Genomic DNA, 40,929 nt, shown 5'->3' with positions numbered 1-40,929 from the left:
GGCCGAAGGCCGAGGCGCCAGCACCCGATCCGTTGCATGTCTTCGCCCAGATCGGCGCCGGCCGTGGCTGCACCTGCTTGCCTGCGCCCTTTGCGTTGCATCGCTACGCGGGCGTACAGCCCAGGCCGCTGCGGGAGCGGATCATGGTGCCGCTGGTGGTACTGACTGCGTCGCGCGTGACGCAGGAGTTGCACAACGCCCTGGTCAAGGGCGCGACGCGGATGCTCAGCGGGTGAACGGCGTCGTTGTGGATGGCGCAAACGTCGAAGGTGCTGATTGTTGATTGCCGCCGAAGTTGGATAACCCAGCTGACGGATGGTGGGTCTGACGCGTTTGCCAAGCTTGATGTAGAGCTCAACGGCTCGAATCCGATCCTCGTATGAATACATGAACTACCTCCTGGTAGTCCAAGTTTTCGCCCGCACCCCCTCAACAAGGCCACGCAAGATCTTGGGCACTTGACCTTAAATGCGGTCATCCGAAGGCCCCTTGCGCTACGTCCGCTATCGCTGCATAGCTGGCACTCAGCGAGTGAAAGTTCTCCGCGCCGCTGATTGACCCCGTCGTGCAGGGGCGGGTGGACGCAGGGCGCTGGCCGCGTGTGGTGCTGGACCGCTGAGCGCGGTTGCGAAGCGCCGGCGGTGCGGGCGCATCAGGCCTCGCTGTTGCGAATGAAATCTTCCGGCACTTCTGGTCCCCACGCATGCAGCGAGTCTTCCGGCGGAAAGTCGCCGGCGGGCCAGGTCGATCCGGCGGGCACGAAATCGATGTCGGCGGAGTACTCGGCGAAGGAACCCCACGGGTCGCGCACGTAGTGGAAGTAATTGGAGCCGAGCACGTGGCGGGCGGTGCCCCAGCCCGCGTGATGGCCGCCCTGGCGCATCTGCTCGGCGCCCTGGCCCACCTCGTTGATGCCTGGCACATCCCACGAGCTGTGGTGCCAGCCGCGTGCGCTGCTCTTGGCATACGCCACAAGGTGGTGGTCGCTGCCGTGCCTTGCGTGGTTGAATGCGACGAGATCGCCCGAGCGGTCCGACAGCCGCAGTCCCAGCGCCTCGTGGCAGAAGGTGACTGCGCGTTGCACGTCGGGCGTGAACAACAGTACGTGGGACAGCCGCGTCGGGTGCACCTTGCGCGCCTGGCTGCGCGGCACGGCGCCGCGTTCGCCGGGGCGATGTTCCGGGGTCACGAGCGGTTGCGGCGCCGAGAGCGTGCGCTTGGGCCCGACGCGCAATTGCATAAGGTTGCCATCCGGGTCATGGAACCAGAAACCTTCGGGCGAGACATAGGCCATGTTCGCGGCCGGTGTCACGCCTTGCGCCGCCTGGATCTGGGCCACGAGGCCCTCGTACTCTCCGCCGAAGCAATTGAAGCTCAAGTAGGCCAGGCGCTTGGTGGGCCCGGTGTGGATGTAGCTCCACGGCCGGGGATCGCCGACGGTGCGCAGGGCGAGGCGGCCGGCCTCTGGCGACACGTCGAGACCGAAGAGGCTGAAGAACGCCTCGGCCGTGGCGAGTGCCGGAACTTCCAGCGCGAAGTGATCGATCGAATGAACGCCGTAGCGGGATTCACCGGGCAGGTTGCGTGACATGACAGGCTCCTTGGTGCGAGGCTTCTCAACGGGACAGCGGGCGATCGAGGATGCCGCGCAGCGTGGCTTCGAGCAATGCCGGCCGGGCACCGCTGTCGTTCTGCTGGCGCCAGGCGATGTGCCGGTCGGGGCGCACCAGCAGGCAGCCTGATTCCGAGATGTCTGCCAGCGCGGCCCAGCGTCCGTACACGTCCTGCGCGTCGCAGCGCGGGCCGCCGATCGACGCAACATCGATCGGCACGCCGAGCGTCGCGGCCACTTGCGCTGCCACGGTGCGCCAGGCGTCGCCGCCCACGCCGGTCAGCAGCGTGAAGCGCCCGTGCCCGACGAGGTCGAGCGTGGACAACGGCTCTTGCCCGCGCTGCAGCCAGGCGTGCGGCAGGCTGGCGCCCGGGAAGGTGCTCGCGTGGTGGTAAAGCTCCGGGTCGCGCTCGGGCGTGGGGCGTGTGGCGCCGTCGGGCACCACCGCCGACGAGGCGTAGACCTGTCCCATCTCGACGCCGTGGCAGTTGAACTGGTAGTTCTGCAGCTCGACGGCGTCGCGCAGGGCCTGGCGGCGCTCACGGCCGTGCGGCGTGTCGGCGAACAGGTCGTCCACGTTGGCCCAGCCGGCCGCCTCGTCCTGCCCGGGCTCGAAGCCCAGCGCCTCGGAAATCGGCCGCATGTTGCGTACTGACTTCATGGCCCGTTCCACTACCTGCCGTCCCACCGGCAGCCGTTCGTGCGTGTAGCTGTCGAGCAACCCGGGGCCGGCCTGGCCGCGCAGCACCATCGCGAGCTTCCAGCCGAGGTTGAAGCCGTCCTGCACGCAGGTGTTGGTGCCCAGGCCGTTGGCCGGAGGATGCCGGTGCGCCGCATTCCCGGCAATCAGCACGCGCCCCTTGTTCATCTGGCTTGCCACGACCTGGTTGATGGTCCACTTCGACACGGCCTTGACGCGGATCGGAATGTCCGGATCGCCGATGGTCGCACGGGCGCGCGCCATCACGGCCGTTTCGCTGAGGTCGGGCTCGCCGGCCGCGGGGTCGTACATGAACAGCAGCACCCATTCGTTCCAGGGCCGCACGCAGATGTAGGTGCCGCTGCCTACCCAGTAGTCGTTGCCCGGCTGCGTCATCCAGTACAGCACGCCGGGGCGGTGCGTCGTGTATTTGGCAAGGTCCACCTCGAGCCAGCAGTTGACTGCCGCGCCCAGGCCCATCTGGCCCTCGGTCTCGAAGCCGATCTGCTGGCAGACCACGCTGTTGTCGCCGTCGCAGCCGACTGCGTAGCGCGACACCACTTCGAAGTGCTCGTCGCTGAGGCGGTCACGGCACACGGCATGCACGGCGTGCGCGTCCTGGCGCATCGACACCAGCTCGGTATTGAACAGGAAACCGGCGCCGCGCTCGCGTGCCGCGTCGAGCAGGATCGGCTCCATCAGGTGCTGCGGGATGTTGCACATCGACGAGGGGCTGGACAGCTCGTAGTCGGCGCGCCGCTCGGGCCCGGAGCCCCAGGTCTGCAGGCGCGCGATCTCGGTGCCGGCGAAGCTGGTAGCCCACACGTTGTTGCTCATCAGGTGGTGGGGCGTGGCCGCCTGCATCACGCGCTGCTCGATGCCGAGGTCGCGAAACACCTCCATCGTGCGCTGGTTGGTGATGTGCGCGCGCGGCGAGTTGGCGGTGCCGGGAAAGCGGGTGAGCGTCAGGGTTTCGATGCCTTGCGCGGCCAGGTGGCAGGTGGCCGAAAGGCCAGCGGGGCCGGCGCCGACGATCAGCACCGGGACTTCGATCTTGCGCATGGAAGCGTCTCCTTCTTTTTTCAATGCAATGAATGGGGCGGGCGGCGGTTCAGCGGAACAGCCAGCCGGCGACGCGGCGCGTGTAGCGCGGCATGATCACGTAGACCATCAAGGCCACCACCACGGCTGCATCGGCGAAGCGGGCGACCAGCGGCCAGCTCAGCACCGGCAGCCAGCGTGCCAGCGGATGCAGGGTCCAGGGCACGATGAGCGTGAGCGGGAAGATCGCCGACAGGGTGACGAGGAACTGCTTGTACGGCCGGGCGTGCAGTGGCTTGGCGACGGGCGGGGTGAACCAGTACTCCAGGCCGGTCTCGATCTCGACCTCTTCGGCACGCAGGAACAGCGGCTCGACGCGCGCCAGCAATGCCCGGCGGGTGTCGGAGTCGATCCACGCAGTGAGGTGCTCGTGCGAGTCGAAGCGCAGCACGATCGCGTAGGTGGTGGCGGCGCCGTGGGGTCGGATGATGTTAACGCCCATGTGCCCCGGGAAGCGCTGCGACTCGCGCGCGATGTCCTTGAGCCAGGCCTCGTATTGCGCGTGAGTGTTCGGGCGGATCTGGTGCTGGATGATCAGGGTCACGAGGTCGATCGGTGTGTGCATTCGTTGCTCCAGTCGGTGGGGCGATGGTGGGTCACATCAGCGTGCAGGCTGCGTCGAAGTCCAGGCGTGGGCTGCGCCCGAACAGGCCCTCGTGCGCGCCGTGGCCGAGGTTGCACAGGAAGTTGGAGCGCACGCCGGTGCCCGCGAAGAACGCGGCGTCCACCGCCGCGTGATCGAAGCCGGACATCGGACCGCAATCGAGCCCGAGCGCCCGCGCGGCGACGATGAAGTAGGCGCCCTGCAGCGTGCCGTTGCGAAACGCGGTCGTTTCGGCGTGCGATGCGCGCGAGGCACCGGTGAAGTTCTCCCGCACGGCAGGGTTGTGCGGGAACAGGGTCGGCAGGTGCGTGTGAAAGTGCGTGTCGTAACCGATGATCACGGTGACCGGTGCGGTGCGCGTCTTCTCGACGTTGCCCGGTGCGAGCAGCGGCAGCAGCCGTTCGCGGGCCGCGCGCGTGCGCAGGAAGAGCAGCCGCGCCGGCGAGCAGTTCACGCTCGTCGGGCCCCACTTCATGAGGTCATAGAGCGCGCGCAGCTGCGCATCGTCGACGGGCTCGTCGCGCCACGCGTTGTGGCTGCGCGCCTCGCGAAACAGTAGGTCGCAGCCGGCGTCGTCGAGCGTCATGGCGCATCCCCGAAAAGCGGCGAAAGCTGCGGGATCGGTGCCGGCCGTAGCAGTTGCCGGCGACTGCTCGCGCACAGCGGCGCGAGGGCGGCCAGGAAGCGCTGCCAGCCTTCGTGCGCCGCGAGCCGTGCGTGATGCGCCTGCCACGCGTCGCCGTGTGCATGCACGCGGTAGGTGACGATCTCGTGCTGCTGCCCGACCAGGCTCATGAAGGTGCCCAGCCGCGTGCCTACCGAGGCCTCGAGCGCGGGTTGGGCGTGGGCCCGCCATGCGGCCCAGTAGGCCGGCACGGTGCCCGGGCGCAGCACGCGCGTGCTCTCTTCGACGAGTGGCAGGTCGGCGCCTACACGCAAATCGAACAGCGGCCCGTGCGAAGGCAGCCAGTCGCGCGTGCCGCTCCAATGGGGGCTCGCGGCTGCCACCGGCGCTGGGACGAGGAACGCGTTCTCCTGTGCAGTCATCAGCGCGCGAACGCTCTGGAAATACGGCGCCAGCGCGGCGACGCCGTACAGGCCGTGCAGCCGCTGCTTCCAGTCGTCGAAGCTGTCGTAGCGGTAGAGATGGACCACTTCGTCGCCGGCACCGCTCAAGGCCGAGAAGTAACCAATCAGTCGGTCCAGGATGGGCCGCACGGTGTCGTAGCCGCGAACCTCCTGGGCCTGCCAGAAGGCGGGCAGGCCGCCGGGCTGGAGGGTGTAGCGTCGTCGTTCGATCAGCATCGCCGTTCCGCTCATGCGGCCTTCAAGGGAATGGGGGTGGAGGCCCAGGCCAGCATGCGCCAGTGGCCGGCCTCGCGCAGCCACACGCTGAGGAAGCGGTTGTCGAGGCGGCGGCGCGAGCCGTCGACCATGGCGTGCAGCAGCACATGCCCCTCGATCACAGCGGTGTCTCCGTGGACCTGCACATGAGCTTCATCGCGCAGTGCGTCGAGGTAGCGCACGCGCCCGCTCGCCAGAGAGGCCAAGTACGCCTCCCTGTCTTCGCGGTGGGCCGAGGAGTGCGTGTATGACAGCCCTGGGGTTAGCAGTTGTGCCAGCGCCGTGAGGTCGCCAGCCAGCATGGCGCGGTAGCGCGCGTCGTCGGCCTGCAGCACATCGGACAGGTCTTGTTCAGCCATGGAGGTACGCTTTCACGAGGGTCTTGTCGGCGAGCATGGCGGGCCACTCGCCCCGGCGCACCTCGTGGATCACGCGGCCGACCGAGAGCACGTAGGCGCGTTCGGTCATCTCGGCCGCGATGGCGATGCTCTGTTCGACCAGCAGGATGCTCATGCCGCGCGCGCGCAGCTGGTTGAGCACGCCGAGGATCTCCTTGACGATCTTGGGCGCAAGGCCCGTGGTCAGCTCGTCCATGATCAACAGCTCGGGCTGCAGCAGCAGGGCGCGCGCGATGGCCACCATCTGCTGCTGGCCGCCTGAGAGCACGCCGACAGGCGCATGGCGGCGCTCGCCGACCAGCGGAAAGAGCGTGCAGACTTCGTCCAGCGAGAAACGGGCCTTGTCGTGGCGCGCGCGCCGCCCGGCGCTCTCGGCCAGGCGCAGGTTGTCGATCACCGACAGTTCGGTGAAGAGGTTGCGGTTCTCCAGCACCACCGCGATGCCGTGCTCCGACCGGCGATGCCCCGGCACCGCCGTGATGTCGGTGCCATCCTTGAGGATGCGACCGTCCACGGCCTTCAGCAGGCCCGAGATCGCGCGCACCAGCGCCGTCTTGCCTGCGCCGTTGGCGCCGACCACGGCCACCGCCTCGCCGGCACCGACCTCGATGTCGACACCGTGCAGGACCGGTGGTCCGCCGTAGCCGGCGCGCAAACCTTGTACTTTCAGCATCTTCAGACTCCCAGATAGGCTTCGCACACGCGCGGGTCGGCCTGCACCGCCGCCATGGTTCCGCTCGAAATGATTTCGCCGAAGTAGAGGACGTGGACCTGGTCGCAGCTGGTCATCAGCCCCATGTCGTGCGAGACCAGCAGGATGGTCAGGCCCTCGCGGTTGAGCGTGAGGATCCATGCGCGCAGCAGCTCGATCTCTTCGCTGTTCAGCCCCGACGACGGTTCGTCGAGCAACAGCAGTCGCGGTGCGCCGATGCAGGCGCGCGCGAGTTCGAGCACGCGGCGCTGGCCGGCCGGCAGGCTGCCGGCACGGGCATCGCGCAGGGCCTCCAGCCCGAAGCGGCGGCACGTGGTCTCGGCCGACGCACGCATCGCGTCGCGTTCGGCACGCGCGGCCGGCGTGTTCAGCATGGCCTGCAAGACGCCGGTGCGCGTGGCCTTGTAGCAGCCCACCATCAGGTTCTCCAGCACCGTCATCTGCTCGAAGACCTGCGGCGTCTGGAAGGTGCGCACCAGCCCCGCGCGGCTGCGTTGCTGCACGCTGTGCGCGGCGATGTCGCGGCCGTCGAATACCACCTGTCCCGCGCGCGGGCGCAAGAAGCCCGACACGATGTTGAAGCAGGTGGTCTTGCCGCTGCCGTTGGGTCCGATGAGGCCTGTGATGCGGCCCGCCGGCACCTGCAGGTTGACGTCGCGCAGCACCTGCAGTCCGCCGAAGCTGTGGGCCACGCCGCGCAGACCCAGCAGGGGCGCGGTGCTGGCGGCGGCGGCCGGTGCGGCCGGATGACGGTCGAGGGTGAGTGTGTTCATACGTTTCCCCTTGGCGCGGTGGCTCGCGCCCACAGGCTGGTCAGCCCGCCCGGCAGCAGCGTCACCACCAGCACCAGCGACAGGCCGAACAGCACCTGGTGGAAGTCACCCAGGCCGCTCAGCAGCTCGGGCACTAGCGCGACGAACAGCGCGCCCACGATCACGCCCCACACCGAGTGCGCGCCGGCGATCACCGGCACCAGCAGGAAGACGATGGAGCGCTCGACGGTGAAGCTCTGCACACTCACAAACGAGACGTAGTGGGCGAACAGCGACCCCGCGAGCGAGCCCAGCAAGGCGCAGAGGACGAAGATCACGGTCTTCAGGCGATGCATGTCGACCGCCATCACCTCGGCCGCCGCGGCGGCGTCGCGCATGGCGCGCATCGCCAGCCCAGGCCGACCGGCCACCAGGTTGCGCGCCAGCAGCAACAGCAGGCCCAGCAGCGGTCCCACGAAGTAGTAGTAGCGCGAGGGCGTGTCGAGCACGAAGCCGAACAGCGAGAGCTTCGGAATGCCGCCGATGCCGAGCGTGCCGCCCGTGAGGCCGTCCCATTCGAGGAACAGCACGCTGGCAATGCTGCCGATGGCCAGTGTGGCCAGGGCCAGGAAGAAGCCGTGCAGCCGCAACACGGGGGCCCCGACTGCTGCGGCCAGCGTGCCGCTGATCAGCAGGCCAACGCCGATGCCCGCGAGAACGGGCCAGCCCAGCGTGACGGTGCTGTAGGCGGAGGCGTACGCACCGATGCCGTAGAACGCGGCCTGCGCAAGGTTGACGATGCCGCACTGCCCGAGCAGCAAGCCCACGCCGAGCCCGCCGATGGCGAGGATGGCGGCAAAGTTGAGCATGTCGACGTGATGACGTGACAGCAACTGGGGCAGCAAGGCCCAGGCCAGCGCGAGCAGTGCGATGGCGAGGCGGCGATGGCGAAGCGGGAGGGATGCAGTCATGGCTTCAACCTCCCTTGCGGCCTGCGCGGCCGAGCAGGCCGTTGGGCATCAGGATCATGATGGCGACTAGCAGCGAGAGCGCGATCGCGTCCTTGTAGCCCGACGGAAAGCTCAGCACCGCTAGCGACTCCAGCAAACCCAGCGCCAGGCCGCCGACCACGGCGCCCAGCGGGTTGCTCAGGCCGCCCAGGATGGCGGCCGCAAAACCCTTGAGCGTCAGGCCGATGCCCATCTGGTAGTTCACCGCGATCAGTGGCGTCACCAGCAGGCCGGCCACGGCGCCGAGCGCGCCGCCGAGCACGAAGGTCAGCGCGCGCATCCGCGCCACGTTGATGCCGGTGGTGGTGGCGCCGTCCGGGTCGAGTGACGCGGCGCTCATCGACAGGCCGATCAGCGTGCGCGTGTAGAACAGCCGCAGCGCGATCACCACCGCACCCGCGATGCCCACGAGCCAGAGCGCGTGGATGGTGAGGAAGGCGCCGAAGATCTCGACCACGCCTTCGCCGCCGAAGCTGGGCAGCAGGTGCGAGTCGCGGCCACCGAAGAACAGCGCCGCGGCCGACAGCGTGAAGGCCAGCCCGATGGTCAGCAGAAGAAAGCCTTCTTCGCCTGCGCCGCGGCGGGTCATGGGTCGCACGAACAGCCAGTCGACGAGGACGCCCGTGACCGCGCCTGCGGCGATGCCGCCGACGATCGTGACGGCGTAGGGCAGGCCGGTTCCCTGCAATGCGAAGACGGCCACCAGTGCGCCGATGACGGCGAACTCGCCCTGCATCGCGTTGACGATGCGGGTGCCCTTGAAGATGACGGCCATGCCCATGCCGACGAGGGCGTAGACGAAGCCGTTGACGATCCCCGAAAGGACCGCCTGGATGACGAGACTGCTGGTCATGACGTTGCTGCCTACTTGGCGGCCTTGTAGTCGAGCCGGGTGAACTGGCCCTTGACCAGCTTCGAGTACGTGAAGCCGGCCAGCGTCATGCCGCCCATGTCGGGCGCGGCGAAGTCGTAGCGTGTGGTCACTCCGGCGTAGGGACGGCGCATGGCCGCGCACAGCTTCTCGTTGCTGGTGTCGGCGCCGTTGGCCTTGATGGATTCAGCCAGTGCCATCACTGCGTCCCAGCCCGCGGCCGAGAAGTGCTTGGGCAGCTTGCCGTACTCCTTCTTGTAGGCGTCGACGAATTCCTTCTGTGCGGGCAGTGGGTCTTCGGCCACCAGGAACTCGGAATGGATCACGTTGTCGGCGGCATCGCCCATGGCCTTGACGAGCTCGTAGCTCGCGGTGCCATGCACGGCAATGATCGGCGCGCTGATGCGGACCTGCCGGACGTTGCGGAACGGCGTGGCCGAGGTGGACACGACGATGATCGCGTCGGGGTTGGCGGCACGCAGCTTCGCGGCCTGCGTGGTGACGTCGGTGGCGGCGATCTCGAATTTCTCGACCTGCACGAAGGTGACGCCGTACTCGCGGCCCAGGTCCTTCATAGCGTTCCAGATCACCTGGCCGTAGCCGGAGTCGTGCAGCACGCCCACCTGCTTGGCACCCGTATCGCGGGCATACGACAACACGGCGCGCGCGTTGAGTTCCTGCGAAGGCGTCATGTGGAACACGCAGTTGCGCTCGCGCTCGACCGCCGGGCCGATGCCGCTGAACGCCACGAGCGGCAGCTTCTGTGCTTGCGTGAGGCCGCCGATGGCCACGGTCTGCGCGATGCCCGACGGGCCGATGATGGCGCGCACCTTCTGTGTGTGGATCAGCGCGTTGGCCTTGGCAACGGCCGAATCGGGGCTGGAGCCGTCGTCCTCGAGCACGATCTCGAGCGGCCGGCCGTTGATGCCGCCGCGGGCGTTGACCACCTTCTGCGCCAGCAGCACGCCTTCGCGCTCGGGCAGCCCGACAGCCGCGAGGCCGCCGGTGGTCGAGAGCAGTGCGCCGACGCGAATCGGTTCGCCGGATGGTGCGGTCTGCGCGAAGCCGGTCGAGGCCGACGCCGCCAACGCGAAGGCCAGCAGCGAGGCCCGTAGCGGATGGCGTGAAAGAGGGGAATGGGGGCGATGTGTCATGGGGTGTCTCCTTGTCGGTCTTGGATGGGTGAGAGGGAACGCAGCAGCGCGGGCAGGTCGGCGAGTGCGGCCACGTCGAGCCCGGCCAGGCCCTGCGCCTGCATGAGCGCGAGCGATTGCCGCACCTGCGCGGCAATGGGCAGGGCGGCCTGGTGGTGGTTCGCCACGGCGAGGGCGAGGTCCATGTCCTTCACGACGAGCGAGATCGGTCCGACCGGGGCGTAGTCGCGGCGCGCGATCTTCTCGGCCTTGCCGGCGTAGTGCGCGCTGGCGACGATGCTGTCGTTCACTGCGTCGAGGATCGTGTCGCGCGGCAGGCCGGCACTCTCGCCGAAGTCGATCGCCTCGCCGAGCACGGAAGTGCTCATGAACACCATGAGGTTGATCAGCAGCTTGATGACGCGGGCTTCTTCGCCGGTGCCGACATGGCGCTGCCGCGCTGTCAGCACGGCGAGCAGCGGGCGCAGGCGCTCGAAGGCTGCGGGCGGGCCCGAGACAAAGGTGCTGAGCCGGGCGCTGCTGGCCAGTGTCACGGTGCCGGACACGGGAGCGCGCAGGTAGTCCACGCCGCGTTCCGCGAGCACCCGTGCCACGTCGGCCGAGGCGGCGGGGGACACGGTGCTCATGTCGATGTAGGCAGCCTGTGGCCGGGCGCCTGCGGCCAGGCCGTCGGAGCCCGCGACGATGTCGCGCAGGCCCTGGTCGTCGAAGATGGTCGAGAAGACCACGTCGGCGCGCGCGGCCACCTCGCGCGGTGAGTTGGCCGCGGTCGCGCCCGCCGCCACCATCGACGCGACGCGCGCCGAGTCCCGGTCGCAGACAGTGAGGCGATGGCCGGCACGCAGGAGGTTCAGGCACATGGGCGCGCCCATGGCGCCCACGCCGATCCAGCCGATCTCTGAAGAGGTCACGGTAGACACCTTGGGGGAAAGGAAAGCAAACAGGGAAGGGAGCGCGCGGGCTCCCGGCGCGGGGACGCCGCCTCAGCGCGGCGTGTGCCAGGGGTCGATGAACGCGGACACGGGCATGGGCGGTCCCCACTGCGCGAGGGCGTCGTCGTCGACCTGGTGCAGACCCGGAGTGCAGCCGGGCTGGACGAGGTCGCTGTCGGTGAAGTGCTCGACCAGGTTGCCGTCGGGGTCGTACCAGTAGTCGAACACCTGGCTGCCCAGGATGTGGCGCCCGACACCCCAGAAGGGACGCCATCCGCGTTTGAGCAGCCACTTGTTGCCCAGGAACTGGGCGTCCATGTCCTGTACCTCGAAGGAAGTGTGGTGCACGCGCGCTTCATCGCCCGGGAACAGCGCGAGCGTGTGGTGGTCGGTCCAGCGTGCCGCGCCCTTGCAATGGAAGAAGCCGCCCAGCAGGTTTTCCGGCTGGCCGTCGAACAGCAGGTCGGAAGGCGCCATGCCGAAGCGCGATTGCAGCCACTCGGCGTTGCGCCGGAAGTCCGGCGTCAGGATGGCCACATGGCCCAGGCGCAGCACCGGCGTCGCCTCGAACTCGGGCCGTTGCCATTCGCCGTAGCGGACCTTGGTCTGACCGTGGTTGATGCGCAGCGGCTCGCGGCACGGCAGTTCGGCGCGATGGGGTTCGATGCCGTGGACCAGCTCGAACGGCAGGCCGTCGGGGCTGCGCAGGCGCACGCGCCAGCCGCCGCCGGGCCGCTCGATCGGCTCCACCGCGGAGGCTTCGGGGAATTCGGCCATCTGCGCCAGCATCTCCATGCTGTCCGCGCGCATGCCGATCGCCGCCAAACCCGGACGCCCCTGCGCCTTGCGCGCGATGTAGCAGTCGCTGAGCGCCGACGCGGCGCGCAAGCCGATCTCGTCGGCCGTCTCGTAGCTCGGCACCAGGCCGAAGTCGGCGAAGAAGCGCCCGGTGAGGTCCAGGTCCTCGTGGTCGAAGATGACGTAGGCAATATCAGCGGCTGGCATGGCGGCGATCCTCGTGAGTCGAAAGAAGGGCAGAAGGCGACGGCTGGCGTGCGGCGCTCAGCGCTCGGCCTGGACCGTGTTGCGCAGCGTGCCGATGCGCTCGATCTCGACCTCGCAGACATCGCCGGCGCGCAGGTAGACCTGCGGCTTCTTGCCGAAGCCCACGCCGGCGGGCGTGCCGGTGACCACCATGTCGCCCGGAAGCAGCGTCATCACCTCGCTGGCCAGCGAGATCAGCGTGGCCACATCGAACAGCATGTCGTCGGTGCTGGCCTTCTGTTCGACCACGCCGTTGACGCGCGTCACCAGCTGCAGCCCCTTCGCGCCGGCCGGCAGTTCGTCCGCGGTGACGAACCACGGGCCGCACGCGCCCGTGCCGTCGAAGTTCTTTCCCATGGTCCATTGCGGCGCCTTGAACTGGTAGTCGCGCACTGAGCCTTCGTTGAAGACCGTGTAGCCGGCCACATGCTCGAGCGCGCGTTCCGGAGACACATGCCGCGCGGTGCTGCCGATGACCGCGACCAGCTCGCCTTCGTAGTCGAACTCGTCGCTAGCGAGCGGTTTGATCAGCGGCTGCTCGTGCCCGATCAGGGACGAAGCCACCCGCAGGAAGAAGGTGGGGTACGTGGGCTGCTTGTACGGGCTTTCGGCCACGTGGTCCAGGTAGTTCAGGCCCACGCACAGGATCTTCTGGCCGGTGCGCACCGGCGGCAGCAGCTGCACGCTTGCCAGGTCGAGCGCGGGCGCGTCGCGCAGGGCGTCGGCCAGCCGCGTGCGCCAGTCGGCCAGCGCGAGCAGGGCGGCTACGTCATTGGGAATCGTGGCCGACCGGGGGGCCAGATCGAGCCAGCGGTCGTCGGTGTGAACGGCGAGGCCGGTGCGGTCGCCAAGCGAGTAGGATAGGATTTTCATGAGTTCGTCCAGTTGTCAGGATTTTATAAAATCATAGTCATCGTAGATCATTCGTTGATTCGTATAAACCCGAATGCGGCGTTGTTGCTGCGCGTGGTCGACTGGCGTGCTGCCTCTTGACTGCGTTGATCTCCGACCGAAAGCCCCCCATGTCCACCCTCAGCACGCTTCGCGAACCGCCGCCCCTCGCCTCAGGGACCAAACGCACCCAAGCCACGCAACTGCTGGCCCGCTTGCGCAATGACATCGTTCATGGGCACATGCCGCCCGGAGAGCGGCTCGTGATTTCGACCCTGGCCGAGGCCATCGGCGCGGGCCAGACGCCGATCCGCGAGGCGCTGATGCGGCTCGTAAGCGAGGGGTTGGTGACGCTGGAAGATCAGCGAGGCTTCTCGGTCGCGCCTGTCAGCCGCGACGAATTGCTGGAGCTCACGGCCACCCGCGCGGAGATCGAGGCATTGGCCCTGCGCTGGGCCATCGCGAACGGGGACGACGACTGGGAGGCCTCGGTGCTGGGCGCCTATCACCGGCTGCAGAAGGCGCACAAGCTGGCCGGTGACGGTCATTCGATCGACCCGGGCTGGGAAGAGCGGCACAACCATTTCCACGCCATGCTGGTCGGCGCCTGCGGCAACAAGGTGCTGCTGCAGCTGCGCGCGCAGTTGTACGACCGCGCGGACCGCTACCGCAAGTTGTCGACCCGCTACCTCAAGGCGCCGCGCGACGACCTGGGTGAGCACGAGGCGATCATGAAGGCGGCGCTCGCGCGCAACTGTATGGAGGCGGAGCGACTGCTCAAGGCGCACATCCACCTGACGGCGCAGATCATCCTGGACGAAGGCGGCGCGCCCGCGCCCTGAGCGCATCGGCACTGCCTGTCGTTCTTACTCTCATCGAAGCGAAGGATTCATCCCGATGTGCTGTGGCACCTCCTGTTCGACGTGGTGGCCAATACGCCGGTCACCAAGACCCTGCGTGAAAGCGCCGAGATTTCGGGCGAACGCGGGCGACCGTGGTCAGATCGCCGCCTGGTGCGCGCGGTCGCCTCATTCGCGGTCGTAGGAGAACTGAATTCCCGCCGTGCCGCCGGTTTCGATGAAGAGGTTGATGAACGCCGGCACGGTGTCCTTGCGCGCCCAGTCGCGCTGCAGTTCGCAGAACAGTTGCGGCACGCTGATCATTCGGCCCCCGGCCTGCTCGATGCGGGGCAGGGCCGCCTCGTGCGCCGCCAGCGAGGTGCCGCCCACGGCATCGGCCACCACGTAGACCTCGTAGCCTTCGTTCAGGGCGTCGAGCGCGGGGAAGGTCAGGCAGGCTTCGGTCCAGAGCGCGGTCATGATGAGCTTCTTGCGCCCCGTCTCCGTCACGGCCGTCCTGAATTCCACGTCTTCCCACGAGTTGATGGTGGTGCGGTCGTAGGTCGGCACGCCTTCGAGCGCCTTGCGGATCTGCGGGATCGGCGGCTTGTTCAGGCCCGTCTTGACGTTGACGGTGGAATGCACGATCGGCAGGCCGTAGGCCAGTGCGGCCTTGGAGGCGCCCACGATGTTGTTGATCAGCAGCTGCCGGTCCATGGAGGCGATGGAGTTCACCTGCACGGGCTGGTAGTCGATGATCACGAAGGCCGCATTCTTCGGCGTGAGCAGGATGTCTTTCACCGGGTCTCGGATTGCTTCACTGGCCATCTCGTTCTCCAATCACTACGCGTTGACGTGATGTGCTGAAACGCAGCACGCGCGGGGCCCCCCAGGTGGGCCGATGCCGGTCGCTCAGGCCAGGCGATCCAGCGTGTAGAGGAACTCGATCTTCTCGACGGCACCGGCGCCGTTCGCATTGAAGCGGCGGATGTGCTCGCTCTCGGTGTGGTGCCGGTGCTGCGCCTCGGGACTCGCCCAGTGCTCCACGAACACGAAGCGCCGCGGGTCGTTTCGGTCGGCGAACATCTCGTAGCGCAGGTTGCCTTCGTCCCGGCGCGAGGGCTCGACCACCGCGATCAACTGCGCGCGCAGCGCGTCTTCCAGTCCTTCTTTCGCCTGGAGCGCGATGACGATGAAGAAGTCGTTCATGGGGGTGTTTCGGTGTCGTCGGCGAGCGGGCAGTCTGATCCCGGCGCCGGCGCGGCGCTAGCCTGCGAACCGCGAACCGCCGGTTCGGGAAATGGAAACTCTGGGGATTGACCTGCCCCGCGGCCCTTGTTGAAATGAAGCGCGGCCCGGCGACGGCTCCGGCCCTTTCCTCTCTCTTGTCTTCTCCCGTCAGCCGCCGCGGCTGCACCTACGGAGAGCGCCATGAACCTGCGGACCGAGAACATCGAGGCCTTCCTGCGCGTGGTCGAACTCGGCAGCGTGAGCGGCGCGGCGCGGCACCTGAACACCTCCAAGTCGGTGGTCAGCAAGCGCCTCACCGACCTGGAACGCGAGATGGATGCGCGCCTTCTCTACCGTTCGACGCGCATGGTGCAGCCCACCGACGCCGGCCGGCTCTTCTATGACGATGCGCGCGTGGCTATGCACTGCCTCCAGCAGGCCGCCGAGTCGGCCGGGCAGCAGGCGCACGGGCTGCATGGCGAATTGCGGGTGGTGGCTCCGTCGTCGCTCGGTGCACTCTGGCTGTCGGATCTTGCTGCAGAGTTTGCACAAAAGAACACGCCGATCGACCTAGTCTTCGATCTCGACGACACGGTCTCGGACCTCGACGCAAAGCGCTACGACCTCGGCATCTTTGTGGGGCGGTTGCGCGACAGCAGCTTCGTTGCGCGACGCCTCGCAACCAGCCGGCGGCTGCTGTGCTGCAGCCCGTCGCATGCCTCGAAGATGCGCGCGCCGCAGTCGTTGGGCGGCCTGTGTGGGCAGGCCAACCTCGCGGCGAGTCGGGATCGCGCGACGCATGGATGGATGCCTGATGAAGATGGCTTGTCGTCGCCGAAGCCTGGCCTTCCGCCGCGCGGCCGGTTCCGCACCAACAGTGAGGCGTCGCTGCGCAGCGCGATCGTGCAGGGGCTCGGCCTAGCAGTGCTGCCGCTGTACCTAGTGGCGACTGATCTGCAGGAAGGGCGTCTGGTCGAGGTGGGGTCGGAAGCGCCGCCGCCTGCTGACCAGATCTATGCGATGTACACGCGCGGCGCGTCGGCGTCGCCGAAGCTCAAGGCCTTTGTCGCCCATCTGCAGCGTGCGCTGGAAGTGCCGCCCTGGGAGCGAGCAGGAGCGGTTGCGATTCAGGAACATGGTGACGATGGCCCTTTTGCCAAAGTCGCGTCCTTGCTGGTCGGCTGATCTGCGCGATCTCATCTTGATTGTCGATGCAGGCGTCCGTGAGGATGTTGTGGGTCGACTGGCGGCAAGTGCTTTGAAAGGTGCTAGAGCACATCCAGCATCATGCTGCTCAGTCGCACAGCGACGGCGGGCTTCTGTTCAAGCTGCGGTGTGACGGCTTCAGACTGCGAGCTGTCTTTCAGTCACGACGTCTGACCGTCGCCTTCGAGCCCATGGCAGACACCAAGCCTTTCCGAAAGCGGTCACTTAAACGGAGCGGCCGAAATGGGCCCCAAAGCGGTTTGACGGCAACGCCATCGCCAGCCCTGGCGATCCAGCCGGGGTGCGATTACCAGGCAGAGATTCGGGGCTGATCGTGGAACCATCGGTCAAGGGACTGTGACGTTGGCATGTCACAGGACGCCTCACCTACTCGCCGAACCAGAACACGAGCCACGCGCCGACAAAGGCGAGTGCCACCAGCATGTCGAAAGTCTCGCGCCACTACAAAGAGACGCGCACGCCCAATGAGCGAATAGCAGACAACATTTTTCCCCTTCGTCTTCTCCGCGAACGCCCCCTCGTTTGAGCTTGCTTTACCCTCCCCTGGGCAGTCAATACGAAGACGGTCTCACCCCCCCCGGCTTCATCACGCTCGCTGTTTTGGAGAAGGTTCTGAGCCAGGTCGTTCAGACGGCGAAATGCAGTAGGCGCAACGCCCGCGGTCAGGTGTGCGGCACTCGCAGGACATGGGTGCCACGGTCCTGCTCGACAGGGGGAGCATCGGACCCGTGCAGTAACCACGAAGGCTCGCGCACCGGTCTGTGTGTGCCCCAAGACCTTCGCTCAGGTGCCCAAGATGGAGATCGAACCGCTCGACTGCACTCACTGATCCTCCAGCACAAAGACCCCAACGTCCTTCGTTGAAGCTGGTCCTATGGAGACGTCGTTCCATAGTCAGGAAGTATTCAGAATTTCACCCCAGTATCGATCCTGAAAGTACTGCTTTTGCCCCCGGACTTCACCCCGGCCCCATTCAAGGGGGGCGGGAGTCCGAAAGCGATCTGGAGGGTGCGATGCACGCAACCAGCATGAGTTCTGTCGGGACCTCGGAAACGACATACCGCGTGTGGATGGACGATCCCGGGAACTTCTCTACCCAGAGGATCACGCCGATGCACCACAACTTTCACGAGCACCCCTTGTTTCAGGTGCCCGAACTTGTGAAGCTCGGGATTGAACTCTCGAAGACGGACCAATGCAGGTTTATGAGTCCGGACAGAACGGTCTCGTCCTCGCTCGCGCACGACAACCGGCATCCCGACGGACGCAGCATCGAGGAATTCTTCCAACGCATGGAAGAGCCGGGTTCGTCGGTTGCCTTCTACAACATCGAGGTCATCCCCCGCTATCAGGCTCTCCTGATGCTGGTGGTGAACTCCATGCGCTCCCTTGTGGAGCGCGAGCAACCGCACATCTTCAGGGTGAATGGATTCGTCTTCTTCTCTGCCCCGCCTTCCGTCACGCCCTTTCACATCGATCGCGAGAACAACTTCTGGCTGCAGTTGCATGGGCACAAGCTCCTCAACGTATGGGATCACCGCGATCGCAGCATCGTGCCGGCCGATGCCGTGGAGGACTTCATCGTCACGCAGTCGCTCAAGAAAGTGCGCTTCGATGAAATCTTCCTGCCGCGCGGACAGGAGTTCGATGCACACCCGGGGGATGCCGTGTACTTCCCGAGCACCTCGCCCCACATGACGAGATCCTTGGTTGACCGAACCACCGCTGGCAATCGCCTGTCGATCTCGATCGGGGTGACCTTCTACACCGCAGTCACGCGTGAGGTGGCCCGCATTCATCAGGTGAACCGGCTGATGCGAAAGTGCGGCCTCTCACCCTCGTACCCGGGAGAGTCGCCGACCGCGGACGCAGTCAAATCGACCGTTGGCGGCGTGGTCGGCGCCGGGCGCGCGCGGCTCGGTGCCGCGCGCGCCCGATTCATCAGCCTGACCACGACCCGACGCTTGAAGCACATCCCGCCTCCGGGCTCCTACTGAAGAACGGGCCTGCAGGAACGGACCAAATACCATCCAGCGTCTTGCGACGGCGCTGCGAATGTCCGCTGTGCGGTGAATCAGAGCTCGGTGACGAAGGACTGGTCTTCCTCATGGCGGGGGCCGGCTCGGCATCGCCCAATGTAGACGAGGGCTACCCGGCGGTGATGCAGGACTTCAAGGGCAGCCTCGAGCGCGCACGCCACGTGGCCTCACGCCTGCGCACGGGCATGGTCCACCTGAACGGCGCCGGCCCGGCAGCGACACGCGCGACCTCCTTGATCCAAGTGATGCACTTGCGCGCCAGAGCTTCGATGCCTTCTGCGTCGCTAGCATGCGGGAGGCTCACCGCCTGCTTGCAGCGGTGCTGTCCGCGCATGTATGCCGAGCTCGATGCGCGCTCCGCTTGTACCAAGCGGCCTGATCGGGGGCCAGTCTCAATACCTCATTTTAGGGATGCATGACCTGCGATTTGCCCCAATACTTCTGCCTCCCAAAAGCCCAAAATTGGCGTGGAGTGGAACTCTTGATGCGATCGACTGCTAGTCTGGGACGAGCCCGCCTTTTCCTTCTGATAGCGCTCTCCTTGGCGATGAGCTTGGTGGGCTGCGCCGGTCCCCCGTTTTCCCGCCCCCCATCGGAGCCGTCCCTCACTGGGCTTATGGAAAAACAGCCGCAGCTAACCCGCATCTCGCTCGCCGGAGTGCGAACCAAGGTTTTGGCCGTGGTTCTGACCAGAAACGTTGGGCACTCCCGCACGCTTAACGACGCAATGCGCCGCCAGTTCATGACGTGGACGGCGCAGTTCAACCTGCCGCACCTCGCAACCGACGTAGAGGGTGTTTTGTCGGACGAACGCCTAATGTCAGTTTTGTTCTCGCCGATGCGCAGCGCCTTTAAGGAAGTGCGGTTGGTACGCGATATCCCTGAGGGCTTCGAGTCTGGAGCGGACTACGTGGGTGTGCTAGACCTTGATTTGAACATTCAGGAGCTGGCCACCTTCCCGACACAGAAACTCAAGCACACGGCGAATACCTCCCTGCTGGTGATCGATCCCCAGTTGGTTGCCGGTCCTCTGGTCACTGCGCAGGTAGAGCATGAGCAGGCCACCATGGCGAAGGGCGCGGACGGCAACATCCGTGACTCGCTGTACGCGGTCAAGACTTCCCGCACCAGGATGCTGGAGAAGTTCAAGGCGGACTTTGAGTCCAAGGTCAAACGCTAGAACAACAAGACAAGGGAATGCTAGATGCAGATCATCGTACGGTGGCTCGCACTTTGGCTGCTAATGCCTCAGATGGCAGCCATGGCCACCGACGTTGGACGCTGCGCTGGCACGCTGTCGGACGAGCAGGGGCGTTACCTGCAGGTGTGTCTAGACCGGGGAGCGCAGTGCACAGACTACTGGCCTGGTTATCCCGATGACTTGGCCGACTGTGCACGTCTGCAGAAATGGCTGACCAAGGCCATGACCATGCCACCAGGCATGCGCCATGAAATCTTCGGACAGATGCCTGAGCGTGTCGCTGGATCACCGGAGGAGCCCGCGCCTTCAGGCGAGGGAACGCCCTCGGCATGGAAAAGCTTGCCGCGCAGCCAGGACAGCGCCGCCCCTCGTCCGGTAGCAGGTCCGATGACAGGGGCGACAGTCTCCGACTATGCAGGGGCTTCGTCGCAGCTCGATCCCGAGCAGGCGCGGGCAGCGGGGGTGGCTTTCTGGACAGGTCAGATCGTACAGATCGCAGGCATCGTCGCAGAGGCAAACAGCTCGCCCGCCGGTAGCCCTCGTTCGTTCGCAGCACCAATCGCCAACGCTCCGCGACCGGTCGCGGCACAGACCGCTATGGCCGTGCTCCCTGACAGTCAGACCATGAACCCCGGGCAGCTATTCGCCGAGGCCGAGGAGCTGAGCGCACAAGGCGACCGTGTCCGCGCCCGTGAAGTGCAGCGAGCATTGATGAGCCAGTTTCCCGATCACCCCTTGGCGGCCATCGCCGCGCGCCAGATTGCGGAGGAACCAGGGAGCGGCGCGGCTGATGGGGCGAGCCCGGTCGATGCGAGAACCGCCTCGAATACCAGTGGCAGTTTCTCCCCCACGGTGGCACGCCAAATGGAGGAGCAGTCCGGCGCAGGAGCGACGCAGAGCACAACTTCCGGCGCCGTCGTCGGAGCAGGAGCGTCAAGGGCCGCGATTCAGGTCAGCCTCGCTGACTGCGCACGAGAGCGCGATACGGTGGTGGCCAGTTGGCGAGCCAATGATTCCACTGAGGGGAACATCAAAATGCAGTTGGCCGCCGTCTTGAGGGACGTGAACTCCGCAGATCGAGCGCGTGCTTTGAGGAATCTGGAGCAGTATCGGCAGCAAGCCAGCCAATTCGGAGGGTCGTATCCTCCTCTTGCCTATTCCGTTTGCATGCTTAAGGTCCGGCTGAGCAGGTTGGAAGCTGCACCCGCAGTGGCAGGCGATGTCGATGGTGGTATGGCCAGTTCTGCCGCTGCAGTCAGGCCTGTCGCAGGAAGACGGCTGTCCGCGCAGGCTTGCGAGGCCATGAAGCAGGCGGTTCTGACAACGAGGGTGCCGCCCAATGCATCGGTGACGGCGAGCACGGAAACCGTGATGTTTCTGACGAGGACCGTGCTGAACATGATCGCTGGCGGATGCCAGACCGACGGCACGACACCGGCAGAGATCGAGGCGGAGCGGCAAGAGCGCCAGCGCCAGTATGCTGCGGCGGAGAACGCCTGCAACGCTGTGCAATCGGGCGGACGCCGTTGCGTGCCACAGGCCCACACTGCGTCGGACAGCCGGCCTGCGCCAGCACCAACATATACCCCGCCGAACCCAGGCACCCGGAACACACTAAAAGCTTCCGGCTAGCCGCGCCGCTCTCGTCGGTACTCCTGCATTCGTGGCGTGCTGACCAAGTTGCTCCGCCACAATGGACTCTTAAGCCGAAATCGTGATCGTCAATGTCTTGATCGTCGAAGATGAGCCAGCCCTTCTGCGGCGTTTTACCGACGCAGTGCTGGTCGAGCCGGGCTTTGTCCTTTGCGGTGCGGTGTCCACTGTGGCTGCGGCGAACGCCTTGCTTGATGCCGCGCATGTGGACGTGGTGCTCGTCGACCTGGGCTTGCCCGACGGACACGGCTCGCGGGTGATCCGGCACGCGGTGGCCCGCCATCCGGGCTGCGACGTGATCGTCGTCACCATGTTTGGCGACGATGCCAACGTGACCGACTGCATTGCCGCCGGCGCCACAGGTTATCTCCTGAAGGACGCGTTGCCGCAGCAGCTTGTGGCGGCCATCCTGGAGGTGTGCAACGGGGGCTCACCCATCAGCCCCGCGATCGCGCGGCGGATTCTTCAGCGTGTGCGTGCGGCGGACGTGCCTACCCCGCCTGCATCGGCGCCGCAGGAGAAGTCCCCGGCCGCGTCGCTGCTCTCCGAACGCGAAACCGAAATCCTACGCCTGACCGCCAAGGGCCTGAGCTTCAAGGACGTGGGCGAGGTGCTAGGCATTTCCGGCCATACCGTCAACACTCACATCAAGCGCATCTACCAGAAGCTGGCCGTGCATTCGCGTAGCGAGGCGGTGTACGAGGCGGGCCAACTCGGCCTGTTGTAGACGCCTCGAACGAGGGCCCTGGTGCAAGCCGGGAGGAAGCGTGTGGTGGAAGCATGCGGACGGCGTGCTACCAGCTGCAGTGCGCATGAATGCTCCAGCATCGAAACGCAACCAGAATGCGCGAGCGCTGGCCATCGCGTGAACAAGGTACTTCGCAGCGCAAACACGGGATGGAAAAATCACATTGACCTTGACACCATGTCAGTTCAATTGTGGTCTTGAACCTAGGGGGGAACTGAAGTGCCTGAAGACCTCGAAAATCAAATCGCCGACATCGGCAATGTCACCCGCGCAAGACTCATTGCTTTGGGGAAGAAGATCGAGCCGGGCCTTGGGATGCGAAAAGACTTGTTCGACTTGCTCGCTTCTTCGGAGCTTAGTTTGGCGAGCGTCTTGCAAAGCCCGCCCGCCGCGCCAGCCAAGGCCTTGCAAAAGCTCGACAGCGTTGCGCGGCTGATGGAGGAGGCGGCAAGCGCTTCTATCAACAAGCGGGAATGGCCAGCCGGGCTGAATCCTCAATCCTCCATCGGCGTTGCTGCGCTGGAACGGGCGTATGGAGAACTCCGATCGTGGCGCGAGGCAACTTTCGAAAAGAGGATGCAGGCGATCTTCAAATACCTTGGTGCCGATTCCGGCTACGACGACTGGTGCGCTGCGTTTGTCAGTTGGTGCCTCGATCAAGTACCGCCCGATCGGTGGACGGCAGCGCGCGTTACCCGGCAGTCGAGCCGGGGGGCGCTCAGGCTTTTCGAGAAGTTCAAGAAAGATTCCTCCACCGCACAGTTCACCACGCAGGCTGCTGCGTCTGGCGGCCTCAGGCCAGGCGACATCGTTTTCTGGAAGCGTGCCGACGCCAAGGGAAATTTCGAGACAGGCTATGGGCACATCGGCCTTGTGTTCTCGGTGAGCCAGGGGCGGGTCACTACGCTGGAAGGCAATTCATCGGTCAGTGTCGGGCTGCATGAATACGGCGCCGGATTGGATAAGAGCCCTCGGCATCAATTTCACGGCGTTGTCCGCTTGCCCTGAGGAGAGGAGCGTGTTCAAGAATTTGTTGATTGTCTTGTCCTTGCTGCCACTTTCTGCTTGCGACACGATGACTGCTGTGCTGCTCGGGGTGGATTCCGTTGAGTACTGCATGCAAAGCTATGACTTCATTACGGACAAGAATGAGCGGCGCAAGAAATGCGAGGAGCGGAAAAACTGGTACGCGGATCTGAGCGCAAGAGCCGACCAGGAAACGCAAAAGGAAAGGGAAGCTTACGCGCAGTCGGATACCAAAAGAAATCTGGATGCTCTTCAGACGGCAATTGTTGGTGCTGGCAACACATATCAGCAGAGGAGCAGGCCTGTTCCAGGTGCCGGTTCCGTCCTCTCCAACGATGCAAGGCGTATGAATGCTGGGTCCACTGCAACAGTGGCCGTAAGAGAAAGCACGCAACGCGTTGGCACGCAGCCGCAGATCCCAACATCTTTGCAGCGCACTAATACGAAAACGACAAATGCACCAAGATATCGAGAGGTGCCTGATGCGACCCATTGTGTTCAAGTGAAATTTGACAAATATGGGTATCGGGATTTTGTCAATACCTGTGGCTACGCGATTGAACTCGCCTGGTGCACGGAGGGGGGCGTGTCCTTCAAATGCAGCAGAGGCAATTGGGGATTTGTTGCGACGTGGACTCTCCGTCCAGGTGGCTCGTACACTACAGGGGGTTCAAACAGCGCCGTTCACTTTGCCGCATGCGGCGAGGCGAATGCGCCGCCCAAGGAAACGGGGCCAAACATGCACTCCTGTGATCAAAAGCTATAGCCGATGACTTCAGGTCTGGGTTGCAGGGGGCCGGTTGTCGGGCGTGCCTAATCGGTCGCTGCTGGTGCTTGTCATTGCCGCCCTAGTGCGGTGCTGTGACGGCACAATTCGCGAAAGCATCGAGGCGCCACCCATGTCCAAGCCATGAACATAGCAAGCACGGGTCACTGGTGGAGGAGGGTGGTGTTGGCATGGTGGCTTCTTCTTTTTCCAGCCTGGGCCAGCGCCGCGCAGTTCATTGTTCAAGCGCTCCCGGCCTCCGACATGGGGCGCAACATCCCAACTCCAAGCGCAGACTGGGTGCCGGTGACCTTGCCGCACGCGGCGCCCGGCGCGACGTGGTATCGGGTCTTCTTCGAGATGGAGTCGCGGAAGTCGGACTCATGGGCCATCTATCTGCCTTATTTCTACGGCGGCGGCTCTCTTTGGCTGAATGGGGTGCCGCTCAGCGCCGTGCGGTCCTCCGATGCGGAAGTGACAGTGCGCTGGGAGCGGCCATTCCTGTTCACCATCCCGGACGCGTTGCTGCGCCCCGGCCGAAATGAGCTTCTGATACTGGCCTCGACCTCTGCGATCACGCCTCAGGCGAGGCTGGGCGAGCTTCAGGTGGGGTTGTCTGTGGCGCTGCTCGAGACCTATGAACGGCGGCGCTTCTGGGTGCACACGATGCCGCAGTTCACCGTGCTGTCGTGCTTTGTGGTGGGAGTGCTGGTTCTGTTCATCTGGTGGCGCCGGCGCGAGGAACTGCTCTACGGACTGTTCGGGCTGGCCTCGATCTTCTGGGGCTTTCGAACCCTGACCTTCGTGGTGGAGGTCCTGCCCAGCGGGATGTGGCCCGGCTGGCGGGGGCTGTACTACACAGCGACCGGCGGCTTCATCATCGTCCTGCTGATCTTCGCACTGCGCCTCGCGGGCACGGTCTACCCCCGGGTTGAGCGCGCGCTCCTGCTGTACTGGCTGCTGGGGCCGATCGGCTATGCCGTCAGCGGTGGCTCCGAAACCCTCCTCGGGAAAGTTTGGCAGGGCGGCACCATCCCGCTGGGGATCGGCATCCTCGTGGCATGCACGATTGCAGCGATACGGCAGCGGACCTGGCAGTTGACGGCTCTGACGATCGCCATTGCGCTGGCCGTGGGGGCGGGGGTTCACGACTACCTGTTGGCCACGACACCGATTCCGGAGCGTCTGGCACCTGCCTGGTTCGGGCATCGCTTTTTCCTGCTGCACTACGGTGCCGACCTGGTGCTGATGGTCATGGGCACGATTCTGAGCGCTCGTTTCGTCAACGCCCTGAATGCCGTGGAACAGATGAACGGGGCGCTGGAATCCCGGGTTCAGGAGCGCGAGCAAGCCCTGCGGGCCAACTATGCTCAGATGCACAAGCTCGAGCGGCAGCACGCGGTGGACGAAGAGCGGCAGCGCATCATGCGGGAGCTGCACGACGGACTGGGTTCCCAGCTGTTCGTTGCCCTGTCCCGCGTCGAAGCCCGGGAGATCGAATATGAGGGTGTCGCGCAGACCTTGAGGGACTGCATCGCGGACATGCGGCTTGCGCTGGAAGTGATGAGCCCCGCCGGGAACGACTTCATGGCGGCATGGGGAAGTTTCCGCTTCCGATGGGACCGGCAATTGCAGCAGGCGGGCATTCAGACGCGCTGGAACGTCGACTACGAAGGCGACACACTGAACTTGAGCGCCGAGGACGGAATGCAACTCCTGCGCATCGGGCAGGAGGCCTTGACCAATGTGCTCAAGCACGCCCGGGCCACGCAGGTCGACATTGAGCTTCGGTGCGTCGATGCGCATGGGAGCTTCGTGGTCTGTGACGATGGCATCAGCTTCGCTGCGGGTGATTCGACCATGGGCAGGGGGTTGACCAACATGCGCGCGCGGGCGCATCGACTGGCTGGTGAGTTGCACATCGAGGCTGGCCAGCGCGGGACGCGGATCGAGCTGCGATTCCCGCTTGCCTAGATGTGCCGCGGATAGCCGGGAGCGGTGACGAATGCTCGACAAGAAGTTTCCACGGAACCGCTGATCATTCCGTTCGCGGGGCTACCGCAGGCCATATTCAATCGAGAGGAATTTTCATGCATCGATTCATCAGAGACATGGGCCGTGCAGTCTGGTTGGCGGCAGTTGGCTTGCTTTGGCTTCCGGCGTCCGCTGAGACGAAATCGTCGAAGCCTACGATCCTCCTTGGGCACCGCGCTTTCGCCGAATCTCTCAGTTGGGAGGGGTGATTGAGCTCCTAACGACCGATGGTGAGCTCAGCGTAGTGAAGTACCAATCCTGAGGCGCCGCTCCGTTGTCAGCCGAACAGGCGCGGCACTCCCCGCACGACGAGCGCTCCCAGCACCCCCCTGTGCTGTTGCGCAATGCCACGGGAGTCCCGCGTTGTCGAGACTGGCACGTGCCGCGGGCTGCAGCTGCCGCCCCAGGAGCGCGCGAGCCCGAAGCCCCCGCGAACACCAGCACCACTGCATGGGAGGTTTGATAGCCCCGCAACATGGCGACCGTGGTGCTCCGAGCCTGGTCGCCCGGGTCGAGGCCGGCGTGTGATGGTTCGTAAAGTCGATGGCCAGCGCTGTGGCTTCTCGCAACGCGCGCTAGCCGGCCGGCCGGGGGCGCTGAGAAGGCGCGCTACCCATGCGATGCCATCCGATCCCGCCAGCCACAGCAGCGCTAGCACCGGCTAGGCACCACTTCCGCTCTCCAAGACAGGGATCCGTACCGGCGCCTCGATGAAGTCGCACGTGTGGCTGTCGCATGCCGGCGGCGGCCCGTGGTCTTGCATATGCTCAGCGGATTCCGCGACGCGCGTTGATGTCTCTGATGCATTGAGTGGCTCGATCTTGCAGAGGCTTAACATTCGCTCTGAAGCAATCATTGAAGCTTTCAGAATCTGAAGTTGTTCTGCGGCACTCTCGGTAGTTGTTATTTGCTGCGTCCTGCATAGAACGGCATCTGGATGCTTCGGCAGGATCCTGAGCTGCAGCCGAATATGAAAGAACTGTCAGGGCAAGAAGGTAACTAGCTTTCATGCGAGGTTCTCGATTGGTGTGAATAGGAAGTGGTTGGGGCAGTGGAAATTTTCTAAGGGGATTGCTCGTGTCTTTGGTTTGAATGATGCCCAGGTCCTTCATGTGCTCCCATCCCTTGTTTGTGCGAGGGAGATACTGCGTTCGCGGGATGGTCGTGGAGCGGTTCACTGAATCTAGGGACACAATCTCTAACCTAACAAGAGATAGGCATACGTGGATGGATGGTGAAAGTGCGCTTAGACAATGCGCATTTCTCCTATGCATACGACCCGAAGAAATTGGAGTGGCTTGAAGTCTTGACTCTAGAGTTCAGCGCGACGGGTCTTGAGATTTAGTGCGCGCAGGCTTATCGTCAAGCCGCACTGCTTGAATTTTTCATGATGGTCTCCCATCGAGTTACGGGATTGAAGGATGCATCCGCAATTTGCAGGCAGTAGCCGTCGCTCCTAGGAAGCTGACGTTCTTGGCTGCGGTCGGCCAATAGCGACCGTCATCACACCGTCCAGTTCGCTAGCACCTTCAAGATCGGCGGGCAGCATGTACCGGCCGCGGTCCGGGGTCGAGCTCGTCCCTCATCGAGGCAGCTCAAGCCTGAGGCTGGCCTGCTTCGTTCAATTTCCAATGCGCGCGCGGCCCCCTGAAGGTGTAGCGCTCCCGGTAGCTGCGCGGGGTGATCCCTGTCGCGCGCGCAAACATCCGGCAGAAGGCACTGGTGTCCGAATAGCCGCACTCATGAGCGATCTCCTCGACCGAGCGCCAGGTGCCTTCGAGCCACATCTCGGCGCGCTGCACGCGCAGCTCCTGCAGGTACTTCAGAGGCGTCTTGCCGAGATGCTGGCGGAATATCCGGGAAAGGGTCCGCTCACTGACCGAGGCCGCCGCTGCCGCGTCTGCCAGCGTCAATGCGCGCCCCGCGTTGGCCTGGATCCAGGTCTGCGCGCGATAGAGCGGCGTGTCTCGTGACTGTCCTATCACTTCCTTGCTTGTCATGCTGGCCGACAGCGCCTGGCGCTCGGCGTTGAGCAGAACCTTTTCGGCGCAGGCATGCGCCAGATCGGCCAGCCCGGCGTAGGTGCTCAGGTGAAGCACCAGCGCATGCGTCAATGAAGGGGCTGCCGCGCAAACCATTCCGTGCTGCGCCACGATCGGCTCACGCGCCTCGATCCTCACGTTCGGAAACTGGACCTCGAAGCCCGACTGGTAGAGCCACTGGATGGGCGCGAGCAGGAGCCGCCCCGACTGCGCGAGGAGCCAAATGCTGGTGCCGCAAGCGCCGACGAGATGACCCGCGTCGAGGCGCTCGCGAACCTTCTCGACCAAGCCCGCGTTGCGGGACACCAACCGTCGCAGCGCCGGCATTGAGCGCATCTCGAGCGGCGGAAGAAGCATCACGCGTGGTCCTGGCCGGGGTTTGCGAGCGTACAGGCGCTCCTCGTCGTCGATGCACGCCTGCGCATGCCATTTGTGCGTACGGCCCCGCGCATCGACCAGGCGCCACGCCACGACCGGCTCGCGGCTGCGGGGGGCGCGCGTGCGCGCAAGTGCATTGAGTTCTCGAAGGACGTCGATCGCCACCCACAGCGCGCCGGGAGCGCCGCCTTCGGCGAGCACAAGATCGAAATGAACCATAAGAATCTGGTTGGCTGGATCAGCACAGCAAATGGCGAGATTGAACATTGTCGCAGCGGATACCTGAACCTACCATTCGCCGCACTGTTCAAGCCCAGGAGCCGTTCGCCGTGAATTCGTCCCAGATCAAGAAGTCGCGTGTCGCGTTCTTTTTCGGCGCTGTCCTGTCCGGACATGCAGCCGCAGCAGGATGTGTCTCCAAGCTAGCGAAGCTTCTCGTGCCGTATCCGGCGAGCGGTCTGTTGGAAGGCGCAGAAATCGGATCGCGCCCATCCGTTGGCCTGTACAAGGTGCGGGCCATGATCCCGATCCGAAGCCACTCCGATGCTGCGCCCATCGCCGGAACCGGCAAAAGCTCCCTGGTCTGCGGCAATCACCCCGGTTTGCTGCTTCATCGAGAAGTTCTTCGCCGAAATGATTGATGAAGAGCATTTTCGCGATCCATCCGACTACAGATAGCAATCAAGGACTACGAGCATGGCACTCCCCCACACCAAGCGATTTTCCACAGCATTGGCAGCGCTCGTTCTGCTTGCTGCCGCAACAGTAGGCCCGGTCCATGCGGAGGGCGCACCATATCCTGCAAAACCTGTCCGCGTCGTGGTGCATTCTGGAGCGGGAGGGCCACCAGACCTCCTCATTCGTGTCGTGGTCCCCGAAATGGCGCGTCGACTCGGACAGCCGCTTTTCGTGGATAACAAACCCGGCGCAGCTGGAGCGATCGGCATCGGCGAGGTTGCACGTGCAGCACCCGACGGATACACCATTGGATTCGCCAACGCCACTACGCTGGCGATCAATCAGTCCCTTTACTCCAAGCTGCCCTACGACGCAGAGCGACAGCTAGCTCCGATTGGACTGATTGGCTTCGTGTCCAACGCTCTTGTCGTTAGATCCCGTAGCTCATTTCGCTCCATTGACGACCTGCTTAACTATGCGAAAAGGAATCCAGGCAAGCTGTCGATGGGGTCGTCGGGCAATGGCGGAACGGGGCATCTGAGCGGAGAGCTCTTCAAGGCGAAGGCTGGGATCAGCATGTTGCATGTGCCCTACCGAGGAAGCGCAGCGGCGGTTCAGGACTTGGCGGGTGGAATGGTCGACCTGATGTTTGAGAACATTTCGATGGTTCTCCCCCAGATCCAATCAGGCCAGCTGCGTGCACTCGCGGTCACTTCCAAAGAAAGATCGCCACTACTGCCAGCGGTCCCAACAGTGATGGAGGCTGGTCTGCCTAGCTATGAGATGGTTGCATGGGGTGGCCTGGTCGCACCGGCGGGCACTTCGCCAGACATCATCGCCACGCTCAATAGGGCACTCAATCAATCACTCGACGACCCAGTGGTGAAAAAGCGTCTTTCGGAGTTGGGAACCGAGACGTCGACGGGCGAGCCCGAACGCCTATTTACTCTGGCGCGAAAAGAGCGGCCGATTTGGGCCGAGATCGTGAAGTTCTCCAACGCAAAAATGGACTGATATGACGTTCGACTATATTTTCAAGAATGCGACCGTCATCGACGGTACAGGCGCACCGCGATACCGCGCGGATGTCGGTGTCGTCGCAGAGTTGATCGCGGAAATCGGAGACCTGAGCAAGGCAAGCGCCAAACAGGTCATCGATGCAAGTGGACAGGTTGTCGCGCCAGGCTTCATTGACACCCATGCGCATGACGATGCCGCAATCTTCGATCGCTCGGAAATCTATCCGAAACTAGCGCAGGGCGTTACCACCATCATCAACGGCAACTGCGGTTGTTCTCTGGCCCCAATGGCATTGAGACCTGGTGAACGCCCTCCAACTCCTCTTGATCAGCTGAGTCGCGACGGCGTTCACTTCAGGACCTTTGCCGAATATCTTGATGCGGTGAGCTTGTCGCGACCTGCCATCAACGGCGCGTTCCTGGTTGGGCACTCCACCTTGCGATTTCGGCACATGGCCGATCTGGAAAGGCCGGCGAACGAATCAGAGATCTCTGCCATGCAATTGGACTTGCATGAAGCCCTGGACGCCGGCGCACTGGGAATGTCCACTGGCGTTTTCTATGGACCGGCGCAAGCCACAACCACAGATGAACTCATCGCTGTGGGCCGCCCCCTTTCCGAAAGGGGCGGACTGATTGCGATGCATGTTCGAAATGAGGCGGACCAAATCGAACCCGCTTTGCATGAAGCCTTTGCTGTCAGCAGCACGCTCCACGTTCCATTGGTCGTCTCGCACCACAAACTGTTTGGAAAAGAAAATCACGGGCGATCGACGCATACGCTTGCCCTGCTCAGACAACAGGCACGCCTATCGCCCGTCTGCTTCGACTGCTATCCCTATACGGCTTCATCGTCGACCTTGCTTCCTTCTCGCATCAAGGATTCTTCGCGCATTCAGATTACCTGGTCGAAGACTCACCCCCAGCACGCGGGCCGAGACCTCAAGGACATCGCTGAGGAAATGGGAGTCGATCAAGAGGAGGCGATGCGCCGCCTGGCACCCGGAGGTGCGGTCTACTTTGCACTGTCGGAAGATGACGTGCAGCGAATCCTTGCTTCTCCGAACGCAATGATCGGCTCCGACGGGGTGCCTTTCCAAGAGGTTCCGCATCCGCGCATGTGGGGCACATTTCCGCGGGTCTTGGGCCACTATTCACGAGACTTGCGCTTGTTTCCCCTGGAGGCGGCACTTCACAAAATGACCGGGTTTCCAGCGGAACGATTCGGGCTCGTCGGCCGAGGAAGGGTGGCACCGGGCTTCGCTGCGGACCTGACCGTTTTCGACGCGGAGCAGATTGCCGACATGGCCACGTTCGACGCGCCCAAACAAGCCCCCAAGGGAATTTCCCATGTCATGGTGAACGGGCGCATGGCCGTAGTGGGTGGCGAGGTCGTGGACTGGCATGCAGGCCAGGTGTTGCGTCGTGGCCAGTGAGCTTCGGATTTCGTCTCGGTACAAAGTCAAAGCATCAATGAAACAACAGACTTCATTTTTCATCGACAACTTGATCGCGGATCCAGACAGGCCGTGGAATATCCCGCCGGCAGTACCAGGGATGCCGATTGCAGAAGTCGACACCCCGGCGTTGATTCTTGATCTTGATGCGCTCGAGTTCAACATGAACAAGGTTCATGAACGGCTGCACGCGGCGGGTCTTCGCGTCCGCCCGCATGGGAAGGCCCACAAGAGTGCCAATATCGCGAGATTGCAGATCGCGTCCGGCGCGATTGGAATCTGCTGCCAAAAGATCAGCGAAGCTGAAGCATTTGTGGCAGGCGGAGTCGCAGACGTATTGGTGACCAATCAGATTGTGGGGACCATCAAAACCAGGCGCGCCGCACAACTGGCGAGGCGATGTGCGCTGTCTGTCTGTGTGGATCATCAAGTCCAGATCGATCAGTTGGCAGAAGCGACTCGGGACGCCGCATCCAGAATTGGCGTTCTGGTGGAGGTTGATATTGGGCACGGTCGATGCGGCGTTTCGTCGGTCAATGCAGTCGTCGAGCTGGCGAAGCTCATCACACGGCACTCTCCGCAGCTCTCATTTGCCGGTCTTCATGCGTTCAGGGGCTCAGCTCAACATTTACGAACATATGAGGAGCGTGAGGCCGCGGTGGATCAGGCAGTGGCAATGTTGCGAGACGTTGTTGAAGCCTTGAGCCGGGAGGGCCTGGAATGCCCGACCATCACCGGCGGCGGAACCGGGACGTACGCCTTGGAAGCAGCTTCGGGTCTCTACACGGAGGTCCAGCCGGGGTCCTATGTGCTCATGGATGCTGACTACGCTGAGAATATCCAAGGAGAAAACGATGACGTCCTGCGCCACGCACTCTTCGTGATGTGCTCCGTCATTAGTGCGCAGAGCCACCATGCGGTACTGGATGGTGGCTTGAAGGCATTTGCCATGGATCGTGGCGTACCCAAGATGGTCGACTGCGATTCGACTGTGCGATCAGTCTCTGATGAGCATGCTGTGATTGAACCTGGGGAGTCGCGGCAGCTGCCACGAATCGGGGAGAAGGTTCGTCTGATTCCAGGCCATTGCGATCCAACAGTCAATCTCCACGACTGGATCGTTGCCTTCCGCGGTGCCCATGTCAGCCACGTGTGGCCTGTCACGGCGAGAGGCGCAATATTTTAGGGCGACGCTGCTTGCTGTCGTCGAGTGTCCCGCATGGCCCGCTGACGCGAGCACGCACGCTCTGGTCGCCGTGTGGACGTCGGCGTCAGCCAGGCTTCATCACCCGCAAGCGACTCTTCCTTTGACTGACTCGGATCAGGAACACCGGCGCGTTATTGGGGACGCAGGCGGCTGCGCAGCGGCTGCCGACATGGAGGCTAGGGCCGCTTGATGGCGGAAACCAGCCACTGCGAATCGCAGGAGCTAGGACGACAGTACGCCCGTTGCCGACAGGCGAGCAACTATCGCAAATGTCTGTTTCCGGCGTAAAGCGGGCATCTTGCATAGGCCGCATATGCCTCCCCGAATGACCTATCTCCGGGGCTTGAAGACTCGCCGGCAAAGCGCAGCTGACTAAGCGTCTTGTTTGAGTGGACCGATGGGGCGAGCGCCGCTTCGTCGCAGGGTCGGGGAAAGTCCTCTCTCCTCCATTAATTTAGGGCGAGAAAACATTGGGAAACAATTTGGATTTTGTTCGCCGAGCAAGGCCTTCGTTGATTTGATCGCGGAGCGCTTGGGGGCCAAGGGCGAGCAACCCCCTGATGTGGGCTGTGAGCGATTGCCAGACGAAGACCGGGGAACAAAGCGGGGAACAAGCGAAAGGTTTGAGTCCAGCTTGCCAATATAAATGGGCATTGCCGGGCATCATTCAGTAGACCCCAGCCCACCACACAACGACCTAGGGCGTTCACTGAAATTCAGTGAACGCCCTTTTTCATTGGCCAGGCGGCTGTTGACTGTGCTTCGCCGTCTCACTCGGGATGTCTGCGTCTGGATGACGACCCCTGCAGTCCCGTCGATGGGGTTCACTCCACACGCTAGCTAATCGATCGCGATCTTGTTCTTCTTCACGAGGTCTGCCCAGCGCCGCATGTCGGTGTGGATGTAGTCGGCGGTCTGCTTCGCGCTGCTGGCTTCGGGAAACATGCCGACGTTCTCGAAGCCTTTCATGACCTCCGGGTCCTTCAGGGCTTGTGCCACCGCTTCGTTGAGGCGATCGCTTCGGTCTGCCGGGAGGCCCGTGCGCGCAGCGAGAACGAACCACTGGCTGGCCTCGAAGTTGGCGATGCCGGCTTCCCTGAGTGTCGGCACCTCGGGCAAGGAGGCAGAACGGGTCGCCGTGGAGACCCCATACGCCTTGAGCTTGCCGGACTTGACGTGCGGCAGAACGGGCGTGATGCCCAGTACGGCCAGGGGGAGCTGTCCACCGATCACGTCGGTCACCGCCTGGTTGCCGCCCTTGTAGGGCACATGTGTCATCGTCACGCCCGTCAGTGCCTGCATGAGTTCGCCGGTCAGGTGCTGGCCGGTGCCGTTGCCGGAGGAGCCGTAGCTGTACTTGTCCGGGTGGGCGGATGCGTCTGCGAGCAGGGCCTTGAGGTCCTTGGGCGCATCGGGCCGTGCCGGTCCCACGAGGACGGTGGAGCCTTTGGCGAGCATGGCGATGGCGCTCATCTCCTTGCCGATCTGCGGCATCGGGATGCTCGTGAGCACCGGGCCGGGAACCGTCACCAGGGTATAGCCGTCGGCGGGCTGGGTTGCCACATACCGCAGCGCGAGCGAGCCCGTGGCGCCGGGCTTGTTGTCGACCACGATGGGCTGGCCGAGCGTCGCCTCCAGCTTGCGAGCGACAAGGCGCGTGACGACATCGACGCTGCCCCCGGGTGGGTAGCCGACGACCCAGGTGATCGCTCGAGAGGGGTACTTCTCTTGTGCGAGCGCTGGAGAAGACGCCAGCGCCGTGAGTGCGCAGAAGATCAGAAAGAGGCCTCGGCGGCCGCCTGGATGCTTGGACATGGGGTGAGCCTTCTGGGACGGTGGGGAGATGCGCGAGCGCGTCGGGGATTCCGCGGCCTCAGTCGGGCGCGCCCGGCGCCGTGTGAGGATGTGCTGTCGCACTCTGATGGAAGGCGCGGACCATCCGCTGGATCGGCCCCAGGACCCACGTGTTGTAGACGAGCACATCCGACTCCTCCTTGGGGTCGCGCGTGATGTTGAAGAGATAGGGCGACTCGAGCTTGCCCTTGCCTTCGTTCACCTCGGGCTCCCAGTAGAAGTGCAGCTTCCAGTCGCGCCACTTCACCGCGCGCAGTTCGTTCTTGATATGGAAGAGAAAGCCCTCGCGCAAGGACTTCTGCTCGCCGAGGAAGAAGGGCATCTGGTCCATGCCATCGATCGGCCTGTCCTCGGGAATGCGGGCGCCGCCTGCGCGTGCCAACGTGGAGAAGAGGTCCGTGACATGCACGATCTCGTTGCTCACCCGGCCCGCGGCGATCTTGCCCGGCCAGCGCACGATGCACGGCACGCGAAGGCTGCCTTCCATGGCCGTGTGATAGGTGCCGCGCCAGGGGCCGGCCGTGCCGCGGTACGGAGCGCGGAACTCGGGGCCGTTGTCGCTCGCGAAGATGAAGAGGGTGTCTTGCGAAATGCCGAGGCGCTCGATCTCGTCGATGACCTGGCCCACGCGGTGATCCATCTCGACCATGGAATCGGCGAAGTCGCCATGGCCGGTGCGGCCCGCGAAATCGCGGTGAGGCAGGGTGGGGAAATGCAGGTGCGTGAGCGGCAGATAAAGGAAGAACGGCTTCTGTGCCGCGTGGTTGCGCTGGATGAATTCCAGAGACCGGTTCGTCAGCGTCTCGTCGATGCGCCGGCGCGAATCCAGGTTGTATTCCTCGACGTTCTGCGAAGGCGCACCGGCACGGCCCTGCATGATGTACGGGATGTCCGCCACGCTCGGGTCGTAGCCGACACTGGCCGTGAACTGGCTCTCGTCCGTGGTGCGCGGAATGCCGTACCACTCGTCGAATCCCCGGTCGCTCGGGAAGCGGCCTTGAACATCGCCCAGGTGCCATTTGCCGTAGTGCGCAGTCGCATAACCCTGCGCCGAGAGCAGCTGCGCCAGCGTGATCTCGCGGCGTGCCAGGCCCTGAGGCAGGCCGGGCGGCACCGACTGCAGGCAGCCCGTACGGATCGGATGCCGCCCGCTCATCAGCGCGGAGCGCGTCGGCACGCAATCGCTCTCGACATTGAAGTTCTGCAGCAGAAGGCCTTGGCTGGCGAGCGCGTCGATGCGTGGCGTGGGCGCGCCCCGCAGCGCCCCGCCGCCGTAGCAGCCGAGCTCGCCCCAGCCGAGGTTGTCGGCCAGGATGAGAACGATGTTGGGTGGGTTCATGGAGGGACTCATTGCGACTGCAGTCTAGGAACGGCTAGGATTCGGGTGTTTCCAATTTGGAAATCTTCGTTAACTTTTATTCATGTCCTTCTCGGCACGCGACCTCGACTACTTCCTGGAAGTGGCGCGCCATGGGCAGCTGGCCCGTGCAGCAACCAGCCTGACGGTGACGGCCGCGGCGCTTTCCAAGGCGATCCGCCGGCTGGAAGACGAGATGGGGCTCGGTCTCTTCGAGCGCTCGGGCCATGGCATGACGCTCACGCCGTTCGGCGTCGCGTTCCGCGAACGTGCGCAACGCATGAAGTCAGAGCACGACGAGGCGCTTCGTCATGCGGGCGACGTCCGCGCAGGACGTGCCGGGCTCATCCGTGTGGGCGCGACGCTGGCGGTTCTGGATGCCGTGCTTTCACCGGCGCTTGCGACGCTGCAGCCCCGTCGCCCGGGCATGCATGTGCGCCTGGAAGTGGCGTCCTCGGACGAGTTGATCGACTGGACGCGCCAGGGTCTGCTCGATGTCGCCGTGATTCCGACCTATGAATCCATGCCGCACGGCCTGGTGCATGAGGATCTGCTGACCGATGCGCTCGTCGCCGTGGCGCGCGTGGGGCATCCGGTCTTTGCGCGTCGCCGTCTCTCGATGGGCGATCTGTCGAAGTTTTCCTGGGTGCTGCCGTCCGTTCACTCGGCTGCACGCGCGAAGCTGGACGAGGTATTTCGTTCCGCCGGCGCGACGCCGCCGCAAGGCGCGATCGAGGTGCACTTCAATGCGTCGTGGTCGCTGCCGGTGCTTGCAGCGACCGATCTGATGGGCATCGTCCCGGTCTCCGTGCTCGCACTGCCCCAGGCGCGTGGCGTCAAGGTGATTCCTGTCGAGGTGCTGTCGATTCCGAGGCGCATCTCGCTTTTTTCACGTCCGAATACCTACCGATCCCCACTTCTCGAGGAGTTTGTGCAGGCGCTCAAGGCACTGGCGCCGGCACAGCGAAGCAGTGCGGCGCGCAAGGGATGACGGACGCTCGCTGAGGCCGTTTTCAGGCCGCGGTCGTCGCCTTCACCGGCCAGTCGCGCAGCTTGCCCGGGTTCAGCAAGCCCATCGGGTCGAAGCGCTGCTTCACCTCGATGACTTCCGGCGGCAGCGGCCCGCCGGCCTTGCCGTCTTCCACGATGTTCACGTGCGGGTTGTTGATGTGCACCTGGTGCGCGCGGTGGATGTCGATGATCTCGTTCAGCCGCTGCTCGGTGCTGAAGCGCACGAGTTGCAGCCCGCTGCAGGTCAGGAGCCCTGCCGCGTTGCGCAGGAACTCGACGTGCATCATGACCTCGCCGCCCAGCAGTTTCTCCATCTCGATGACCTGCTCGACATGCCGGCCGGGGATGAACCCGCTTTGCAGGTAGGTCAGCGTCGGGTCGATCTTCAGCGCGTGCAGCGTCGTGTGGTTCCAGGTGAACTCCATCAGCGTGCGGTTGCTCTTCTGCACTTCGGCGGCCGTCTTGCGGTAGCTCACGGTGCCACCGTGCGCCTGCACCAAAAGCATCATGGCCGGCTCGCTCTGCTCGGCCACCAGCGACAGCACGGTGTGGCAGCCCTTGGGCAGGTGCGTCGCCAGCTGCGCGAGGTGGTCGGCGATGGGCGCCGCGAAGAAGGTGACGCCGCGCTTCACGATGCCCGGCGCATGCGCGAGCTTGTCCGCGAAGTTCAGCGCGTTCTCGAAGTCGTCGAAGGTCACCAGCGTCTCGAGCCACGGATGCGCGGGCGCCAGCGCGATCTCCAGCTCCAGCACGAGGCCGTTGGTGCCCCACAGGTGGTGCATGCGCATCGCTTCGGCGCCGCGCAGCTCGATCACCTGCGGCTCGGCCTCGATGGTCATCGCGCGAATGCCCAGCACATTGCCGGGCGCGCCCAGCGGCCCGTAGTTGATCGAGCCTACGCCGCCGAAGCCGCCACCGAACAGGCCGCCCAGCGTCGCGCTGCGGTAGGTCGAGGGCACGCAGCGCATCTCCTGGCCGGTGGGCCTTGTCTGTTTCTCGAGTTCGCCCAGGCGGATGCCGGCCTGCGCGCGCGCCACGCCGGGCTGCACCCACAGGCAGGCGTTGTAGCCCGTCATGTCGAGCACCACGCCGCCGGCGAGCGGCGTGGTCTGGCCGTAGTTGCCGGTGCCGCTGCCGCGAATGGTGATGGGCACGCCGCGGCGTGCGCAGGCGCCGACCACCGCGCGGATGTCTTCCTCGGTGCGCGGGCGCACCACCACGTCGGCGCGCTTGTCCTTCAGCTGGCGCGTGAGCACCGGGCTGAACCAGGAGAAGTCCTGCGAGAGGCGCGTGACGCGGCCTTCGTCGGTGATCCAGTCGAGGTCGGGGAGTTCGAGCAGCAGTTGCTCGATGGCGGAAGCGGGAGCGTTCATGGTCGATTTCAATCCTGGGAAAGTTCGCTCGCATGCCACGAGCCCAGCGCCACCTTGGTGAGCCAGGCCATCAGCACGAAGAGCGCGACGCCGGTGAGAGAGATGAGCAGCAGGGCCGCGAACATGCGCGGAATGTTCAGCTGGAAGCCCGCCTGCAGGATCTGGTAGGCCAGCCCGGCGCCGGAGCCGCCCGTGCCGGCCACGAACTCCGCCACCACCGCGCCGATCAGCGCCAGGCCGCTGGAGATGCGAAGGCCTCCGAAGAAGTACGGCAGCGCGCTCGGAATGCGCAGACGCACCAGCTGCTGCCAGCGCGTGGCGCGGTTCAGCTTGAAGTAGCTCTGCAGGTCGGGGTCGATGCTGCGCAGGCCCAGCGTGGTGTTGCTGATGATGGGAAACAGCGCCACCAGCGCCGCGCACACCGTCATGGCCGCGACCGGGTTCTTCACCCAGATGATGATCAGCGGCGCCACGGCCACGATGGGCGTGACCTGCAGCAGCACCGCGTACGGAAAGAGGGCGGTCTCGATGCGCTTGCTCTGCACGAACAGGAACGAGATCAGCACGCCCGCCACCGTGGCCAGCGCGAAGGACAGCACCGTGATCTTCAGCGTGACCAGGAGCGCGCTGCCCAGCGGCGCCCAGTCGGTCACCAGCGTCTGCACCATCAGCCAGGGCGAGGGCACGAGGTAGGGCGGCAGCTCCATCGCCACCACCATCCATTGCCACAGCGCCACCAGCACCACGCCGATGAGCACCGGGTAGAGCACGCGTTGCACGCGCGGCTGGCCCAGCAGGGGCGTCGCGGGTTTCGTCGCTGCCTTCATGGTGCGGCCTCCTCTTCTTCTGTGGTGCTGGCGCGCAGCAGGCTGTCCTGCAACTGCTTCGCGTGGCGCGCGAACGCGGGCGTGACCATGAAGTCGGCCTGGCGCGGGTAGGGCTCGTCGATCTGGAACTGCTCGACCACGCGACCCGGTCGTGCGGCCATCATCACCACGCGGCTCGAGAGGAACACCGCCTCGTGGATCGAGTGCGTCACGAAGATCACCGTGAGCTTCTTCTTGCGCCACAGCTCGAGCAGGTCGGCGTCGAGCTTGTGGCGCGTGATCTCGTCGAGCGCGCCGAAGGGTTCGTCCATCAGCAGCAGGTCGGGCTGCGTGACCAGGCCGCGCGCGATCGACACGCGCATCTGCATGCCGCCCGACAGCGCACGCGGCAGCGCACTGGCGAACTTCTCCAGCCCCACGAGCGCGAGCGATTCCGTCACCCGCGCATCGGCCTCCTTGCGGGGCACGCCGGCCAGGTCCAGCGGCAGCCGCACATTGGTCTGCACGCTGGCCCACGGCATCAGCGTGGGCGACTGGAACACGAACGACATCTTGTGCGGGCAGTCGTGCAACTGCGCCACGGGCTTGCGCCACACCAGCAGGCGCCCATCGCTGGGCTCCAGCATGCCCGCCACCATCTTCAGCAGCGTGCTCTTGCCGCAGCCCGAGGGGCCCAGCAGCGTGACGAACTCGCCTTCGGCGATCGACAGGTCCACCGGCAGCAGCGCCTGCGTGCCGTTGGGGTAGGTCTTCTCGGCCGAGAGGATTTCGACGGCGGGCACGGCGGGCGCCACCGGCGGCGCGAGGGTGTGGGGTTCGATGCGGTTCATGGCGCGGCGAGGTTCAGGGCAAGACCTTGGCGTCCTTCACGAACTCGGTCGTGTAGGTTTTGGCCAAGTCGACCTTGGCCGGATCGAGCAGCTTGGAGGCCACGAGAAAGTCGTAGCTCGCTTTGGCGCGCGCATCGGTGATCACGCCGATGCCCAGCTTGGCCGCGTCGCCGCCGGTGACCATGCCCATCTCCTTGAGCTTGGCCACGCTGTAGGCGAGCTGGTCGTCGGTCATGTTGGGGTTGTCCTTCTTGATCAGCGCGTTGGCCGGCGCCGGGTCGGCCAGGTAGCTCTTCCAGCCTTCGGCCGAGGCCTTCACGAAAGCGGCGACCTGCTTGCTGCGCTCCTTCACCGTCTTGTCCATGCACGACACGGTGACGGCGTAGGAGGGATAGCCGTGGTCGCTGAACATCAGCACCGTGCTCTTCACGCCGGCCTTCTGGATGGCGTAGGGCTCGGAGGTCAGGTAGCCCTGCTGCGCGGTGTTCGGGTCGGCCACGAAGGGCTGGATGTTGAAGGTGTAGGGGCGCGTCTGTTCGTCCTTCAGGCCGAAGCGGGCCTTGAGCCACGGCCAGTAGCCGCGGTTGGCCTGCGCGCCGATCAGCAGCGTCTTGCCCTTGAGGTCCTCGAACTTCTTGACGTCGTCGTGCGCGATCAGCACCTGCGGGTCCTTCTGGAAGAACGCCGCCACGTTGACGACCGGCACACCGCCTTCGCGCACCTGCATCATCTGGATGTCGCTCGATCCCATGATGCAGTCGGCCTGTCCCGCGGCCATCATCTGCGTGATGTTGACCTGCGGGCCGCCCATGCGGATCGTCACGTCCAGGCCGTGCTTCTTGTAGATGCCCTGCGCCACCGCCTGGTAGAAGCCGCCGTGCTCGGCCTGCGCGTACCAGTTGGTCATGTAGGTGAACTTGTCCTGGGCCTGTGCGGGTGCAACGGCCGTGAGGAGCGAGAGCGCGGCGGCGCCGGCCAGGGAAAGAGCGAAGGAACGCATGGTGGGGA

At 64.6% G+C, this 40,929-nt stretch carries 38 protein-coding genes and 1 pseudogene; 15 read left to right on the top strand and 24 right to left on the bottom strand.

Annotation, left to right across the window (positions count from 1 at the left end):
- On the top strand, window positions 1–236 hold a 236-nt coding region (locus AC1RLW_RS11035), incomplete at its 5' end, for a hypothetical protein (RefSeq protein WP_493193079.1).
- Between the two features lie 416 nt (window positions 237–652).
- Here the strand turns inward: AC1RLW_RS11035 and AC1RLW_RS11030 are convergent.
- From AC1RLW_RS11030 to AC1RLW_RS10965, 14 genes are all read right to left on the bottom strand, one after another.
- Window positions 653–1,591 (bottom strand): VOC family protein, encoded by a 939-nt coding sequence (locus AC1RLW_RS11030; protein ID WP_493193041.1) that lies wholly within the window; start codon window positions 1,589–1,591, stop codon window positions 653–655.
- A 25-nt stretch (window positions 1,592–1,616) separates the two neighbouring features.
- Window positions 1,617–3,374 carry an FAD-dependent monooxygenase gene (locus AC1RLW_RS11025; protein ID WP_493193040.1) on the bottom strand — a complete coding sequence of 586 codons (1,758 nt, stop codon included), beginning with the start codon at window positions 3,372–3,374 and terminating at the stop codon, window positions 1,617–1,619.
- Window positions 3,375–3,423: 49 nt separating this feature from the next.
- Entirely contained in the window at window positions 3,424–3,978 is a 555-nt protein-coding gene (locus tag AC1RLW_RS11020) for an antibiotic biosynthesis monooxygenase (protein ID WP_493193039.1), read from the bottom strand.
- A gap of 31 nt (window positions 3,979–4,009) precedes the next feature.
- Window positions 4,010–4,603, bottom strand: a complete 594-nt coding sequence (locus tag AC1RLW_RS11015; protein ID WP_493193038.1) for a malonic semialdehyde reductase — start codon at window positions 4,601–4,603, stop codon at window positions 4,010–4,012.
- Window positions 4,600–5,322 carry an NIPSNAP family protein gene (locus AC1RLW_RS11010; protein WP_493193037.1) on the bottom strand — a complete coding sequence of 241 codons (723 nt, stop codon included), beginning with the start codon at window positions 5,320–5,322 and terminating at the stop codon, window positions 4,600–4,602. The genes AC1RLW_RS11015 and AC1RLW_RS11010 overlap by 4 nt, the downstream gene beginning before the upstream one ends.
- 11 nt (window positions 5,323–5,333) lie before the next feature.
- Window positions 5,334–5,720: a nuclear transport factor 2 family protein gene (locus AC1RLW_RS11005; RefSeq protein ID WP_493193036.1), complete on the bottom strand. Its 387-nt coding sequence runs from the start codon at window positions 5,718–5,720 to the stop codon at window positions 5,334–5,336.
- Entirely contained in the window at window positions 5,713–6,432 is a 720-nt protein-coding gene (locus AC1RLW_RS11000) for an ABC transporter ATP-binding protein (protein WP_447742556.1), read from the bottom strand. Before AC1RLW_RS11000 ends, AC1RLW_RS11005 begins: the two co-directional genes overlap by 8 nt.
- 2 nt (window positions 6,433–6,434) lie before the next feature.
- Window positions 6,435–7,244 carry an ABC transporter ATP-binding protein gene (locus AC1RLW_RS10995; protein WP_493193035.1) on the bottom strand — a complete coding sequence of 270 codons (810 nt, stop codon included), beginning with the start codon at window positions 7,242–7,244 and terminating at the stop codon, window positions 6,435–6,437.
- Window positions 7,241–8,194: a branched-chain amino acid ABC transporter permease gene (locus tag AC1RLW_RS10990; protein WP_493193034.1), complete on the bottom strand. Its 954-nt coding sequence runs from the start codon at window positions 8,192–8,194 to the stop codon at window positions 7,241–7,243. The genes AC1RLW_RS10995 and AC1RLW_RS10990 overlap by 4 nt, the downstream gene beginning before the upstream one ends.
- A gap of 4 nt (window positions 8,195–8,198) precedes the next feature.
- Entirely contained in the window at window positions 8,199–9,086 is an 888-nt protein-coding gene (locus AC1RLW_RS10985) for a branched-chain amino acid ABC transporter permease (RefSeq protein ID WP_493193033.1), read from the bottom strand.
- Window positions 9,087–9,097: 11 nt separating this feature from the next.
- Window positions 9,098–10,258, bottom strand: coding sequence for an ABC transporter substrate-binding protein (locus AC1RLW_RS10980; RefSeq protein WP_493193032.1), 1,161 nt, complete (start codon window positions 10,256–10,258; stop codon window positions 9,098–9,100).
- Window positions 10,255–11,169, bottom strand: coding sequence for an NAD(P)-dependent oxidoreductase (locus tag AC1RLW_RS10975; protein WP_493193031.1), 915 nt, complete (start codon window positions 11,167–11,169; stop codon window positions 10,255–10,257). The genes AC1RLW_RS10980 and AC1RLW_RS10975 overlap by 4 nt, the downstream gene beginning before the upstream one ends.
- 72 nt (window positions 11,170–11,241) lie before the next feature.
- Complete coding sequence (locus tag AC1RLW_RS10970; RefSeq protein ID WP_493193030.1) at window positions 11,242–12,195, bottom strand: VOC family protein; 954 nt, start codon at window positions 12,193–12,195, stop codon at window positions 11,242–11,244.
- 57 nt (window positions 12,196–12,252) lie between these two features.
- Entirely contained in the window at window positions 12,253–13,107 is an 855-nt protein-coding gene (locus tag AC1RLW_RS10965; RefSeq protein WP_493193029.1) for a fumarylacetoacetate hydrolase family protein, read from the bottom strand.
- 149 nt (window positions 13,108–13,256) lie between these two features.
- On the opposite strand from AC1RLW_RS10965, the gene AC1RLW_RS10960 reads away from it, so the two are divergent.
- Window positions 13,257–13,967, top strand: a complete 711-nt coding sequence (locus tag AC1RLW_RS10960) for a GntR family transcriptional regulator (protein WP_493193028.1) — start codon at window positions 13,257–13,259, stop codon at window positions 13,965–13,967.
- Window positions 13,968–14,153: 186 nt separating this feature from the next.
- Here AC1RLW_RS10960 and AC1RLW_RS10955 read toward each other — a convergent pair whose 3' ends face one another.
- Together AC1RLW_RS10955 and AC1RLW_RS10950 are read right to left on the bottom strand one after the other, a co-directional pair.
- Window positions 14,154–14,792, bottom strand: coding sequence for a hydrolase (locus AC1RLW_RS10955; protein ID WP_493193027.1), 639 nt, complete (start codon window positions 14,790–14,792; stop codon window positions 14,154–14,156).
- An 84-nt stretch (window positions 14,793–14,876) separates the two neighbouring features.
- Entirely contained in the window at window positions 14,877–15,173 is a 297-nt protein-coding gene (locus AC1RLW_RS10950) for a putative quinol monooxygenase (protein WP_493193026.1), read from the bottom strand.
- Window positions 15,174–15,395: 222 nt separating this feature from the next.
- On the opposite strand from AC1RLW_RS10950, the gene AC1RLW_RS10945 reads away from it, so the two are divergent.
- Complete coding sequence (locus AC1RLW_RS10945; RefSeq protein ID WP_493193025.1) at window positions 15,396–16,379, top strand: LysR family transcriptional regulator; 984 nt, start codon at window positions 15,396–15,398, stop codon at window positions 16,377–16,379.
- A 724-nt stretch (window positions 16,380–17,103) separates the two neighbouring features.
- Here AC1RLW_RS10945 and AC1RLW_RS10940 read toward each other — a convergent pair.
- A pseudogene (locus AC1RLW_RS10940) lies at window positions 17,104–17,247 on the bottom strand (IS701 family transposase); the annotation flags it as partial.
- A 286-nt stretch (window positions 17,248–17,533) separates the two neighbouring features.
- Between AC1RLW_RS10940 and AC1RLW_RS10935 the strand changes: the two are divergent.
- The 7 genes from AC1RLW_RS10935 (at window position 17,534) to AC1RLW_RS10905 (ending at window position 25,828) form a co-directional block, all read left to right on the top strand.
- Complete coding sequence (locus AC1RLW_RS10935) at window positions 17,534–18,418, top strand: JmjC domain-containing protein (RefSeq protein WP_257015128.1); 885 nt, start codon at window positions 17,534–17,536, stop codon at window positions 18,416–18,418.
- A 658-nt stretch (window positions 18,419–19,076) separates the two neighbouring features.
- Entirely contained in the window at window positions 19,077–19,640 is a 564-nt protein-coding gene (locus AC1RLW_RS10930) for a hypothetical protein (RefSeq protein WP_493193024.1), read from the top strand.
- A gap of 81 nt (window positions 19,641–19,721) precedes the next feature.
- The gene (locus tag AC1RLW_RS10925) at window positions 19,722–21,293 is read left to right on the top strand and encodes a hypothetical protein (protein WP_493193023.1); all 1,572 of its coding nucleotides are present in this window, start codon (window positions 19,722–19,724) and stop codon (window positions 21,291–21,293) included.
- Window positions 21,294–21,375: 82 nt separating this feature from the next.
- A complete protein-coding gene (locus tag AC1RLW_RS10920; protein WP_493193022.1) occupies window positions 21,376–22,041 on the top strand; it encodes a response regulator in 666 nt (221 codons plus the stop codon).
- 240 nt (window positions 22,042–22,281) lie between these two features.
- A complete protein-coding gene (locus tag AC1RLW_RS10915; protein WP_493193021.1) occupies window positions 22,282–23,070 on the top strand; it encodes a CHAP domain-containing protein in 789 nt (262 codons plus the stop codon).
- Between the two features lie 10 nt (window positions 23,071–23,080).
- Window positions 23,081–23,854, top strand: coding sequence for a hypothetical protein (locus tag AC1RLW_RS10910; RefSeq protein ID WP_493193020.1), 774 nt, complete (start codon window positions 23,081–23,083; stop codon window positions 23,852–23,854).
- A 144-nt stretch (window positions 23,855–23,998) separates the two neighbouring features.
- Window positions 23,999–25,828, top strand: coding sequence for a sensor histidine kinase (locus AC1RLW_RS10905; RefSeq protein WP_493193019.1), 1,830 nt, complete (start codon window positions 23,999–24,001; stop codon window positions 25,826–25,828).
- A gap of 1,655 nt (window positions 25,829–27,483) precedes the next feature.
- Here AC1RLW_RS10905 and AC1RLW_RS10900 read toward each other — a convergent pair.
- A complete protein-coding gene (locus tag AC1RLW_RS10900) occupies window positions 27,484–28,575 on the bottom strand; it encodes a helix-turn-helix domain-containing protein (protein WP_493193018.1) in 1,092 nt (363 codons plus the stop codon).
- Window positions 28,576–28,637: 62 nt separating this feature from the next.
- On the opposite strand from AC1RLW_RS10900, the gene AC1RLW_RS10895 reads away from it, so the two are divergent.
- From AC1RLW_RS10895 to AC1RLW_RS10880, 4 genes are read left to right on the top strand one after another with little or no spacing between them, the layout of a single operon-like run.
- A complete protein-coding gene (locus tag AC1RLW_RS10895; protein WP_139140347.1) occupies window positions 28,638–28,949 on the top strand; it encodes a hypothetical protein in 312 nt (103 codons plus the stop codon).
- 55 nt (window positions 28,950–29,004) lie between these two features.
- Complete coding sequence (locus tag AC1RLW_RS10890; protein WP_070062819.1) at window positions 29,005–30,000, top strand: Bug family tripartite tricarboxylate transporter substrate binding protein; 996 nt, start codon at window positions 29,005–29,007, stop codon at window positions 29,998–30,000.
- 1 nt (window position 30,001) lies between these two features.
- Complete coding sequence (locus AC1RLW_RS10885) at window positions 30,002–31,441, top strand: N-acyl-D-amino-acid deacylase family protein (RefSeq protein ID WP_493193017.1); 1,440 nt, start codon at window positions 30,002–30,004, stop codon at window positions 31,439–31,441.
- Between the two features lie 37 nt (window positions 31,442–31,478).
- On the top strand, window positions 31,479–32,648 hold the full coding sequence (locus AC1RLW_RS10880) for a DSD1 family PLP-dependent enzyme (RefSeq protein ID WP_493193016.1): 1,170 nt from the start codon (window positions 31,479–31,481) through the stop codon (window positions 32,646–32,648).
- Between the two features lie 861 nt (window positions 32,649–33,509).
- On the opposite strand, the gene AC1RLW_RS10875 is transcribed toward AC1RLW_RS10880, so the two are convergent.
- Both AC1RLW_RS10875 and AC1RLW_RS10870 read right to left on the bottom strand, forming a co-directional pair.
- Complete coding sequence (locus AC1RLW_RS10875; protein WP_493193015.1) at window positions 33,510–34,484, bottom strand: Bug family tripartite tricarboxylate transporter substrate binding protein; 975 nt, start codon at window positions 34,482–34,484, stop codon at window positions 33,510–33,512.
- Window positions 34,485–34,542: 58 nt separating this feature from the next.
- The gene (locus AC1RLW_RS10870; protein ID WP_493193014.1) at window positions 34,543–35,862 is read right to left on the bottom strand and encodes an arylsulfatase; all 1,320 of its coding nucleotides are present in this window, start codon (window positions 35,860–35,862) and stop codon (window positions 34,543–34,545) included.
- Between the two features lie 82 nt (window positions 35,863–35,944).
- Between AC1RLW_RS10870 and AC1RLW_RS10865 the strand changes: the two genes are divergently transcribed.
- Window positions 35,945–36,871: a LysR family transcriptional regulator gene (locus tag AC1RLW_RS10865; RefSeq protein ID WP_493193013.1), complete on the top strand. Its 927-nt coding sequence runs from the start codon at window positions 35,945–35,947 to the stop codon at window positions 36,869–36,871.
- Between the two features lie 22 nt (window positions 36,872–36,893).
- On the opposite strand, the gene AC1RLW_RS10860 is transcribed toward AC1RLW_RS10865, so the two are convergent.
- Genes AC1RLW_RS10860 through AC1RLW_RS10845 form a run of 4 tightly spaced genes read right to left on the bottom strand, consistent with a single transcriptional unit; the run spans window position 36,894 to window position 40,921 of the window.
- Window positions 36,894–38,264 (bottom strand): FAD-binding oxidoreductase, encoded by a 1,371-nt coding sequence (locus AC1RLW_RS10860; RefSeq protein ID WP_493193012.1) that lies wholly within the window; start codon window positions 38,262–38,264, stop codon window positions 36,894–36,896.
- An 8-nt stretch (window positions 38,265–38,272) separates the two neighbouring features.
- A complete protein-coding gene (locus AC1RLW_RS10855) occupies window positions 38,273–39,091 on the bottom strand; it encodes an ABC transporter permease (protein ID WP_492685011.1) in 819 nt (272 codons plus the stop codon).
- The gene (locus AC1RLW_RS10850) at window positions 39,088–39,921 is read right to left on the bottom strand and encodes an ABC transporter ATP-binding protein (protein WP_492741319.1); all 834 of its coding nucleotides are present in this window, start codon (window positions 39,919–39,921) and stop codon (window positions 39,088–39,090) included. The genes AC1RLW_RS10855 and AC1RLW_RS10850 overlap by 4 nt, the downstream gene beginning before the upstream one ends.
- Window positions 39,922–39,934: 13 nt before the next feature.
- Window positions 39,935–40,921: an ABC transporter substrate-binding protein gene (locus tag AC1RLW_RS10845; RefSeq protein ID WP_095744428.1), complete on the bottom strand. Its 987-nt coding sequence runs from the start codon at window positions 40,919–40,921 to the stop codon at window positions 39,935–39,937.
- Between the last annotated feature and the right edge of the window lie 8 nt (window positions 40,922–40,929).

This window comes from Variovorax sp. GW822-FHT04A09, from assembly GCF_058801005.1.
The sequence above is the reverse complement of the archived record's forward strand: the minus strand, read 5'-3'. Positions and strand labels throughout refer to the sequence as shown.

Bases quoted from the DNA above. Each gene is read 5' to 3' on its own strand.
- AC1RLW_RS10985 (WP_493193033.1), bottom strand. From the start codon at position 9,086: ATGACCAGCAGTCTCGTCATCCAGGCGGTCCTTTCGGGGATCGTCAAC.
- AC1RLW_RS10935 (WP_257015128.1), top strand. From the start codon at position 17,534: ATGCACCACAACTTTCACGAGCACCCCTTGTTTCAGGTGCCCGAACTT.
- AC1RLW_RS11000 (WP_447742556.1), bottom strand. From the start codon at position 6,432: ATGCTGAAAGTACAAGGTTTGCGCGCCGGCTACGGCGGACCACCGGTC.
- AC1RLW_RS11025 (WP_493193040.1), bottom strand. From the start codon at position 3,374: ATGCGCAAGATCGAAGTCCCGGTGCTGATCGTCGGCGCCGGCCCCGCT.
- AC1RLW_RS10865 (WP_493193013.1), top strand. From the start codon at position 35,945: ATGTCCTTCTCGGCACGCGACCTCGACTACTTCCTGGAAGTGGCGCGC.
- AC1RLW_RS10995 (WP_493193035.1), bottom strand. From the start codon at position 7,244: ATGAACACACTCACCCTCGACCGTCATCCGGCCGCACCGGCCGCCGCC.
- AC1RLW_RS10905 (WP_493193019.1), top strand. From the start codon at position 23,999: ATGAACATAGCAAGCACGGGTCACTGGTGGAGGAGGGTGGTGTTGGCA.
- AC1RLW_RS10855 (WP_492685011.1), bottom strand. From the start codon at position 39,091: ATGAAGGCAGCGACGAAACCCGCGACGCCCCTGCTGGGCCAGCCGCGC.
- AC1RLW_RS11010 (WP_493193037.1), bottom strand. From the start codon at position 5,322: ATGCTGATCGAACGACGACGCTACACCCTCCAGCCCGGCGGCCTGCCC.
- AC1RLW_RS10890 (WP_070062819.1), top strand. From the start codon at position 29,005: ATGGCACTCCCCCACACCAAGCGATTTTCCACAGCATTGGCAGCGCTC.
- AC1RLW_RS10930 (WP_493193024.1), top strand. From the start codon at position 19,077: ATGGAAAAACAGCCGCAGCTAACCCGCATCTCGCTCGCCGGAGTGCGA.
- AC1RLW_RS10845 (WP_095744428.1), bottom strand. From the start codon at position 40,921: ATGCGTTCCTTCGCTCTTTCCCTGGCCGGCGCCGCCGCGCTCTCGCTC.
- AC1RLW_RS10870 (WP_493193014.1), bottom strand. From the start codon at position 35,862: ATGAACCCACCCAACATCGTTCTCATCCTGGCCGACAACCTCGGCTGG.
- AC1RLW_RS10970 (WP_493193030.1), bottom strand. From the start codon at position 12,195: ATGCCAGCCGCTGATATTGCCTACGTCATCTTCGACCACGAGGACCTG.
- AC1RLW_RS11005 (WP_493193036.1), bottom strand. From the start codon at position 5,720: ATGGCTGAACAAGACCTGTCCGATGTGCTGCAGGCCGACGACGCGCGC.
- AC1RLW_RS10850 (WP_492741319.1), bottom strand. From the start codon at position 39,921: ATGAACCGCATCGAACCCCACACCCTCGCGCCGCCGGTGGCGCCCGCC.
- AC1RLW_RS10875 (WP_493193015.1), bottom strand. From the start codon at position 34,484: ATGTCCAAGCATCCAGGCGGCCGCCGAGGCCTCTTTCTGATCTTCTGC.
- AC1RLW_RS10880 (WP_493193016.1), top strand. From the start codon at position 31,479: ATGAAACAACAGACTTCATTTTTCATCGACAACTTGATCGCGGATCCA.
- AC1RLW_RS10885 (WP_493193017.1), top strand. From the start codon at position 30,002: ATGACGTTCGACTATATTTTCAAGAATGCGACCGTCATCGACGGTACA.
- AC1RLW_RS10860 (WP_493193012.1), bottom strand. From the start codon at position 38,264: ATGAACGCTCCCGCTTCCGCCATCGAGCAACTGCTGCTCGAACTCCCC.
- AC1RLW_RS11015 (WP_493193038.1), bottom strand. From the start codon at position 4,603: ATGACGCTCGACGACGCCGGCTGCGACCTACTGTTTCGCGAGGCGCGC.
- AC1RLW_RS10980 (WP_493193032.1), bottom strand. From the start codon at position 10,258: ATGACACATCGCCCCCATTCCCCTCTTTCACGCCATCCGCTACGGGCC.
- AC1RLW_RS10990 (WP_493193034.1), bottom strand. From the start codon at position 8,194: ATGACTGCATCCCTCCCGCTTCGCCATCGCCGCCTCGCCATCGCACTG.
- AC1RLW_RS10900 (WP_493193018.1), bottom strand. From the start codon at position 28,575: ATGTTCAATCTCGCCATTTGCTGTGCTGATCCAGCCAACCAGATTCTT.
- AC1RLW_RS10945 (WP_493193025.1), top strand. From the start codon at position 15,396: ATGAACCTGCGGACCGAGAACATCGAGGCCTTCCTGCGCGTGGTCGAA.
- AC1RLW_RS10960 (WP_493193028.1), top strand. From the start codon at position 13,257: ATGTCCACCCTCAGCACGCTTCGCGAACCGCCGCCCCTCGCCTCAGGG.
- AC1RLW_RS10955 (WP_493193027.1), bottom strand. From the start codon at position 14,792: ATGGCCAGTGAAGCAATCCGAGACCCGGTGAAAGACATCCTGCTCACG.
- AC1RLW_RS10925 (WP_493193023.1), top strand. From the start codon at position 19,722: ATGGCCACCGACGTTGGACGCTGCGCTGGCACGCTGTCGGACGAGCAG.
- AC1RLW_RS10965 (WP_493193029.1), bottom strand. From the start codon at position 13,107: ATGAAAATCCTATCCTACTCGCTTGGCGACCGCACCGGCCTCGCCGTT.
- AC1RLW_RS11020 (WP_493193039.1), bottom strand. From the start codon at position 3,978: ATGCACACACCGATCGACCTCGTGACCCTGATCATCCAGCACCAGATC.
- AC1RLW_RS10950 (WP_493193026.1), bottom strand. From the start codon at position 15,173: ATGAACGACTTCTTCATCGTCATCGCGCTCCAGGCGAAAGAAGGACTG.
- AC1RLW_RS11030 (WP_493193041.1), bottom strand. From the start codon at position 1,591: ATGTCACGCAACCTGCCCGGTGAATCCCGCTACGGCGTTCATTCGATC.